General features: G+C 47.7%; 36 protein-coding genes, 1 tRNA gene and 1 riboswitch. Of the genes, 15 read left to right on the top strand and 22 right to left on the bottom strand.

Annotated elements, in window-relative coordinates:
• The 16 genes from ACTHMC_RS04425 to ACTHMC_RS04350 all read right to left on the bottom strand — a co-directional run.
• Nucleotides 1-354, bottom strand: a 354-nt coding sequence (locus ACTHMC_RS04425; RefSeq protein ID WP_440411174.1) for a hypothetical protein, incomplete at its 3' end; no start/stop codon positions are given.
• A gap of 42 nt (nucleotides 355-396) precedes the next feature.
• Nucleotides 397-1,710: a restriction endonuclease subunit S gene (locus ACTHMC_RS04420; protein ID WP_440411172.1), complete on the bottom strand. Its 1,314-nt coding sequence runs from the start codon at nucleotides 1,708-1,710 to the stop codon at nucleotides 397-399.
• Nucleotides 1,697-2,674, bottom strand: a complete 978-nt coding sequence (locus tag ACTHMC_RS04415; RefSeq protein WP_440411170.1) for a PDDEXK nuclease domain-containing protein — start codon at nucleotides 2,672-2,674, stop codon at nucleotides 1,697-1,699. Before ACTHMC_RS04415 ends, ACTHMC_RS04420 begins: the two co-directional genes overlap by 14 nt.
• Nucleotides 2,675-2,681: 7 nt before the next feature.
• Nucleotides 2,682-5,033 (bottom strand): type I restriction-modification system subunit M, encoded by a 2,352-nt coding sequence (locus ACTHMC_RS04410; RefSeq protein ID WP_440411168.1) that lies wholly within the window; start codon nucleotides 5,031-5,033, stop codon nucleotides 2,682-2,684.
• A 240-nt stretch (nucleotides 5,034-5,273) separates the two neighbouring features.
• Nucleotides 5,274-5,345: transfer RNA gene (locus tag ACTHMC_RS04405), tRNA-Arg, on the bottom strand.
• Between the two features lie 5 nt (nucleotides 5,346-5,350).
• Nucleotides 5,351-5,929: a MarC family protein gene (locus ACTHMC_RS04400; RefSeq protein WP_440411166.1), complete on the bottom strand. Its 579-nt coding sequence runs from the start codon at nucleotides 5,927-5,929 to the stop codon at nucleotides 5,351-5,353.
• Nucleotides 5,930-5,981: 52 nt separating this feature from the next.
• Complete coding sequence (gene cobC / locus ACTHMC_RS04395; protein ID WP_440411164.1) at nucleotides 5,982-6,584, bottom strand: alpha-ribazole phosphatase family protein; 603 nt, start codon at nucleotides 6,582-6,584, stop codon at nucleotides 5,982-5,984.
• Entirely contained in the window at nucleotides 6,581-7,393 is an 813-nt protein-coding gene (locus ACTHMC_RS04390; protein ID WP_440411162.1) for an adenosylcobinamide-GDP ribazoletransferase, read from the bottom strand. The genes cobC and ACTHMC_RS04390 overlap by 4 nt, the downstream gene beginning before the upstream one ends.
• A 3-nt stretch (nucleotides 7,394-7,396) precedes the next feature.
• Entirely contained in the window at nucleotides 7,397-8,479 is a 1,083-nt protein-coding gene (gene cobT, locus ACTHMC_RS04385) for a nicotinate-nucleotide--dimethylbenzimidazole phosphoribosyltransferase (protein ID WP_440411160.1), read from the bottom strand.
• A gap of 8 nt (nucleotides 8,480-8,487) precedes the next feature.
• Nucleotides 8,488-9,249, bottom strand: coding sequence for an ATP-binding protein (locus ACTHMC_RS04380; RefSeq protein WP_440411158.1), 762 nt, complete (start codon nucleotides 9,247-9,249; stop codon nucleotides 8,488-8,490).
• Between the two features lie 47 nt (nucleotides 9,250-9,296).
• The gene (locus tag ACTHMC_RS04375) at nucleotides 9,297-9,812 is read right to left on the bottom strand and encodes a bifunctional adenosylcobinamide kinase/adenosylcobinamide-phosphate guanylyltransferase (protein WP_440411156.1); all 516 of its coding nucleotides are present in this window, start codon (nucleotides 9,810-9,812) and stop codon (nucleotides 9,297-9,299) included.
• Complete coding sequence (locus ACTHMC_RS04370) at nucleotides 9,799-10,023, bottom strand: cysteine-rich CWC family protein (RefSeq protein ID WP_440411154.1); 225 nt, start codon at nucleotides 10,021-10,023, stop codon at nucleotides 9,799-9,801. The genes ACTHMC_RS04375 and ACTHMC_RS04370 overlap by 14 nt, the downstream gene beginning before the upstream one ends.
• On the bottom strand, nucleotides 10,010-10,951 hold the full coding sequence (locus tag ACTHMC_RS04365; RefSeq protein WP_440411152.1) for an ABC transporter substrate-binding protein: 942 nt from the start codon (nucleotides 10,949-10,951) through the stop codon (nucleotides 10,010-10,012). Before ACTHMC_RS04365 ends, ACTHMC_RS04370 begins: the two co-directional genes overlap by 14 nt.
• A gap of 24 nt (nucleotides 10,952-10,975) precedes the next feature.
• Nucleotides 10,976-11,557, bottom strand: a complete 582-nt coding sequence (locus ACTHMC_RS04360) for a DUF6580 family putative transport protein (RefSeq protein ID WP_440411150.1) — start codon at nucleotides 11,555-11,557, stop codon at nucleotides 10,976-10,978.
• Nucleotides 11,558-11,578: 21 nt separating this feature from the next.
• Nucleotides 11,579-13,459, bottom strand: coding sequence for a TonB-dependent receptor plug domain-containing protein (locus ACTHMC_RS04355; protein ID WP_440411148.1), 1,881 nt, complete (start codon nucleotides 13,457-13,459; stop codon nucleotides 11,579-11,581).
• 122 nt (nucleotides 13,460-13,581) lie between these two features.
• Nucleotides 13,582-13,794: riboswitch (cobalamin riboswitch) on the bottom strand.
• A gap of 30 nt (nucleotides 13,795-13,824) precedes the next feature.
• On the bottom strand, nucleotides 13,825-15,894 hold the full coding sequence (locus ACTHMC_RS04350) for a TonB-dependent receptor (RefSeq protein ID WP_440411146.1): 2,070 nt from the start codon (nucleotides 15,892-15,894) through the stop codon (nucleotides 13,825-13,827).
• Nucleotides 15,895-15,954: 60 nt separating this feature from the next.
• Between ACTHMC_RS04350 and ACTHMC_RS04345 the strand changes: the two genes are divergently transcribed.
• The 5 genes from ACTHMC_RS04345 to ACTHMC_RS04325 all read left to right on the top strand — a co-directional run bounded on the left by ACTHMC_RS04345 (nucleotide 15,955) and on the right by ACTHMC_RS04325 (nucleotide 22,528).
• Nucleotides 15,955-17,307 (top strand): APC family permease, encoded by a 1,353-nt coding sequence (locus tag ACTHMC_RS04345; RefSeq protein ID WP_440411144.1) that lies wholly within the window; start codon nucleotides 15,955-15,957, stop codon nucleotides 17,305-17,307.
• Between the two features lie 4 nt (nucleotides 17,308-17,311).
• The gene (locus tag ACTHMC_RS04340; protein ID WP_440411142.1) at nucleotides 17,312-18,484 is read left to right on the top strand and encodes a trans-sulfuration enzyme family protein; all 1,173 of its coding nucleotides are present in this window, start codon (nucleotides 17,312-17,314) and stop codon (nucleotides 18,482-18,484) included.
• Nucleotides 18,485-18,597: 113 nt separating this feature from the next.
• Complete coding sequence (locus ACTHMC_RS04335; protein ID WP_440411140.1) at nucleotides 18,598-20,037, top strand: TolC family protein; 1,440 nt, start codon at nucleotides 18,598-18,600, stop codon at nucleotides 20,035-20,037.
• Nucleotides 20,038-20,093: 56 nt separating this feature from the next.
• Nucleotides 20,094-21,452 (top strand): efflux RND transporter periplasmic adaptor subunit, encoded by a 1,359-nt coding sequence (locus ACTHMC_RS04330; protein ID WP_440411138.1) that lies wholly within the window; start codon nucleotides 20,094-20,096, stop codon nucleotides 21,450-21,452.
• 38 nt (nucleotides 21,453-21,490) lie between these two features.
• Nucleotides 21,491-22,528: an NAD(P)H-dependent glycerol-3-phosphate dehydrogenase gene (locus ACTHMC_RS04325; protein ID WP_440411136.1), complete on the top strand. Its 1,038-nt coding sequence runs from the start codon at nucleotides 21,491-21,493 to the stop codon at nucleotides 22,526-22,528.
• A gap of 313 nt (nucleotides 22,529-22,841) precedes the next feature.
• Here ACTHMC_RS04325 and hemW read toward each other — a convergent pair whose 3' ends face one another.
• Complete coding sequence (hemW, locus tag ACTHMC_RS04320; RefSeq protein WP_440411134.1) at nucleotides 22,842-23,975, bottom strand: radical SAM family heme chaperone HemW; 1,134 nt, start codon at nucleotides 23,973-23,975, stop codon at nucleotides 22,842-22,844.
• Between the two features lie 57 nt (nucleotides 23,976-24,032).
• Between hemW and ACTHMC_RS04315 the strand changes: the two genes are divergently transcribed.
• The 8 genes from ACTHMC_RS04315 (at nucleotide 24,033) to gldN (ending at nucleotide 35,006) form a co-directional block, all read left to right on the top strand.
• Nucleotides 24,033-25,835, top strand: a complete 1,803-nt coding sequence (locus ACTHMC_RS04315; RefSeq protein ID WP_440411132.1) for a hypothetical protein — start codon at nucleotides 24,033-24,035, stop codon at nucleotides 25,833-25,835.
• A gap of 40 nt (nucleotides 25,836-25,875) precedes the next feature.
• Nucleotides 25,876-26,940 carry a DUF4271 domain-containing protein gene (locus ACTHMC_RS04310; protein WP_440411130.1) on the top strand — a complete coding sequence of 355 codons (1,065 nt, stop codon included), beginning with the start codon at nucleotides 25,876-25,878 and terminating at the stop codon, nucleotides 26,938-26,940.
• 25 nt (nucleotides 26,941-26,965) lie between these two features.
• Nucleotides 26,966-27,760 carry a uroporphyrinogen-III synthase gene (locus ACTHMC_RS04305; protein ID WP_440411128.1) on the top strand — a complete coding sequence of 265 codons (795 nt, stop codon included), beginning with the start codon at nucleotides 26,966-26,968 and terminating at the stop codon, nucleotides 27,758-27,760.
• A gap of 101 nt (nucleotides 27,761-27,861) precedes the next feature.
• Nucleotides 27,862-29,919, top strand: a complete 2,058-nt coding sequence (locus ACTHMC_RS04300) for a thioredoxin domain-containing protein (protein WP_440411126.1) — start codon at nucleotides 27,862-27,864, stop codon at nucleotides 29,917-29,919.
• A gap of 152 nt (nucleotides 29,920-30,071) precedes the next feature.
• Entirely contained in the window at nucleotides 30,072-31,349 is a 1,278-nt protein-coding gene (locus tag ACTHMC_RS04295; RefSeq protein ID WP_440411124.1) for an SUMF1/EgtB/PvdO family nonheme iron enzyme, read from the top strand.
• 151 nt (nucleotides 31,350-31,500) lie between these two features.
• On the top strand, nucleotides 31,501-32,271 hold the full coding sequence (gene gldL / locus ACTHMC_RS04290) for a T9SS inner membrane protein PorL/GldL (protein WP_440411122.1): 771 nt from the start codon (nucleotides 31,501-31,503) through the stop codon (nucleotides 32,269-32,271).
• Nucleotides 32,272-32,348: 77 nt separating this feature from the next.
• Nucleotides 32,349-33,935 (top strand): type IX secretion system protein PorM/GldM, encoded by a 1,587-nt coding sequence (gldM, locus tag ACTHMC_RS04285; protein WP_440411120.1) that lies wholly within the window; start codon nucleotides 32,349-32,351, stop codon nucleotides 33,933-33,935.
• A gap of 27 nt (nucleotides 33,936-33,962) precedes the next feature.
• The gene (gene gldN, locus ACTHMC_RS04280; protein WP_440411118.1) at nucleotides 33,963-35,006 is read left to right on the top strand and encodes a type IX secretion system protein PorN/GldN; all 1,044 of its coding nucleotides are present in this window, start codon (nucleotides 33,963-33,965) and stop codon (nucleotides 35,004-35,006) included.
• 316 nt (nucleotides 35,007-35,322) lie between these two features.
• Here the strand turns inward: gldN and uvrC are convergent, their stop codons facing one another.
• The 5 genes from uvrC to gpmI form a co-directional block, all read right to left on the bottom strand.
• On the bottom strand, nucleotides 35,323-37,263 hold the full coding sequence (uvrC, locus tag ACTHMC_RS04275) for an excinuclease ABC subunit UvrC (protein ID WP_440411116.1): 1,941 nt from the start codon (nucleotides 37,261-37,263) through the stop codon (nucleotides 35,323-35,325).
• Nucleotides 37,264-37,287: 24 nt separating this feature from the next.
• On the bottom strand, nucleotides 37,288-37,899 hold the full coding sequence (locus ACTHMC_RS04270; protein ID WP_440411114.1) for a hypothetical protein: 612 nt from the start codon (nucleotides 37,897-37,899) through the stop codon (nucleotides 37,288-37,290).
• A 39-nt stretch (nucleotides 37,900-37,938) separates the two neighbouring features.
• A complete protein-coding gene (locus ACTHMC_RS04265) occupies nucleotides 37,939-39,429 on the bottom strand; it encodes a hypothetical protein (RefSeq protein WP_440411112.1) in 1,491 nt (496 codons plus the stop codon).
• A gap of 68 nt (nucleotides 39,430-39,497) precedes the next feature.
• Entirely contained in the window at nucleotides 39,498-40,079 is a 582-nt protein-coding gene (locus tag ACTHMC_RS04260; protein WP_440411110.1) for an RNA polymerase sigma factor, read from the bottom strand.
• A 298-nt stretch (nucleotides 40,080-40,377) separates the two neighbouring features.
• On the bottom strand, nucleotides 40,378-41,910 hold the full coding sequence (gene gpmI, locus ACTHMC_RS04255; protein WP_440411108.1) for a 2,3-bisphosphoglycerate-independent phosphoglycerate mutase: 1,533 nt from the start codon (nucleotides 41,908-41,910) through the stop codon (nucleotides 40,378-40,380).
• A gap of 137 nt (nucleotides 41,911-42,047) precedes the next feature.
• On the opposite strand from gpmI, the gene ACTHMC_RS04250 reads away from it, so the two are divergent.
• On the top strand, nucleotides 42,048-42,443 hold the full coding sequence (locus ACTHMC_RS04250) for a DUF4783 domain-containing protein (RefSeq protein ID WP_440411106.1): 396 nt from the start codon (nucleotides 42,048-42,050) through the stop codon (nucleotides 42,441-42,443).
• 83 nt (nucleotides 42,444-42,526) lie between these two features.
• Nucleotides 42,527-43,229 (top strand): carboxylating nicotinate-nucleotide diphosphorylase (gene nadC / locus ACTHMC_RS04245; RefSeq protein ID WP_440411104.1); only part of this gene is annotated, 703 nt, incomplete at its 3' end.

Raw genomic sequence — 43,229 nt, 5'->3', positions numbered from 1 at the left:
AAGGGTAAAATGCGCATCATCTACTTCTAATCCTTTACGCAGCAATCGCAGGACTCCATACTTTTTGACCATGCGATCTATTCGTTCTAATATCTTTAATTGCCAGTCGCTCTGTTTCTGCAGTTTTGCCAGTTCCTCCTGTTGTGTGGTTTCCAGAAAATGCCACAGTCTCGTTTTGTCTACTGCGTAACGAACATCGAAATCGTGAGGATATCCAATGTGAAAACCATGCCCGCTTCGGTAAGGAGCGAAGTCTCCAGACACTTCAGGAGCATTGCTTTTTCGGGAAATGCTTCCGGTTAAGCGTTTTTCAATGGCTTCCTCAAGGGCGAGTTCATTGGTTTGACTGGGCATATGATACTGATTAGGATAGGTAATGTATTTGGTTCAATGGGATCAGAAGACTTTGATTTTGCCGGTTACGGCGCTGTTGATAAGGCTTGCTTTGTATTCTTTGAGTTTTTCGATTTGTGATTTTTCTTTTACTATAGTCGAATCGATAATAAATGTTGATTTGTTTAAAAAGTCAATTATCTTTTGTTGTTCTTCAAGAGGCATTGACAGTATAGGAATGTTTTTTATATCAGATATATTTAAATGAAGTACTGTTGTACCTGCCGAAAGATAATCTATGTAACTTCTTACTAAAGAAGAATAAATCAGATATATTAAGAATTTTGGGATAATTTTAGTTTTATTTATTTTTAACCAAACCATTCTTTGACCCAAACAAATATTGATGTTTTCTGGGATCAAGCATGCTTCTCCAGCTGGAGCTTCTCTTGTAAGCAGAATGTCGTCAGCTTGCGGCACCCCTCTTCTTGTCCATTGTCGATAACCTTTTTCATTTGTATATTTTGCATCATCATAAATTAATGCTCCATCCTTTACGTTTGATGTCCTTACAACAAAATATAATTGCTCGTCTATAAATGGAGCTGTTTTATGTTCACAATCTACAATTCCATAAAGAGAATGTTTTATTGTTTGAATTTCCCAATGAATCGGAATCATTCCAATCCACTCAGTCCCGCTATCCTTCATCTGCACATCGGGATCTAATCCTTTAGTAATTGCCTGATGAATGATTGCCTGACGACGCTCCTTCAATAACTCAATTTGCTTTTCTTTTAGTGCAATGGCTTTATCTATTAAGGCTGTTTTAGTATCTAAGAACTGGGAAATTGCGGCTTGTTCAAGGTGGGGAGGAAGAATTGCTGAAATATCAAAAAAATTTTCCGTATATAGGCGAAGTCTACTTTCAATTACACCAGATGATCTTTTTTTATACTCAGCTTTATATAATTCAGTTCTTAATAAATAATGAAAATATCTAACTTTATTAAAACCATTTAATCTATAAACAGAATATGCTGGGCTTGTAATTCCATCGTAGGAAGAAAAGCCCAAGCTTCCATTCCATGCAAGCATTATATTGCTTACAAGATCATTAACAGCAACTTTCTTATACCCTTCTAATGTAATTGCATTTGTGATCAAATCGCTTTCGCTAATTTCGTCAGACTTTTTAGTTACCCCTGTATATTGTGATACAGACAATAAATCTTCTTCTCCGTTAAAGCTACGCTCATTTATCTCTTCAAAAAGAAATTTAATTCTTTTCACTTCCCAGTGTTCCGGAATCTCTCCCAACCATTCCACTCCACTTGGCTTATAAGCATCATATCTTTTCATTTCATTCTTCTTCATGATCTAATTCCAACTTTATACGGTCCTGTTCAATTAGTTGTTTCAGTTCTTCCTCTTTGGGCAAATACAATCTGTACTTACTAGCAAAGAGATATTCATTTTCGGCCAACACCGAATATTTTACGATCGTTTCATCTTTTTCGGTACATAAGATAATTCCGATTGTAGGATTGTCATCTTCCTGCCTTTTCAGATCGTTGTACATACGTACATACATATCCATCTGGCCGATATCTCCATGACCTAGTTTCCCTGTTTTTAAATCTACCAGCACAAAGCATTTCAAGAAAAAGTTATAAAAAACGAGGTCAATATAGAAGTCGGCCGTGTCGGTTACAATATGCTGCTGTCGGGCAACAAAAGCAAATCCTTTACCCATTTCCATCAAAAACTCACGCAGATGATTGATAAGTGCCGCTTCAATTGTGTTTTCTGTCTGGCGGGTATCAGATGGCAGGTTCAGAAATTCGAAAATATAAGGATCTTTAATAAACTGTTGTGGCAGCACCTGCTGAGTAGCGGGTGCCAGCGTGCGATTCAAATACTGAGTTTGAATGTTCCTTTGAAGCGTGCGTGTATCCCACTGGTTGTCAATACTCAATTGCATGTATTGGTGACGGTGCAGTGCATCTGTAACCCTACTTATGAGGCGGTAATGCGTCCAGCTCAATTCGGTACGCACTGCGTTCCAAATTGGAAAGGAGCGATAATAGGCCCGCATATTGTTCAGGTTTCTTTCATCGAATCCCTTCCCAAATTCCAGGCATAACTTTCCGGCAAGATTTTTAAGGGATGCCTTCCCATATTCCGCTCGCTCATTACCTTGCTGTTCATCTTCCACTATCAGCCTGCCAATTTCCCAGTACATTTGCAGCATTATGCTGTTGACATTCCGGTAAGCTGTTTGCCTGGCATTGCTAATAACCACGGCTATCGTTTCAAAAAGCTGGTTTTGTGTCTCCATATTCAGGCTAATGAGGAAGGTTAAGAATTTCCTGTATCAGCCCATCACTTTCCTTTTCCAGCGCTAATATATCTGCTGTTATCTCTTCCAGGCTACGCAAGGGCTTGTGCCGATAAAAGTATTTATTAAAGCTGATTTCATAGCCTATCTTGGTTACTTCCAGGTTTATCCAGGCTTCAGAGACATGTGGAAGAACTTCCCTTTGAAAATAGTTGTAAATATTTTCTTTTAACGCAACATTCTCTGTGTCTCTTAAATCGCCTTCCGTTTCGTATTGTAAATATTCCCCCGACTTACCGGCAGGAAACCATCCATAGTGAGGGAGTTCTTCTTTAGAGCAGCCTAGTCGGGTAAGTAATTGCTTCATGTTTTCTGCACTCAGCTTTTGCCTGCTTTTTACGACTTTTTCGGCCTCTGCATGATACCAGCTTACGGAATTAAAAATGGCATTCTTTTCAGTAGTCGATAATTTTATTTGCTCCGCTTTTGATACCTCTTCTACACGTGTAGTGAATACATTAAAGTCGTTAAATTCATCAGTGCCGACTTTACTCATTAACCTGGTAGCAACAGCTATCAGGTCAACCCCTTTTTGCCAAAGTGCCGGGCTAACCAATGCTTTCTGCGATTTAGCGTTCAGGTTAAGTTCCTCTTTTTCGCACCATTCAATAATGGCTTTCTCGTGTTTGGACAGTTGTGTATATACCCCTTCTCCAAACTGCTCATAAGCCCACTCCATTGGCTCACGCAGCCCCTTATCAAAACGCAAGTTGGCAATTCTGTCTGCGGTGAACTGTGCCTTTAGTCTTTTAGGTCTTTCGATGGTAACTTTATAATAGCCTAAATCAGCATTGTCAAAAACCTGGCTGGCAAGATCTTCATCCGCCTTGCGTTCTGCATTCAGCATTTGTTCATATGCGTCCACTATTTCGCGTATGTGCTCTGGCGCAAATTCGCAGTTTTTATTACCCAGATTCTTACGCAATTTTCGATAGCGTTGACTGGCATCAATTAACTGCACCTTGCCCTTTCGTTTCGCAGATTTGTTGTTGCTTAATAACCAGATATAAGTTGTGATCCCTGTATTATAAAATAGGTTATTAGGCAGTTGAATTATAGCTTCGAGCCAATCGTTTTCAATTATGTGTCTGCGAATATTACTTTCCCCGCTGCCGGCATCTCCTGTGAACAAGCTGCTACCATTGTGTACGCTTGCTATACGGCTTCCTATCGGGCTCTGGTGTAATGGCTTCATTTTGCTGACCATCTCCATTAAAAAAAGCAACTGTCCATCAGATGAACGGGGAGTAGCATCTGCTTCTTCCATTTTTCCCCAGTAATTTGCGAGCTGTATCTTAAATCGACCATCTATCACATCTTTACCATCTTTGATATATTTCTGTTCACTCGCCCAACTTTTGCCATAAGGTGGATTACTAAGCATGAAGTTAAAATGGGTACCGGCAAATTCATCGGTGCTTAAAGTACTCCCCAGGCGTATATTTTGTGGGTCGTTGCCTTTAATCATCATGTCACTTTTGCAAATAGCGTAAGTTTCATCATTGATCTCCTTGCCATACAAATGTATATCGCCGGTCGCCTTGATAATCCCTTCCTCGTCTTTAATGAAGTTTTGAGATTCAGTAAGCATGCCGCCACTTCCGCAGGCAGGATCATAAATTGTCATTACAGGAGGTAAATCATCTTTGACAGGTTCAAACACGAGGTGTGTCATCAGGTCAATTACTTCCCTGGGCGTAAAGTGTTCTCCCGCCTCTTCATTATTCTCTTCATTGAACTTGCGTATCAATTCTTCAAACACATAACCCATTCCAAGATTGGAAAGCGCTGGTAATTTCCTGCCATCAGGGTCGAGTTTTTCGAAAGGGGTAAGGTTTATATTAGGAGACGTAAATTTTTCCAGAACATCCAACAACACATCTTTCATTGCCATATGGCGAATCTGTGCACGCAACTTAAAGTTGTCAATGATCTCTTTTACATTCTGGCTAAAACCGTTAAGGTACTCTTCGAAATTGCCAATCAATAACTGTTGGCTATTAGTTGCCGTATCTTTCAATCGCTGTAAAGTCCATTCACTAGTATTGTAAAACACATAACCAGAAGCGTCTCTTAACCCATCTTCTGCCCACTCTGTAAAACCGACTTCGTCACGCTGAAAAGACATTTCATTCCAGACTTCCTGCTTGGTTGGTTCTAACAATGCATCCAAACGACGTAATACCACCATCGGCAAAATTACATCACGATATTTACCACGATTGTATACATCCCGCAGACAGTCGTCTGCCACGCTCCAAATAAAAGAAACAAGTTTGTTATGAACAGATTGATTCATTATGAAAAGAAGTGGTTTTCAAAATTTGTAATAAAGAATAGGGTAAAGACAAGATTAAGTATTTTTTTGAAAAGTAACTGAAAGTATTTGACGTAGTCAGAATGCTGTATTATTCCAAATAATTGGTGAGAGCCAAGCCATGGAGAATAATGAGAAAGCCTTTTATATTTCAAGCCTAATGTAGGGCTAGCGGAAAATTAAACGGGAACAACACATTTACTGTGATGTTCCCGATTTCGGTGGTCTCGCCAGGAATCGAACCTGGATCTGGAGCTTCGGAAACTCTCATACTATCCATTGTACTACGAGACCAATCTTTACTTTATCAGACCGCCCACATTCGTAGCGAAGATCTTTACAGCAATGGCGAGCAAAATTACGCCAAAAAACTTTCTGACAGCTAACAATCCTCCCTGTCCTAAAAGTTTCGCAATATAGTTCAATGATCTTAAAACCACGTAAACTATCAGAAGATTCACCAGGATCCCCGCCAGTATCGTCCATTTATCATAGTTGGCATTCAGGGAAATGATGGTGGTCAGGGTGCCGGAACCCGCTATCAGCGGGAATGCTATGGGAACCAGTGAGCCGGATTTACTATCTCCTTCCGCTTTGAAAAACTCTATCCCCAGCACCATTTCCAGGCCCAGGATGAAGATCACAATGGAGCCACCCACCGCAAAAGACCCTACATCCAGCCCTAAAATCCCTAAAAACTTCTCTCCAGCAAACAGGAAAACGATCATCAGCCCGCCGGAAATCAGGGTGGCGCGGGCCTCATGAATACCGCCCATCTTTTGTTTGAGGGAAATCAATAAAGGAATGGAACCGAAAATATCTATCACCGCAAACAGCGTGAAGGTCACAGTTAGGAGAGAATCCGCCGACCAGTTCATAGGTATTCGTTTGTATACAAGTTACATGATTCAGCGGAGATTCAGTGAGTCCTCATTTAGGACTGGGCTTATGCTGCTCTTTGGGCGTGGGGATATTGCTCAAAGACTCGTGTGTAAAGCCGTCGCCCTGGCGGGTAACACGGATCACACAGCCATAATGGATGGAGAAAGCACCAAAGGAATCCAGCAGGGAAGTGCCGGTGATATGGGCCAGGATACTGCGGATCACACCTCCATGCGTTACAATTGCCGAAGGACCAGGGGAAGCAGCAATTTTCAGAAAAGCATCGATCACCCGGTTGTAGAGGTCGATATAATTCTCTCCGCCCGGGATCCGCACATTCACGTAATCCTTCATCCAGGGATCGATCACATCAGCAGGGATATCATCCCATTTCAACAGTTCCCAATCCCCGCAATTGATCTCCTTCAGCTGGTGCTCCCAGTTGATGGCTGTGCCAGGAAACAAATGCTCTGCCAGTTTGCTGCAACGCTGCAAGGGACTGCTGTAAACAGAGGAGATATGGTCGGGTATTACGGTTTTAATAATCGAAGCCTCCGTATGAAAGCTCTCTTTCACATCGATATCTGCCTGCCCGTAGCAGGTTCCTTTTTCAATCAGGGGGGCCGTATGCCGGATCAGGTAAATGCTCATATCCAGTATCTCAGAATGATGATGGCGCTAAGATAGAACACAATCTCTGCAATCTGCTGGATAGCGCCCAGGCAATCACCCGTGTACCCACCGATCCATTTCTTGAAGTATACATTGGCCTGCCAGGCGGCAATGGCCATCGGGATAACGGAAATCAATAACCGAATATCCAGTAAAGCGAAAGGAGCCAGCGCAAACAAAGTAGCAACTGCCAATGTTCCGATGCCCGGCTTCTTACTGGTAATGGGCTTGGCTTTACTCGCATCTATATCCGTCACATACTCATAAAACCGGATAGTATATACTCCCATCAGCCTGCTGGCGCCATGCGCCGCTAATAACATCAACAGGAAATTTCCATAATTGACGAAAACATTTATCGATGGATTTTCCAGGCTGGGGGTGAACTTTGGCAGCTCACGCAGCAGCAGGAATTTCACGGATAATATGCTGATCAGCCCGACCACCCCGAAAGTGCCAAGGCGACTGTCTTTCATGATGGTGAGGATCTTCTCTTTCGTCCAGCCGCCGCCGAATGCATCACAGCAATCGGCAAAGCCGTCTTCATGAAAAGCACCTGTAGTAAGGATCCCGGCAATGATGGATCCCACTATCGCAATGTCTTCCCCGATGTATTTATTGAGCACTACGTAGGTCAGCCAACTGATGCCTGCCACCATCCAGCCGATGAGTGGGAAGTATCTGGCCGATTTCTCCAGGTATTCCTGCGAATGGTCTGTATACTTTGGTACAGGCAATCGTGTGAGGAACATCATAGCGGTAAAGAATATGCGTATTTCCTTTTTCATGGATCAGGGTATGGGCCGGGTTTTATCTGATTCGGTGGAATTGCTGACTCCGGCCGTATCAAAGCTGGCCATTTCGTTGAGGAAGGCAACAGCAGAACGGATGATTGGAATGGCCAGTGCTGCTCCTGTGCCTTCACCCAGGCGCAGGCCCAGGTGCAGCAATGGTTTGGCTTCCAGGTGAACAAGCATCGCGGCATGCGCTTGCTCATTGCTGGTATGAGCAAAAATGCAATTATCTTTTACGGCTGGCTCCATAAGGTTAGCCAGCAGCAGAGCGGCTGTAGAAATAAAACCATCCACTACAATGAGCATGTGGTGTTCTGCAGCGGCCAGGTACGCGCCCGTCATCATAGCGATCTCAAAACCCCCGATCTTGCTCAGCAGTTTAATGGGATCATTGCCCAGTGATGCCAGGCGGTGAAGCTCATATGCTTTTTTAAGCGTGGCCGTTTTAACGGCCATCTGCTGATCATTCACGCCGGTGCCGCGGCCCACACAGTTCTCGATACTGAGCCCTGTAATGGCAGACATGATCAGGGCGGCAGAAGAAGTATTGCCGATGCCCATCTCCCCAAAGCCGATGGTATTGCAACCCTGCAATGCCAGCTGGGATACGATGGAACGGCCGGTTTCAATAGCGGCAACGGCATTGGTTTCCGTCATGGCATCTGTTTCCAGGTAATTGGCAGTACCGGGCCGGATCTTGGCATTGATGAAATGATCAAGGGAAATGGAACTGTCCCACTCTTCATTGTTGACGCCTGCATCCACTACCGTGAGACCTATATTATGCATCCGGGTGAATACATTGATGGCGGCGCCGCCACGGATGAAATTGAGCACCATCTGTGCCGTCACTTCCTGTGGGAAAGGGTTTACCAGTCCGGTTTTTGCAATGCCATGGTCCCCTGCAAATACAACGATCTGAGGATCGCGGATCTCAGGGCGGAGGGATTGCTGTACCAGGCCTGCGCGAATTGCAATCTCTTCGAGCAACCCGAGCGAGCCTGGAGGCTTGGTCTTGTTGTCGATCGCAGATTGCAATTGCTGGCGCAGCTGGTTGGACTGGTTACTCATAGTTTTCATTGAATTGTTCAGGATTCCTGCAGGAGGTCACAGAAATAAAAGCCATATTCGGATGGCTTGTCCGTAGAATCAGGGTTTAGGGTGTCAGTGCGGGGTGCTTCATAAGTCCGGCGTACAATGCCGCCTTTCGTAAAGGTAACTGGATAATTAAAAACGGGGCCATCGAATACAAAGGAATGGTACTCGCCATTCTCTCCGCATACGTCCACTCCAGGTGGAAGATCACGAACAAATGATGCATCGATCATCCGTCCGCAAAAACTTTTATCGAGAAATCGATCGTTTACACAAACTATTATTGCCTTGAACCCCAGGTCCAGGAACTCTTCCATGAGCTCGGCAGTGGGAATGTTCCAGAGAGGGAACACCGCTTCCAGCCCCAGGCCTTGCAGTTTTATCTCGCGATAAGCGCGGAGATCCTGCAGAAAAATATCACCGAACACGGAATGCGTATAACCCTTTGCCATGAAATCATTCAGCTGCGAAGTCATGATGGATTCATACTCCGCCATGCCCGGCATTTCCGGAAGTTCCAGTGTATGCAATGGCATACCCATTGATGCAGCCTGCGCCTCCAGCAAACCGCGGCGTACACCATGCATCGACACCCGGTCATGAACAGCATTCACGCTGGTGAGCAGTGCATTGATATGATAAGCGGGATCCTGTTTGATACGGTGAAGACAAAGCGCAGAATCCTTGCCGCCACTCCAGTTCATGAATGACTGCTTTATTGAATTCTTTACCAGGCTTTTAACGCTCAGGCTCATGGGCTTGTTAATCGTTTTGCAATATAATGGAACAAATTCTCAAACAATCAAATTTTTACAGCTCTTCCGGACACCATGAACACCGCATCGTCTGCATGGCGCGCAATCAGTTGGTTGGCCCAACCCTGAAGATCGGTGAACCTCCGGCCCACTTCCGTATCTGCATGCAGGCCCATGCCTATTTCGTTTGAAATGATGATGAACACGCCGGGTCGCTGTTTCAGTTGTAGTATTTCCTGCTCCACCAGCTGCAGGCATTGCTGCACATCATTCTTCGTATCCACAAAAAAATTGGTCAGCCAGAGCGTAACACAATCTATCACTACCACACGGCCATCGATAGGCAGTGCGGCAAAATGTTTTTCTTCTTCGATGTTCGTCCAGGGTTCATCACGGTCGTTCTGATGAATACGGATCCGGTCTTCAAACTCTGTATCCCATTTACGGGCCGTAGCCAGATACACTGGATTGCTGCTGAGGCTGAGTGCCAGCTCCTGCGCATAGCGGCTCTTGCCGCTTCTCACGCCGCCGGTTACATACACTATGCGGTTACCGGTGGTCATGCCAGGCATGTTTTTCTTTGAAAAAAGTATCTTTTTGTGAGAGGTCCAGGAGGCAGGCGCGGCAAAGGCATTCACCATAGCGGGCTTCCAGGAAAGCGCGTTGCTCGGAATCGAGACTGATGCCATAACACTGGCAATGGGTCACATCGCCCACTTTGCATTCGAAGCCGGCATTACAGCGGGGACATTTCTTGGCTTCATGCTTGCACATACTCCGTGTTTTGAAAGAGGGAAACTGTTTTGTGACGGAGTTGGTGGGGAACCTTGAAGAACTGTGGATGGAAGCAGGCTGCAAGGATCTCGATACCGTCCACCAGGGTGCCGGCACTGGGCTGTGTGAAGAGATCGTAGTCTGCTATATGAACGGCCCGCTCTTTCACGGCAGTGAGATTTTCCCAACCGGGCTTCTGTGTGAGGAGATGAAGTTCTTCCCGGCTTCTTTTTACATCAAAGCCGCAGGGCGCGATCACCAGTACTTCGGGATCGTACTTCAGTATTTTTTCCCAGGGCGTAACAATGCTGTCGCCCGCAGGGTTGGAGAGCATATCGATGCCTCCTGCATAGGCTACCTGGAAGGGGATCCAGTGCCCGCAATTGTAAACCGGTTCGATCCATTCCATGATCATTACCCTTTTGGGCATGGCACGATGCGCGCGTAATGTATCGATGATAGTGTCGATCCTTTGCTGCAGGGCCGCCAGGTAAGGGTAGGCGGCCTCTTCAGCGCCCATTGCCGAAGCAATGGTGATAGCTGTCTGGAAAACATCCTGCAGGCTGTTAGGCGTCAGCGCCACCAGCTTCGGTTGCTTATCCAGGTTAGCCACGGCAGCAGCCGTACAGGCAGTATCGATCTGACAAACCTCACATACATCCTGGGTGAAGATCACATCGGGTGCGATCTCACCAAGGGCCTGCTCATCCACATAGTAGAGGCTTTTGCCCTGTGCCTTGGAGGCAGAGAAGATCCTGTCGATTTCGATACTGCTGTATTGCTTGCCTTCCAGCACACAACGCACCACTTTTGTTTTCTCGGCCAGCGCCTGCGGGGGACACTCAAACGTAATGCCCTGCAGCATATGCTGCAATTGCATATCGTAGATCATCTGCGTGGCGGCGGGTAGAAAAGAAGAGGCGGTCATGATGCTGTATTGAAAGATTTGAAATTAATGTGCCAGTCGCAATGCACTGTACCTGCGTTGCAGCAGCTCAAAACCTCCGAACAGAACAACACTGTACACCAGTGTGCCTGCCAGGAAATTCCTTTCATAAGGGATGGCTGCCACCAGGCTGGTAAAATATCCTGCCAGTGTTTTGGGATACATGCTGTTCTCGATCAGGAAGCAACCGGGGCTGGTACCGATCCAGTGGATCAGGGTAGCCACCAGGGAAGCAATGATCACATTGCTCACGGTCACTTTACGGATGATGAACCTGGAAGCCACTGCCATCAGTGCATACGAGATATAGGTCCAGTAGAAACCTTCATAAAAGAAGCGCCATTCATTATAGTAAACAAAACGGTTGAGGATGATATCGCTCATCCAGAGAGTGAGCACAGGGAATAGAACCGATTTCACCCTGTTATTGAAATAAGCGCCTCCAAACAGGGCCATAGCGCCCAGGGGTGTGAATGTGGCGATCGGGTTCATGGGAGCTTCCGAGCTCAGGATGATCCTCATCAGGGCAACCACCATCATAAATGCAAACAGTACAGTGTTGCGCGGATTGATTTGTTTCAATGACATGTTCGTTTCTGTTTTATGAGTTTATAACCTTACTGCCAGACCAGCGGTGATATTGGTGCCTTGTGTGCCATATCCATACACTTCCTGGTATTTGGCATTCGTGATATTCTTCAGGTCAGCAAATATACGGATACGATTGTTCAACAAACGGTATTCCGCATATGCATTCCAGAGGGTGTAAGAAGCCAGGTCAACCTGGATGGATCCGTAAGGAGGATTGTTGTCGAATGCCAGATCGTAACGCTTACCATAGTTGTAAACAGTGGTGCTTACAAACAGGTTTTTGGTAACGCTGTAAGCGATGGTACCACCGAAGCTATGCTTTGGTCTGCGGATAAGATTGTTGTATGAAGTGTCTTTGCCTCCGCCAGTAGTGGTATGCAGGTCTCCTTCCAGGAAGGTGTAATACAGTTTCACCTGCAGGTCTTTATTGATATTGATGGTTGGCTCCACTTCAAAACCATGGTCTTTCTGTTTGTTGAAGTTCATCAGCATGGCGCTTGGAGAAGTTCTGAATACGATCACATCCTTCACTTCCCTGTTGAAATACACTACACGTGCATCGATGAGGTTATTGAAGAAAGATGCCTGTACACCACCTTCATAGGTTGTTGACTTTTCAGGCTTCAGATCAGGATTGGCGCCGTACGTGCCATACAGTGATTCCAGGGTAGGCGCTTTGAAGGCAGACGCCAGGTTGGCAAACACCTTGATATTCTGGTTGATCAGGTATGATGGATTGAAACTATAGGTCCAGTTTTTACCATACTTGCTATGCTTATTGTGGCGGCCGCCTGCTTCCAGGTAGAAGCCGCCCAGGTTTTTCAGGAATACCGATGCATAAGGGCTGGTGATATCGATGGTAGGATCAGCGGGCGTCATGCTCTTGTTGAGGACCTGCTGATATCTGTAATCCACACCGGCAAGCACCTGCACATATTTGTTGATGTTGTATTGACCGAATACTTCGGCCAGCTGTGTATTGCCATCAAAGGGATAGGCATCATACCTGCGGTCAACTTTATTGTACTGGTACTGACCGGTCAGCTGTACGTCTTTCAGTTTGTAGTTGACCCTTGTACCGGCAGTCAGTGCGCTGGTCTGGAAATTATAGTTGGCATCCAGGAAAGAACCGCCATCATATCCGCCACGGAAATAGGAGTAACGGAAGAAAGGCATTACATGCAGGTTGCTGAGCACTTCTCCATCGATGTCTACATTGAAGGAGTTACGCAGAAAACCGTCTTTGTCGAAGGTTTTCACTGCATTGGTATCCAGTGCTTCTGAGATGCCGCGGGACTCATGGTGCATATACCCGATATTGTAACGCAGTTTGTCCGCTGAACCCGTCAGGCCTGCACTTGCATTGAATGTATTGTAAGAGCCGAAAGCGATATTACCGAAAAGCTCCGCAGGTTTGCTGCCGCCTTTACGGGTAATGATATTGATAACGCCTGCAATGGCATCGGATCCATAGAGCGTGGATTGAGCACCTTTGAGGATCTCGATCCTTTCGATCTGTTCCAGCGGGAAGAGACGGAGGTCGAAGGCCCCGCCAACACCGGTAGGATCGGAAACAGGAATGCCGTTAACCAGGATCACGGTATAATCGGAAGATGCGCCGCGGAGAAATACTGATTTGTCTTTCCCAGGGTTGCTGGTAGCGCCATTGATGATCAGGCCGGCCTGTTCTGTCAGCAATTGTGAGAGGTCTTTACCCAGGCTTCTGTCGATAACAGTTCTGTCGATCACAGTGATCACCTTACCGGTTTCTGAGGCTTTGCGTTCGTACTTAGAGGCAGTCACCACCACTTCGTCAAGTTGCTTTTTGGCGGTGGAGTCTTGCGCACTGGCATGCATAGCAGCAAGCAGGGCCGCAAGGGAGAGAAGTTTCTTGTTCATGTTCGTAGTTTGTTTTGAGAACTATGAACCTTCGGAAATTAATTCATTACTGAAATGAAATGTGAGGTAGTGCAGTTGAATGCACTCATTTCATCCCGGCTTTTCACCCGAAAGCTCGCTGATGTTATTACAGGCAACTGGCAGGTCTTCTGGCTTGTTGCCTGTTCAACACCTTCCCATCAAACTAAGACAGTGGTATGAAGATTGAACATTGATACAGGGTTAACACTGCATCTGCAACTTACAGCTACGGGGATAGCACCGGAATTACACCGGTTTCCCTTTTAATCCTGGGACCAATGATGGCCCCGGAAACCAATTACTGGCGCAAATGTAGGCTTGTGGCAGTTACAGCCAAAATGATTTTACCAACTATATCGTAATGTGAGGCCTCCGAAGTAGTTAACACCCGGAGCTGTATTGTAGTAACGTCCGCCGGACGCATTGATATCGTTGCCCAGGCTGTACTCCGTATCAAACAGGTTATCAACGCCTGCGAAGAGATCGGCGTTGATCTTAGAACCGAAGTTTTTGCGCCATCCGGCCCTGATACCGGTCAGCTGATAAGCGCTGGCAAAATCCGCATTGGCATCATTCAGCGGAACAGGATCGCTGTAGAACCAGGTGATATTGGTGTAAATGCCGGGTTTGGTATTCAGGTCCAGCCCCGCAGCAACGGTATGCGGTGCCACCCCGGGGAGGGCCTTTCCGCTTAGGTCGGTGGTCAGTTGTTTGAAGTTGCGGTATTTGAAGAAGTACCAGGTATGGCTGCCCCAGAGTTGTAAGCCGGAAACGAAACCTTTTGATTTGGGGACGAAATTGTACCGCAGCTGTGATTCGATCCCTTCCTGCCTGGTAGTGCCGGCATTCTCGAAAAAGTCGGCACCACTCTGGTCACGTCTCTGTACGATGGCATCCTGGAGCTCGTAACGGAATGCATTCACTTCGATATACAATGCATTGTTCAGCCAGTTGCTTTTAACGCCTGCTTCATAACTCACACCATGCTCGGCATTCAGGTTTGTATTGATCACCGTGGTGCTTGGCAGTACTTCCTGTGAAGTGGGAGAGGAGAATCCTTTGCTGACACTGGCATATACCAGCAGTTGTGGAATTATTTTTTGAGAGATGGCCACGCGCGGCGCCCACTCGTTATTGTATGTTCTCTTCTGAGTGGCAAGTTCAGGTGAGGATAAACGTTGGATACTGATAGATGATTTGTTGCTGCTCAGTCCTGCCTGAATGCTTGTGCCTGATTGCAGCTGCAATTCGGCCTGTGCAAACACGGAGTAGAGCCAGTTGCTGATCTCGTCGTCAGTTTGCAGGGCGGCAGGGTTACCATTATTGTTGGCAAATGTTTTTGTGTTGAAGAAGCCACGTTGTGCTTCTGCGCCTGCCAATGCGGTCAGCTGTGCAGTACTGTTCAGTTGTTTGTTCCAGGTGAAAACAGTCCTCCCGCCAAAGTGCGGTTCTGATCTTTTTTCATAATTGCGGAAAGTGGGATTCTTCAGCTGACTGAATGCGCCATATACGGTGCTGGTATTCTGAAAAACATCACTGAACCGGTAATTATGTGTGATGCCTGCCAGGAAGGTCTGCTGGCGGATGCCTGCCTGCGCCTGGTCTGCTCCCGGGAAAGCACCGGCTGCGGGCCTTGCCCCGCGCGGGTTGGCAAGAAATTCATTTTTGGTGAGCGCCCCTGGTGTCTGGTAATAAAGATCGCCGTACAGCACGGAGGTTTGAAGGCTCTGGCGTTCATTGAAACTGAGCTGCGATTCCCAGCTGGCCATATCCCTCCTGAATGAGGTATGATCACGGTAACCATCACCCGATTGCCGGGAATAGCTGATTGTATTGTTGCGGGCTGCATTGCCCAGCCTCAACTGCGCATTCAGGTTGAGCATACCGTAACTGCCACCTGCATAACCGATATAGGCGCCAGCCTTGAAATCCGCCGGTTTGCTGCTAAGCAGTAAAGCCCCACCGGTACCTGCACCATACAAACTGCTGGCAGGTCCTCGCACGATCTCGATATTCCTGATATTGTAAAAACTGAACTGGTTGAGATAGGTACTGCCGCCAGGATCGGTGAATGGAATGCCATTCCAGTACACTTTTACATTGCGTACACCAAAGGGCGAACGAAGGCTGCTGCCACGGATATTCAGGCGGTAGCTGCCAGGGCTTCTTTCCTCCATACGCACGCCGGGCGTGGCATTGATGGCAGGAAGGATACTCATATTATTGTAGCGGTCAAGTTGTGCGGGAGTAATTACGCTGATGGCCATTCCGGTTTCCTTCAACTGGCGGTTTTGTCCGTATGCGCGGACCTCCACTTCCTGTAACGTCCGGGCCGAATCATTGGAAGCGCCCGTCTGTGCTGCAACACGCAAAAAAACGCAAACAAGTATCAGAGCTGTAAGTAAGTATTTCATATTGGAGAGGATACCCGAATTTACGTGAAATGAACGGCAAATATTTTTTATCTTCCAAACATGAAGTCTTCCAAACTTGGTTTATTCGATCTTACCATGATTGTTATCGGCCTGGTGATCGGTATGGGCATCTTCCGTGCTGCCACCGATTCCGCCAAGGATGCGCTCACGCCGGGAATTTTCTTTGCAGGGTGGATTGTGGGAGGATTGGTTGCATTGTGCGGAGCCCTTACCTATGCTGAGATCGGATCCCGTCATCCGGTTACCGGTGGATACTATAAGATATTCTCTTATGCGTATCATCCGTCACTGGCCTTCTCTATCAATTGTATCATACTGGTGAGCAATGCGGCATCCGTGTCTGCCGTGGCATTGATCGGTTCCGGTTATATCAGCCGCGTACTCTTCAATGCACCTGCAACGGATACCACCAAAGTGATCATCGCCATTATCGCCATCGTTATATTTTATGGGGTCAACCTCATGGGATTGAAAATGAGTTCGCGCACACAGAACGTGCTCATGCTGATCAAGATCAGCATGGTGCTGCTGCTGATTGCCGCACTCTGCTTTCCCAGTCTCTACGTGGAGTCCGCTCCTGTAGCGGTAGCTGCAACGGAACACTCATGGGGCGACAGTATCCGGTCCTTCGGGCTTTGCCTGGTAGCCATCTCGTTTACCTATGGTGGTTACCAGCAGAGCATAAACTTTGGGCATGAAGTGAAAAATGCTTCGCGAAATGTGCCGAAAGGAATTTTCATCGGCATCACTACCATCATTGTGCTGTACCTGGCAGTGAACTTCAGTTATTATAAACTGATAGGATTTGAGCAGCTGAAAACCACTAATGAGATTGCATCTGTAGTGGCTGAAAAAATGTTTGGTCCAACCGGATCGCTGGTATTCTCCGGACTGCTTTTTCTTTCCGTACTGGCCTATGTGAATGTGCTGCTGCTCAGCAATCCGCGTGTGATGTATGCCATGAGCGACGACGGGGTACTGCCGGCCATCTTCAAAAAGCAAACGGAGAAAAAAGAAGTGCTCATCACTTCGCTCACTGTTTTCGCCGCAACCTGTATCGTGGTACTCTTCTTTGCAAAAACCTTCAACGAGATACTCAGTTTCACCATTTTCCTGGATTGCTTCGGCATGGCCATGTCTGCCGGCGCCATCTTTAAATTGAGGAAGCGCACCAAACATCTGGACGGTACCGGTATCTATACCATGAAGCTATACCCGTTGCAGCCCATTATCTTCATCCTGGCCTATAGTTTTGTGGGGATCAGCATTGCAATAGACAAACCGAAAACTGCACTGATCGGAATAGGGGTATTGCTTACTTTTATTGTCCTTTATTTTGTAACGCGCAAACCTGGAAAGCCAGACACTACAGAAAGCGCCCAGCAAACCTGACATCATGTTACCACCTGATATTTCATATATCCTCAATGAACTGGGGGAAGACAGGGAAGATTATTTCCATGCCGTGGCCCCGCCGATTGTGCAGACCAGCAATTTCGCTTATAAAAAAGTGGCTGACCTGAGACAGGCATTCGAAGACGAGTTTAATGCCCTTATCTACAGCAAGGGGATGAACCCAACGGTGAATATCCTGCGTAAAAAACTGGCAGCGCTCGACAATGCAGAAGACTGCCTGGTATTGAATAGCGGGTCATCCGCAATCTTTGCTTCGGTTTTTGCGAATGTGCAGAGCGGGGATCATATCGTTTCCGTGAACCGGCCTTATGGCTGGGCTCAGAAACTCTTTGACCAGGTGCTGCCCCGTTTTGGTGTGGCAACAACGTATGTGGATGGCAGGGAGATAGAAGCCTTTGAGCGCGCCATCCTGCCTTCCACAAAGATCATATACCTGGAATCGCCCAATAGCTGGGACTTTGCTCTGCAGGATCTCCGGGCAGTGGCCGAACTGGCCAGATCCGAAGGGATCATCACCATCATAGATAACAGTTACTGCACACCGTTATTCCAGCGGCCGCTGGATTTCGGGATCGATATGGCGTTGCAGTCCGCTACCAAATACATTGGCGGCCACAGCGATGTGGTGGCCGGCGTGCTCACCGGTTCCCGCCAGATGATGAACCATGTATTCAATAATGCCATGCAGAATGCCGGAAATGGCATTTCCCCCTTCAATGCCTGGCTGCTGCTGCGGGGGCTGAGGACGCTGCCAGCGCGCCTCAACAGAAGTTCAACCACTACTGGGATAATGGTGGAATGGCTGAAGCAACACCCCCGGGTGGAGCGGCTGATCTTCCCGCTGGATAAGGATTTCCCGCAATATGAACTGGCCCAAAAGCAGATGTCCGGCGCCTGCGGACTGGTCACCATTGTTATCAGAGCAAAAAATATGGAGGAGATTGTAACCTTCTCGGAATCCCTGCGACATATTCTCATGGCTGTCAGCTGGGGAGGCCATGAAAGCCTGGTCATACCCCGTTGCGCGTCAATAGCTCCCGATGCATTCGATGCTTCCAACCCGGAGCACCGGATGCTCCGTTTTTATTTCGGGCTGGAAGATGCGGAGTACCTGAAGGCCGATCTGGAACAGGCTTTTGCAGCAATTGTTTAACAGTATTTTTTTTCGTGCTTTGATCAACAGCGTGTAATTTGGTGGAATTCCAACTCCCCGACCGCTTATCAAAAAACAGGCCTTAGGCCTCTCATTACAATTACATTTGTTCTATGAAGAAATGGAAACTATTTCTGACTGTTAGTTTGCAGATTGGCTTCGTATCATTTTCATTCAGCCAGGATAAGTGGGACCTCCGGAGATGTGTTGAATATGCACTGGCGAATAATATCTCCGTGAAGCAGGCCGATGTGCAGGCGCGCATTGCAGCCCTTAATCTCAATCAGGCAAGATTATCCCAGATCCCATCACTTGAATTCGATTCAAGAGCGGGCATCAACTCGGGGCGCACGCAAAACCCGGCCGACTACAGTGTTAGTACCACTACCTACTTCTCCAGTAACTTTTCTGTGAGCAGCGGTGTAACGCTTTTCAACTGGTTCCGCATTCAAAACTCCATTGCTGCCAACCGGTTTGAGAATGAAGCTGCACGCACCAATATCGAAAAAATAAAAAATGATATTTCTCTCAATGTGGCAGCAGCGTACCTGCAGGCCCTCCTTAATAAAGAACAGGTGGGAACCAGCGAACTGCAGGTGAAGCTTACTTCCGCTCAACTGGAAAATACCCGTAAACTGGTTGCAGCCGGTTCCGTTCCGGAACTGAATGCCGCTGAACTGGAAGCCCAGATGGCGCGCGACAGCTCCACACTGGTAACGGCACAGGCAACAGCAGCCACTTCGCTGCTGCAACTGAAAGCATTACTCAACCTGGATGCGGCACTCCCCTTTGACGTGGATACACCACCGGTAGAGCTGATCCCGGTTGAAAGCCTTGCTGAACTACAGCCGGAATTCGTTTTCAATATGGCAGTAAACAATATGCCATTGCAGAAAGTGAACCAGCTGCGTGTGCAGGCTGCCGGCAAGAATGTGGATGCCAACAAAAGTGCCATGTACCCCACCATTTCTGCCTTCGGCTCACTCGGCACCACATACAATAATAAATCTGCAGAAGCAAACCTCAACAGCCTGCCGGTGATCGAATCCGTGATCATTGGTAAAGTGGATGTGAATGGCAACAGCTATAACGTAACACGTGATGTAGCTTCTTTCCCAAGCAAAAATGTGGGATTTTTCAGGCAGATGGACCAGACGTTCGGTCAGTCATTAGGGATCTCACTCAATGTGCCTATCTTCAGGCAGGGCCAGCTGCGCACACAGTATAAGCGTTCCCAGCTTGACCTGGAGAACCTGAAACTGCAGCAGAGCCTGGACAATCAAACACTCAAACAGGATATCTATAAAGCCTATACAGAAGCCACTGCTTCATTGCAGAAATTTGTTGCCGGCACTAAATCTGTTGAAACATCACAGAAGGCATTCGACTTTGCCACCAAACGTTACAATATCGGCCTGCTCAATACCATTGACCTGCTGACAAATCAGAATAACCTGTTTAAAGCCAGGATAGACAAGCTGCTTGCTCAGTACGACTATGTGTTCAAACTGAAAGTGCTTGAATTCTATAAAGGACAGGGCATCAAATTATAATTCGCAACAGCCGGTATTGCTTTCGGTGCGCCGGCCCCCAACCAAATAGTTACAATATGAAGAAGAAAACCTTGTGGATCATTATCATTGGTATTCTCGTGATCGTTGCACTGCTGGCACTCAGTTCCGTGTTCAAGAAAGATGACGGATTGAAAGTGGCAGTAGAAAGAGTGGAAGCAAGAACTATCATCGAGTCTGTGAATGCCAGTGGAAAAGTGTATCCTGAAACAGAAGTGAAAGTGAGCCCGGACATCTCAGGGGAGATCGTGGAGTTGAACTTTGAAGAAGGAGACAGTGTTCGCAAGGGAGCCGTACTGGCACGTATATACGCAGATATCTATTCCACACAACGTAACCAGGCAGCCGCCTCTGTTGATATCGAACGCGCCAGTGTGGAGAATACCCGTGCACAACTGCCTGGCCTGAAATCCGCAGTGGACCTGGCCCAGCGCAGTTTTGACCGTCAGAAACAACTGCTTGCTGAAAAGGTGATCTCCGCGTCGGAATTTGAACAGGCAGAAAACAACCTGCGCTCAGCGCAAGCCAATTATAATGCAGCATTACAGAATGTAAAAAGAGGAGAGGCAGGTATTTCTAGCGCTCAGGCCAACCTCGCAAAAGCAGATAAAGACCTTGGCAGAACTGCCGTATATGCGCCTCGTGACGGAGTGATCTCCCTCATGAGCGTAAAAAGAGGCGAACGCGTAGTGGGAGCGGGTATGATGGCCGGTACTGAAATGATGCGTATTGCTGATATGAGCGTTATCGAAGTACAGGTGGATGTGAGCGAGAATGATATCCCCAAAGTAAAACTCAACGACTCTGCCCTGGTGGAGGTTGATGCATACAGCAACCGCAAATTCAAGGGAGTGGTAACAAAGATCGCAAGCAGCAATACTACTGCCGCAGCTGCCACCACCACCAGCAATGATGTTACCAACTATAAGGTTCATATCAGGCTGCTTGCGGATTCTTACAATGACCTCATTGCCGCAGGAAGGCGTTTCCCTTTCCGGCCAGGCATGAATGCCAGCGCTGATATTCAGACCACCACTAAAACCAACGTGATTGCAGCAGCTATCAATGCCGTAACCACCCGTAAGAAAGGTTCTGATGAAGTGGCTGGTGATAAGAAAGAGGACAAGAAAGAAGAAGAAGGATTGCAGGAAAATGTAAAAGCAGGTCTTACCAGCGATATGGATGAAGTGGTATTTGTATTGCAGAAAGACAATACCGTAAAGAGAGTGAAAGTGCGTACAGGCATCCAGGACATGGGCCATATTGAAGTGCTTTCAGGCCTTAAAGCCGGTGATTCCGTGATCACAGCGCCATACAATGTAGTGAGCAAGATCCTGAAGAATGGTACCAAAGTGAAAGTGGTGCCTGCCGATAAGTTGTTTGAAGCTAAGAAGTAAACTTTCATTTACTTACATTTGCCGCAAATAACTGATTCATGCGATTGGGAATCATTGGTAGCGGAAGCTGGGCAACAGCCCTTGCAAAAATTCTTACAGACAATAAAAATCCGATTGGCTGGTGGGTGCGTTCTGAGCACATTGTGAAACATATCAAACACCGCCGTCACAATCCGTCATACCTGAGCAGCGCCTATTTTGATGCAGACCTGGTAGACCTCAGCACGGATGTGAACAAGGTAGTGGCCGAAAACGAATACATTGTAATTGCCGTTCCTTCGGCTTATATAATCGATACACTTGAGGTTTTGCCGAGGAATGCGTTCGAGGGAAAAAAAGTGATCTCGGCCGTAAAAGGCATCATCCCGCAACACAACCTCCTGCTCAACGACTACCTGGCGCAGGAGTTCAATGTGCCGCTCAGCGATTATTTCACCATCATGGGACCCTGCCATGCAGAGGAAGTGGCCGCCGAGAAACTCAGCTACCTCACTTTCTCCGGAGTGGACGCGCAGCTGGCTGAAAAGATCGCGGCCAGGTTCAATACAGAATACCTGAATACAATTGTGAATACCGATGTGGTTGGTGTGCAATATGCTGCCATCCTGAAGAATATCTATGCGCTGGGCGCCGGTATTGCACATGGACTTGAATATGGCGATAACTTCTTAAGTGTACTGATTGCCAACTGTGCGGATGAGATGGCCGTTTTCCTGAAAAAAGTGGGCATCCAGCGGATTGAAGTAGGCGTACATGAGGGTCAGGACCCGGTCACTCACCGTAAAACACCAAACTACGCCGCTTCTGTATACCTGGGAGACCTCCTTGTAACCTGCTACTCTTTGTTCAGCCGGAATCGTACCTTTGGTAATATGATCGGGAAGGGCTATTCAGTACGCTCCGCCCAGCTGGAAATGAACATGGTAGCGGAAGGATACAATGCCGCCAAGAGCATTTACCTGATCAATAAAACGGTGGGTGCAGAAATGCCGATCGCGGAATCCATCTACCGTATCCTCTGGGAAAATGTTAAACCTGGAGAAGGATACAAACAAATTGAACAAGAACTTGTCTGATTTGTAAAAGCAATATATGCCACTGTCATTTCAATCCTTTGGTGTTGCCGGAATCCTGATCATGATCGGGATCCTCTCCATTGCGGAGCTGGTAAAACACGTGAAAGGAAGAAGACATCAGCATCACTAAGATTGTTGTGTTATATCATATTCAGGGCTGACCTCAACAGGTTGGCCCTTTTTCATTCGATGTGCCCGGTAGCCTGCCTCTGGAGAGTTACTTCTATTGATTCGCCTCCGGCGAATACTGAGCTCGCCAGAGGCGAGCAAATAAAAGCCACTCGCGGGGACGCGAACGGCCGGACACAGCGTGCTACTCAGGCTCCTCCCTGAAAAGATCGGAAGCGATCCCGTCGGCAAACAATTTGCCTTCATTGGAGAGGATGAGATGGTCGTTTTCCTCCCGCATCAGTCCCTCCCTGATCAGCCTTTCACTTAATCTGCGTAACTGAGCGGCCGTGTCTGCATCACTGAGGCGGCTCACAATATTCAGGCTCATGCCTTCCATGGTGCGGAGGGAGGTCATGATATATTCATTCAGCCTTTGTATTGGCGTGAGAATTTCCTGTTCAAAAGGCACGGAGCCTTTCTTCAAAGCCTGTATGTAGAGGGAATTATTGGCAATATTCCACTGGCGGTTGGCACCGTCGTACGAGTGAGCCGAAGGACCGAGGCCCAGGTATTTCTTGCCTTCCCAGTAGGCGCTGTTATGCTTGCTGCGTTTGCCTGGTAAGGCAAAGTTGGAGATCTCGTAATGTTCGTATCCGGCCGCTTTCAGCCAGTCCATCAGCAAAAGGAACTGCCGGGCCTGATCTTCCGCGCTCACCGGTTCCCTTTTATGAGTACGGATCAGGCTTTCGAGCGCGGTCTTGGGTTCTACTGTCAGGGCATAACAGGAAATATGCGGTATGCCCATGCCGATCACGCGCTGTACATTGGAAGCCCATTTTTCATCTGTGAGACCGGGGCTTCCATAGATCAGATCGATGGTGATATTGGGGAAGTACTCCAGCGCCAACTGCAGGTTGGTAATGGCCTGTGAAGCAGTGTGGGCGCGGTTCATCCATTGCAGATCTTCTTCATAAAAGCTTTGTATGCCGATGCTCAGCCGGTTGATGCCTGCCGCCTTCCAGGTGCGCAGACTTGTTTCATTGATATCGTCCGGGTTGGCCTCCAGCGTGAACTCCGCATCCGGGCTGATGGAAAAATTTTCCCGCAGGGCGCCGATGATATTGTTCAGGTGAACGCCATCCAGCAGGGAAGGAGTGCCGCCCCCGAAATAAACGGTCTCAACCCGCTGATCCGCCAGAAATCCCTGCTGTAGCGGGATCTCAGCCAATAAACTTGCAATGAATTCGTTTTCAAGTCCCCGGCTGGTGGAAAAATGGAAGTTACAGTAATGACAGGCCTGCCTGCAAAAAGGAATATGTATGTAAATGCCTGCCATGTTGTTACGGATATTTTATCGAATATTACAGTTCAAAGGTAGCAGACAAAGCATTAAGTGAAAAACATACGTTTACTTACAATACTCATCCTCTTCTTCGCAGGGCCTATGGCTGCCAGCGCACAATACCTGCTGCGCATCATTCCCGTGGACCGCGACAGCAGCTTTGTGCAGGACAGCCTGCGGCTCCAGACCAGCTTCAAAAACCAACAGGGCTGCGAAGAATATGTAAGAAAGATCCCACAGCTGTTACAGGCTAAGGGCTACCCTGTGGTTTCGGTTGATAGTGAACGTTATGATTCCACAGAGGCTGCCATTGAATTGTATGTAGGTGCTTCCCTGCGCTGGGCTTACCTGAAAACGGATTCTATCGACAAACGCATCCTCGATGCCGTGAACTGGAACAGCAAAGACTACGAGAGCAAACGCATTGATATGCTGCAGATGCAGCAATTGCAGGAGAAGATCCTGGATCACCTGGAAAACAGCGGTTACCCCTTTGCCAAAGTGCTGCTTGACAGCATCGGGGTACAGGGAGAGGAATTCTCTGCGGTGCTACGCGTAGTGAAAGGCCCTTCTTACCGTATAGACAGCATCCGTAACAATGGAAAGGCTAATCTCTCTTCCAACTACCTGCAGCATTACCTGGGGATACTGAATGGCAGCATGTACCAGAAAAAGAGATTGCAACTGATCAGTCAGCGCCTCCGGGAATTGCCGTTTGTGGAAGAAGAACGGCCATGGGACCTCACCCTGATGGGTGAAGGCTCCATCCTCAATGTATACCTGCGGCCGAAAAAGAGCAGCCAGGTGAATGTGCTTATCGGTTTGCTGCCGGATAATAATCCCACCAGCGGCGCCGCGCAGAGCAGCAAGCTGTTGATCACCGGTGAGGCCACGGTCAATCTCAAGAATGCATTGGGCGGCGGCGAGCTTATAGGGCTCAACTGGCAGCAGATCCAGCCGAAATCACCCAGGCTCAACCTCGCCTTTCAGCAACCCTATCTTTTCAATTCGCCTTTCGGAATGAATCTGGCATTCGATCTTTTCAAAAAAGATTCCAGCTTCATCAATATCAGTTTCCTTGTTGGTGCGCAATATGCACTGGCAACAGGCAATACAGGAAGTGTGTTCCTCCAGAATACACGCAGTAACCTGCTCACCGTGGATACCCTCGGCGTGATCAGGGATAAGCGCCTGCCCATCGAAGCCGATGTTTCAGCAGTCAACCTGGGTGTGAACTACGAGTGGTTCAATACAGACTACCGCTTCAATCCCCGGAAGGGTACCGACCTTTTTATCAGCGCAGCTGCGGGCACAAAAAAGATCCGCAAGAACAACGTGATCGTAAAACTCAAAGATCCCTCACAACCTGAATTCGATTTCAATACCCTGTACGATACGCTTAAGCTCAACAGTTACCAGTTCAGGCTGAAGGCCCAGGTAGCGCATTACATCAAACTCACGCGGGTAAGCACTTTCAAGCTGGGCTTTAATGGAGGTTGGTTCGAGAGCCCCGATATATTCCGGAACGAATTATTCCAGATAGGAGGGTACAAACTTTTGAGAGGATTTGATGAAGAAAGCATCTATGCATCAAAATATGCAGTGGGAACTTCAGAATACCGGTACCTGTTAGGACAGAATTCTTTTCTTTTTGCGTTCATAGATTTCGGGTGGGCCAGATCCGATGCCAGGAACATCAGAGTGAACAATACTTTCCTGGGTACAGGCATCGGTATGGCCTTTGAAACCAGGGCAGGCATATTCAATATTTCCTATGCAGTAGGGAAGCGCGATGATACGAAGTTCAACATGAGACAGGCCAAGATACATTTGGGGTATGTGAATTATTTTTAGTGGCGGGTTTCTTATATTTTTGCACACGCAACAACCATTAGTGAAAAAAAGTTTAGCACTTCTATCCGGATTCTTATTGATCGCCGTACTGTGTTTTGCCCAGTCACAGGGTGATTCAGTACATACTCCCGCAGATACGCATCTTACCAATACTGTGAAAGCAGTGAAGCAGGATACGGCCCGCAGGGTGGTGACTGCCGCCAGGAGGGCGCAGGACTCACTGAAGCGCGTCCGTGCAGCTGACAGCATCAGGAATATGGTGCCCCCCCTTGTTGCAGATACTTCCAGGAAAGATTCCCTCAGCATAAGCCAGGACTCGGCCATTGTGGTGATAGCCAGTCCTCAGCAACTTGACCGGATCAGGCGTTTTCAGGAGGCATTGCGCGCTCATCCCTGGTTCAATTTTTACGGAAAGGCCCTGGTGATGCCGGAACTGGAAATGAAGCGGGAAGATAAGGACGCGATTTTCTATTTCCTGGCCGGCCTGCTCCTCTACTATGCGTTGGTGAAGGTATTCTTCCGGAAATACGTGGATAATATCATGACCCTCTTCTTCCGTGTTACCATGCGGCAGCAACAGATCAGGGACCAGATGTTGCAGACGCCACTGGCATCTCTCTTCCTGAATATCCTCTACCTGCTCAGTGGTGGTATGTATATTCTCTTTCTGACCAGACACTATGGTGTGAAGGTAACTGACAATAACTGGCTCATGCTGGCCTATGGAGCAGGATTGTTGCTGGCGGTGTACTTCGCCAAATTCATCCTGCTCAAACTGGCAGGCTGGATCTTCAATATCACCGCTGCAACCGATACGTACATCTTTATCGTCTTCCTTGTAAATAAAATAATCGGGATATTATTGCTGCCGGTACTGGTGATGATGGCCTTCCCTTACCCGCCACTGTTCCCTGTGGTGCTCACGCTCAGCTTCATAATGCTGGGTCTTTTTTTCGGTTATCGCTTCATTATCAGCTACAAGCCAATACGGAACGAAATTAAAGTAACTCGTTTTCAATTTTTTTTATACCTTTGCGCCTTCGAAATAGCACCCCTTTTGCTGATTTACAAGGTGTTATTGGTTTTTGTGGAAAGAAGTTATTAATTTTGCAAATCCATACGTAACAGATATGGTTAAGAACGGGGCTAAAAACGTTAGTGACAACTTGATTAGAAAGATACTAATCACACAACCCAGACCTGAAACCGATAAATCGCCGTATTTCGAATTAGCGAGGAAATACAGCATTTCATTGGACTTTCATCCTTTTATCAGGTTGGAGGGTATTCCTGCAAAAGAGTTTCGGAAACAAAAAATAGAGATCCCTAATTTCTCTGCTGTCATCTTCACCAGCCGGAACGCAATCGACCACTTTTTCAGAATCTGCGAAGAAATGAAAGTAAACGTATCCCAGGATACGAAATACTTCTGCATTACTGAAGCCGTGGCATTATACCTGCAAAAGTTCATTCTCTACAGGAAACGCAAAGTATTCTACGGCGCGGATGGTTCCACTAAAGCTATGCTGGATGTAGTGAACAAGCACAAGGAGAACGAGAAGTTCCTCTATCCCTGTTCAGAGAACCAGCAGGACAATGAGATCGTGAACTGGATGAAGAATAACCGCTGCGAGTTTGCGAATCCCTTTATGTACCGCACCATCAGTAATGATGTAAAGGAACTCTTCAGCAAGAACGACTATGATATCATCTGCTTTTTCACTCCCAGTGGCGTGAAGAGTTTGTTCGATAACTTCCCCAGATTTGAGCAGAACGGTACCCGCATCGGCGCATTCGGAAGCAATACTTCCCGCGCTGCAGAAGATGCCGGTCTCGGTGTTGAGATCAAGGCCCCGCAACCGCAAACCCCTTCCATGGTGGCTGCGCTCGAAGCCTATCTCAGTGCTGCATTGAAGAAAAAATAGATCCCATTTACTGGCAATAATATTGCATGAGCATTGCGCATTCACCGGAATGTACAATGCTCATTTTTTTGTAGTAGCTTTAAACGAATCAGCTAAAGAGTATGGCCAAATTCACCAACAGACTGGCAAAAGAGAGCAGCCCGTATTTATTGCAGCATGCACATAATCCGGTAGACTGGTACCCCTGGGGACCAGAGGCGCTGGAGAAAGCAAAGGCAGAGAATAAACCCATCCTGGTAAGCATCGGTTATGCGGCCTGCCACTGGTGCCATGTGATGGAGAAAGAAAGTTTTGAGGACGAAGCCACAGCCGCCCTCATGAATCAGCACTTCGTAAACATCAAGATAGACAGGGAGGAACGCCCTGACCTGGACCATATCTACATGGATGCGGTACAGGCCATGACCGGCAGCGGAGGCTGGCCGCTCAATGTATTCCTCAATCCTGAAGCCAAACCTTTTTACGGCGGTACCTACTACCCCCCGAAGCCTGTACACAACAGGCCTTCCTGGAAGGATGTACTGGAGGGGGTGGCCAATGCCTTCCGTGATAAACGGGCAGACATCGATGCACAGGCTGATCAGCTCACACAACATCTGGTGAACGCCAATGGCTTTGGCCTGACCAACCATGCCGTGGACATTGCTCCTGATACCTTGTTTACCAAAGACAAGGTGGATGAGATGTTCACCGCCATCATGAAGCAGGCGGACCAGGTGGAAGGCGGCTTCGGAAAAGCTCCGAAATTCCCGCAGACCTTTACCATCCGTTTCTTACTTCATTATCATCATCGCACTAAAAATGCGGAAGCTCTTCAACAGGCCTGCCTCAGCCTTGACAAAATGATCGATGGGGGCATCTACGACCAGCTTGGCGGCGGATTTGCACGGTACTCTACCGATACCGAGTGGCTGGCCCCGCATTTTGAAAAAATGCTCTACGATAATGCCCTGCTGGTGCAGGTGCTCTGTGACGCATACCAGATAACCGGGAACTGGCGATATAAGCGCGCCATAGAACAAACGCTGGACTTTGTAAAGCGTGAATGGCTGTCGCCTGAAAATGGATTTTATGCAGCCCTGGATGCAGACAGTGAAGGGGTAGAGGGCAGGTACTATGTATGGAGCCGGGAGGAAACGGACCGGCTGTTGGGAGAAGAGGCCGCGCTCTTCAATGAGTTTTATGATGTAACGCCCCATGGCAACTGGGAACATACCAATATTCTCCGCATCAGGGAGATGCCGGCCGATATCGCAGATGCCTGGGAGATCACGGAAGAAGAGTTGTGGAGAAGGATGGATGCTGCAGCTGCAATATTGCTGAAGCACCGCGAAACCCGGATCAGGCCAGGTCTGGATGACAAACAACTGTTAGGCTGGAATGCCATGATGAATACGGCTTTCAGTAAAGCATATGCTACCCTGGGTAAAAAAGAATACCTGGAACTTGCAAAGGCAAATATGGAATTCATGCTGAGCAGGTTCCGTGCGCAAGATGGAAGTTTCCATCATACCTACAAGGCGGGAACGGCAAAATATCCTGCATTCCTGGATGATTATGCCTGCCTGGCGGAGGCCCTGATCCAGTTGCAGGAAGTGAGTGGCGATAAGCAGCACCTGGTGGAAGCAAAAGCGCTGACCAGCCATGTGCTTGATAAGTTCAGTGAAGAGGAAACAGGATTTTTCTTTTATACACCCAGCGCTCAGGCAGATATTATCGTACGTAAGAAAGAGGTCTATGATGGTGCGGTCCCTTCGGGCAATGCAGTAATGGCATCAAATCTTTTTTACCTCGGAATGGTTTTCGATGAAGGGACATGGAAGGAGCGTGCTGCCGGCATGTGCGCAGGATTGCTGCAGGCTGTAACCCGCTACCCGACCTCGTTTGGAGTTTGGGCGTCACTGATTCAGGCATTCTCGTATGGAATTCCTGAAATTGTTATTGTTGGCGGGAATTTTGCTACGCTTCGTGAGGAATTTTTGAAAACCTTTATCCCCTTCCGTATCTTTCAGTCCTCGCTGCAGGCTGATGAACAATTCCCCCTATTGTCCGGCAAACCTGATTACCCAGAAACCTTGATATTCCTATGTAAGAATTATGCTTGCAATGCACCTGTTAATGAGGTTAATGCATTGAAAAAGCAGCTTGAACATGTGTAAAACTTAAATCTGTTGTTGATACAATAATAACTTGTCCGGGGCCGTTTAAACCTAAGCTCTGATGGTGTTTGCAGTTTTAAAAATAAAATTCTAAACTTGCGATGAAGTCGGTAAAACATTATTTTTGCCCAATACCCTTTAATATGATGAAAATGAAAAACCTATCCGTTTTGACTGCCCTTGGCATGGTGATCATGGCCACTGGTTGCGGCAAGTTGGGCGGTAAGTCGAAAGGGCTGCCCGCAGACGGTCAGCTCCACGGTGTTGCTCCGGCGGCCGGCTATAACCTGACCAAACCCATCGGAATGGTATATATCCCACCTGGTACATTCCATATGGGGCCCTCAGACGAGGACATCAATTACAACTACACTTCAAGAAATAAGCAGGTTTCGATCAGTGGTTTCTGGATGGATGCCACCGAAATCACCAACAATGAGTACCGCCAGTTCGTGAACTGGGTACGCGACTCTACTGCTGCCGTAAGACTGCAATACGGTAAAGAAGTGGACGGTGTGTTTGTTGTTGACTGGAAGAAAGCCGGTACCATCAAGTATGGTGACAAAGCCACTATCGAGAAGATCGACCAGATGATCCTTTCTCCCGAGAACAGGATCTTCGGTAAGAAAGATATCGATCCTGCAAAGATCATTTATCATTCTGAGACCTTCGATCTGAAAGAAGCTGCCAAACGTGAGAACGTAGGCGTTCCCCGTAGCAAATTCATCGTAAAGAAAGATATCAAGGTTTATCCTGATACATTGATCTGGATCCGCGACTTCAGCTACTCCTACAATGAGCCAATGACCAAGCGTTACTTTTCCCACCCAGCCTTCGGAAACTATCCTGTGGTTGGTGTGAACTGGCACCAGGCCACTGCGTTCTGCGAATGGAGAACACATTATCTGAACTCTTACCTGGAATCCAGGAAGAAAGCAACCGAGTCTGACTTCCGTCTGCCTACAGAGGCTGAGTGGGAATACGCAGCACGCGGTGGACGCTCTCAGTCAATGTTCCCCTGGGGTAACTACTACCTCCGTAATAAGCAGGGTTGTCTGCTGGCCAACTTCAAACCTGGCCGTGGTAACTATCCTGAAGATGGAGCCTTCTACACTGCCCGTGCCGATGCTTACTGGCCTAACGACTTCGGTCTGTACTGCATGGCAGGTAACGTAGCCGAATGGACTTCATCCCTGTATTACGAGGGTGCATATAACTTCCAACATGATATGAATCCTGATATCCGCTTCAATGCGCAGGATTCAGACCCTCCCAGAATGAAGCGTAAGGTGATCCGTGGCGGTAGCTGGAAAGATGTGGGATATTTCCTGCAGACCAGCGCCCGGAACTATGAGTACATGGATACTGCTAAAGCTTATATTGGCTTCCGTTGCGTGATTGATTTGCCTGCTTCTCAGAAGAAACGTTAAAATTCTGTAAAGTAGAAAATTTGTGACTGTATTGAAACGTTAATTGCTTTGATTTACGAGGAGAAGCAAACCAGTATCTTATTGTGATGGCTTTAAACATTTAATTTCCAAACCCTGAAAACCCGTTTTCTAACCATTTAAAAATTAATCTATGGCTGGAGTTTCTAAATCAACAGAAAGAATTGTAAACATAATCGTATGTATGGGCGCTGCTATCGTAATCTTTGGCGCCTGGCAGAAGATTACCCACCAACCTCTGGCAGACTTCTTCCTTACAGCAGGTCTGATCACAGAAGCAGTAATTTTTGTTGTATACGCATTCTTACCTCCTCCCGGATCTGAAATGCACGCTATAGCTGAGGCATTGCCAAAGCTGGCCGGTGGCGCAGCTCATTCCGGTAACCCTGCTCTCGACAACATGAACAAAATGATGCAGGATGCCGACATCACACCTGCCAGTCTGAAAAGCCTGAGCGATGGATTCAAAAAACTGGGTACTTCTGTAAGCAATATTGCTGAAGTTTCAGATGTGGTAAAATCTACCAATGACTACTCTGCCAAAACTAAAGAAGCAGCAGCAGCACTGGGTCAGATGACATCCGCTTACCAGGGTGCCACTGCCACTATCACTACCTTCAACTCTGCAGCAGATGGTACTAAGCAATTCCATGAGCAGGTACAGGTACTGACCAAGAACCTGGGATCTCTCAATGCTATCTACGAACTGGAATTACAGGACACCAACAATCACCTGAAAGCCATGAAAGGTTTCTATGGTAACCTCGCCGCTGCATCTCAAACCATGCAGAACAGCGTTGATGACGCCAAGAAAGCTCATGAGCAGATCGCTAAACTGGCGGGTAACCTCAGCAGCCTGAATACCGTATACGGTAACATGCTCACCGCTATGCAAGGCCGCTAATCATCGGTGATCCAATAATCCTGTACCCGATCGTACGCATTAGTCAATGAATTGTTTAATCTGAAAAACCCAGATCCATGGCTTTACCTAAAGAGCCCCGGCAGAAGATGATCAATATGATGTACCTGGTGTTGACAGCCTTGCTGGCACTCAATGTATCATCAGAAATCATCAATGCCTTCGAAACCGTAAATAACAGTATCTCCACTTCCAACCAGATCATTGGTGAAAAAAACAATGAGACTTACAAGTCACTGGCTACGAAACTGGCAGATGGACAGACAAAAGCGAAAGCTGAAATTTGGGCTCCCAAAGCCGAAAAAGCCAAAGCGCTTGCGTCTACCATGTATAACGATATTGAAAATCTTAAAAATCAGCTGAAAGACTATGCTGGTTCCCACGAAGAACATGGCGAACAGAAAATGAACGCCGACAAACTTGACGCCTCTACCCGTCTGATGGAAAAAGAAAAGAAGGGTGAAGAACTGTACGCCAAGATTGCCGACTTCAAAAACAAGCTGATCGGTGTTCTCGATCCTAAGGATCCTGCATTTGCCGATAATGCTGCAATGAGAGCTGATATTGAGCAGGCTATCAAAAACTTTCAGAAGTCCCTGCCAATCAATCTGACCGTTCCTGCATCAACTACAGGTAACAAATATGAGAATGATGCAAATGGCTGGACCATGAGCAACTTCCATATGACACCCGCTATTGCTGCCATGACCATCCTGAACAAACTTCAGAATGACGTCAAGAACTCTGAATCTCAGATCATCGACTATTGCAATCAGCAGATCGGTGCAGTGAAAGTGGTATATGATAACTTCCAGGCTATCGCCCAGGCTAACAGAACTTATGCTATGCCAGGCGATCCCATCGAGATCAAAGCCGGTATCGGTGCATTCAGCCAGGCTGCTGCTCCTGAGATCTTCATCGACGGACAGAAGCAACCTCTCAGCGGTGGTATGGCTGTATACAAAACCACAGCAGGTGGTGCAGGTACAAAAAAGATCCCTGTAAAGATCATCTATACTACCCCTGCAGGTGAGAAACTGGAAAAGAATGAAATGGTTGAATATACAGTGGGTACCCCTTCAGGCGCCTCTGTGTTCCTCCAGAAAATGAACGTACTCTACATTGGTGTTGATAACCCGATGACCATCTCCGGCGGTAGCGTAGGCGCAGAAAAAGTGCGCGTAAGCTTCAGCAACGGTGATATCACTAAAACGGGTGGCGACAACTACGTAGCTCGTCCAAAAACTCCTGGTATAGCCAAGATCACCGTTACTGCCGATGGAAAGAACTTTCCATTCGAGATGCGTGTGAAATACCTGCCAAATCCTGCTGCCTTCCTGGGCTCCAAGAAAAGCGGTAATATCAGCGCAGCTGAATTCAAAGCGATCGGTGCTATCATGGCCAAACTGGAAGATTCAGATTTTGAAGCTCCTTATAAAGTTGTCAGCTACAGGTTCGGTGCACAGGGTGGCCCCATTGCGGTATACTCTGAAGCGGTAAACCAGGGTAACCGCTGGTCCGGTCAGGCCGCTCAGCTGGTTGCACGTACAGGCCCCGGTTCCGTGGTATTCTTCGATAACATCACCGTAGTAGGCCCCGATGGCAAACAACGTGATATCGGATCCATGACCTTCAAGCTGAAATAACATAAATTCTTTTAAACAAAGGGAACAATGAAGAACCGTATTATCAAACTCGGAATGCTGCTGCTGGTGTTGACCTTCGTTGCCACAGAAGTGGATGCACAGGCCAAAAAGCCTAACCGCACTGCTAAAAAGCGCACTACAACGGCAAAGAAAACAAACGCCAACAGAGCACAGTCTGCCACTAATCCCGCCGCTATCGCTCCGGCTCCCGATACTGTGAAGCCTGTAGCTAAAGTGGAGGCAGACCTTAACATACCGCCATTGAAACCTTCGTTGCGCAATGACAATGCCATTGAACGCAACCTCGTAAAAGAAAGGTCTCCCCTGGCGTATGAGCATATCCGTGAAGACGATGCGGTGTATGTTCAACGTGTATGGAGAGAAATCGACGTACATGAGAAAATGAACCTTCCCTTCGTTTACAAAGCTGATGGCGACCTCGGTAACCAACGCTTCATCATGATCCTGCTCAATGCGATCAAGAATGACAGCATTACCGCTTTCGCTCCGCTTGATGACAGGTTCACAACCCCTATCACTTTCAAGGAAATCTCCGAGAAACTGGTAGGTACACCTAAAACCATTCAGGTGCCTGACCTGGTGCAGGATCCGGACGGCTCAAAAGGACTCATGAAAGACACCACTATCGTGGAGGAATTCAATCCTGATGCTTCCGTTGAACGCTACTGGATAAAAGAAGATGTGATCTTCGATAAGGAATCTTCCCGCCTGTTCACCCGTATCCTCGGTATCGCGCCACTGAAAACCATCTACAATGAAGATGGCTCCTTCCGCGACGTAACACCAGTGTTCTGGGTGTACTACCCTGATCTCCGCTCCACATTCGCCAAGTACGAAGTGTACAACGGACGTAACTTCGGAGGAAAGATCAGCTGGGAAGAACTGTTCGAGAGCCGCATGTTCTCCAGCAGGATCATCAAGTCAACTATCAACAACCCGAACGACCTGTTCATCAAATCTTACGTGAAGGATCCGATCCTCGCATTGCTCGAAGGAGAAAATGTGAAAGAAAAGATCTTCAACTACGAACAGGATCTCTGGTCATATTAAACCATAAGGTTAACTGATATCGAAACGGCATCGTATTTTTACGATGCCGTTTTTTTATTCAAAAGTTTGTAATGCGTTCAGACCCAGTGCTGATTTGGTACAAGTGCGTAGAAGTTTTTTGTAAAATACCCATTTCCGTTATTGTTTTGTGCAACCTATTCACTATTTTTACACTGGTTTTTCATAGGATATTGGATTTTAAAAACGGGGCTGGATTTCTATCCGGGCCCCTTATTTTTTTTAGGACATACCTCCCCGGTAAAAACAGGTCCTTCGTCCCCGCTTCACATCAATCCATCCCCCATTTTATTAACGGTCAGATATCTTCCCCAGGATCCGGAGCCGATCCATCTTCAGGGCTTGCAGGTTCTACTGTAATGTTCTCAGGGGCTGTTTCTTCCTTGATATTGTCCGGGTCCGTTGTTGTGCCTTCTGCTGATCCGGAACCTCTGAAATAGCCTGTAACGATCTTTGCTTTGGATATACCTATCAGCTTTGCGATCTCCTCCTCAGGCGCTTCTTTCACACGCTTCACGCTCCTGAATTCCTTCAGCAGCTGATCAGCTGTATTCTTACCAATCCCTTTGATCTGTTCCAGCTCATTCCTGAATGTACCCTGGCTTCTTTTCTTACGATGGAAGGTGATACCAAAGCGGTGCACTTCATCCCTGATACGCCTGATGAGTTTCAGGCTCTCACTATTGTAAGGCAGTTTCAGGCTTTGCTGATCACCGGCAAAAAATAATTCTTCTTCATTCTTGGCAAGACCAACCAGCGTCATCCTTCCCTGTAATCCTAATTCCTCAATAGCATCCAGCGCATAACCAAGCTGCCCCTTACCACCGTCTATGATCACCAGCTGTGGCAATGAAGCCTGTTCCTCCATCAGTCGCTTATAACGCCTGCCTACCACTTCTTTCATGGTGGCAAAGTCGTTGATGCCCTGCACCGTTTTCACGTTATAATGACGGTAATCTTTCTTACTCGGAATACCATCCTTGAAACAAACCATGGCCGATACAGGATAGCTGCCATGAAAGTTGGAATTGTCGAAACATTCAATATGCACGGGCACTTCAGGCAATTGCAGATCATCCTGCAATTGATAGAGCACCTTCTTCCTTTCCATATCATCCTTGCCTTCCAGTTGCAGGATCTTTTTCTTATATAATTCTTCCTTGAAGTAATTCACGTTCTTCTCTGAGAGGTCCAGCAACTTCTTTTTATCACCTCCTTTAGGAATGGTGATCACCACGCCGGGTTCATCGTAATTGATAGGAAAGGGTACGATTATCTCTGCGGCCAGGCTGTTGAAAGTGCTGCGCAGCTGCGCAATGCCGAAGCTGAGTACTTCTTCATCGGCTTCATCCAGGTGTGTTTCAAGCTGTACCGTATGCGTTTGCACGATGGAGCCGTTCTCCATCATGAGATAGTTCACGTAGGCCAGGTCGTTATCACGCAGGATGGAGAAGATATCGGCGGTCATCATCCTGTTGGATACCACTATGGACTTCGCCTGGTATTGCTCCAGGTGCTCGATTTTCTTATGGATCACGGCGGCCTTTTCATATGCCATCTGTTCCGCTGCCGAACGCATTTCCTGTTTGAAATGCTGGATCACCGGATTGAGGTTTCCTTTGAGCACGTTCTTCACCTGGTTCAGCCCATCCTGGTAATCTTCCGCAGACTGAAATCCTTCACAGGGGCCTTTGCAATTGCCAAGGTGGTATTCAAGACAAACCTTGAATTTTCCTTTTCGGATATTGGTGTCCGTTAGATTCAGTTTGCAGGTGCGCAGCGGAATATTGGACCGGATGAAATCGATGAGCTCGCGCACGCGGGCCACCGATGTAAATGGTCCGAGATATTCCGAACCATCGTTGATCTTCCGGCGGGTGAGAAACACGCGTGGGAAAGGCTCTTTTTTAAGAACGATGTACGGATAGGTTTTGTCGTCCTTCAGGTTGATATTATAACGGGGCTGGAACTGTTTGATCAGCGAGTTTTCCAGCAGGAATGCATCCTGTTCCGAATCCACGATGGTGAATTCGATCCTGGCGATGCGTTGCACCAGCTCGTGCGTTTTGTAAGAAGTGAAGGTCTTGCTGAAATAGGAACTTACCCGCTTCCGCAGGCTCTTGGCCTTACCCACATACAGGAGATTGTCCTGTGTATCAAAGTATTTATAGATGCCCGGATCTGTTGGGATCTTATGGGACTGTTGCTGAAATTCCTGTGCCGTCATAATCTGTACCACGAAGGTACGGAATGCCCGGAAATCCTAGTCTGCGTAGCTTTGCGGATCCCAGATCACCTTCTCCAGGGAGGTAACGGGCTCGCCCTTCTGCGGGTGCCTGGTAGTGAGCGTATAGAAATACTTTTCAATCACCCAGGTGAGTTTCTGCTGTACAAAATCATTACCTTCTTTGAACTCCTTTTCGTAGTAGATCCTGTTCACCTTGTCAACGGTGAGAGAGGGCTTGATGTACACAATCACTTTGCGCAGGGAGGTTTCCGGTTCTTTGGCGGTATAGATGAAGTTGATGAAGCCGGTGGTTTCATCCATGAATGATTCCATGCTGTACTGGTTCACAAAATTGGTGGAGTCCAACTCAGGCAGCAGGAACTGGATGGCCAGTTGTTTGAACTCAACCGGAGTAATATAGGTGGAATCTTTTTTAGTCCCTTCTTTTTTGTGCAGCAGGCCTGCGGCAAAGGAGTCGACCCTTCGCATGTCTTCCTGTATCAGTTCCCTGACGGGCAGATAGGAGATGGGCGAATTATTTTGAGTGGAATCTGCCATAGGCGCAGCAGGCGCTTTGGCTGTATTGTTCCTGCAGGAGCAGAGGGCCAGGCATGCGCTGATGGCCAGGATCATCAGGTTCAGTTTCATCCGGTAAAAATAAGTAATTGAAAAGCGGGAAGCAACCCTTTAGCGAAGGGTTTTTGTAACGCCGATCTTTACGCCATACTCCATCAGGTATTCGCGGATGGGATACTCTTTTACGTAACTGCTGAGCATCTGGTAGCGGAATTGTGGTCCCACCTGCCATTTTAAGTCCCCTGTTTTATAACTCACAAAGATCTCGGCGCCGGCATTCACGTTCCAGCGGCGAACGAGGCTGGGAGCTCTCATATAATTTTTGTAATCTGTTGTGATCAGGTATGAATTGCGGTTGAGCAGGTAAGTAGGTTGAATGTTGCCGGCGATATTCAGTTGCAGTTTCTCTGAGCCCAGCAGGGTCAGTTCCATACCGATTGGTGCGGAGAGCTGGAAGTACTGGTTCTGTACATCTTCAGCCTTTTCTCCGCTGAAATTGCGGAGGCGGGTATAACTCACAAGGCTGTCCTGCCCGCGCGCTACATCCAGCTTGATCTTGCCGGGTTCAGGAACAGGTGCGGTATAGGCCTTGATGGCATACCTGGAATAATTGAACTGAAGCCCTCCAGTTATACGCAGGTTCTTGTTTACAGAATATACCATATAGGAACCGAGGCCAAAGCCCAGGGCAGGCTGATGGCTCACCAGTGTTTCCGGTTTGCCTTCTATAGCGCCTGCAGGCAATCCTTTCACATTGATCTGGTCATTCACGCTGTTATTGCTGCTTAGCTTGCGATAATTCATGGTGGGAGCGAAGGCCAGCTGCCAGGCCCATCTGCGCATAGGCGGCGGCGTTAGCTCATATACTGCGTATTCCTGCAGCCAGTTGATCCGTTTTTCATCCTCCGCTGCACCGGGGACTGCGGATGCTGAGGCAGACTTTGATCTGGCGTCAGGTAACGGCAGTTGATGAGCAACTTCAGTACCGGGTGAGGCTTTAAGGATAGCGATCTGCTGTTCTTCTGCTTCTGTGGCCTGATCAGTGAAGCTGGGGAATACCGGCGGAGTACTTATCCTGCGCTGGGGAATTCCTTTCCGTGGTTGCTCAAGAAAAATTTCATCCACAATTGTCTGTTCAGGCAGTTGGGTGATCACGATGGCATTCGGCAGGTCTGTTTCTGAAGGCCATGCCGGAGATAAGGTGGCAGCTCCGGCAGGTTTGATGCCGCCATCCAGGTTGTTCACCGGGGCAAAGGCCGAGAAGCTGCCGTGGCGGTTGCCATTCTGATCAGTATTTGACGCAACGGCCACAGGGCCATTGAGCGCATTGCCTGAAATAGCTGAGGGATTGTTGAGTTGCTGAATAACAGGAATATGTTGCTGGATCTTTTTAGCCGGACCGGAGGGAGTCATCAGTTGCAGGGATGCGAGATAACTGATGCCTGCGAGGAAGAAAAGCAAACCAAGTCCGTACCATTTTCTGCGCGTATGCAATGAGCGATGGATCCCTTTCCAGACAGTTTCTGTGGGAAACATTTTGTATTGGTCAGCTTTTTGCCTGATCAGTTGCTCAAAGTCATCATTGTAAAAACCGCGCTCCATAATGCTTTTGTGTTTGTACGGGTTTTTGATTTTTCATCGGTTTGGATATAGATTGTAACTGTTGAGGGTTATGAACTACTGGCTACCCCCAGCCAGTTGACTTTTTCTTTCGGTTTTTGTATGATCTTCTTTCTAACCAGAATGTCCTCCAGCATTTGTTTGGCGCGCGTATACTGAGAGCGGCTGGTGCTTTCCTCGATATCCAGCATCTCAGCAATTTCCTTATGCGTATAGCCTTCTATCGCATACAGGTTGAGCACAGTCCTGTAACCTATCGGTAATAACCGGATGCATTCCACAACCTGTTTCGCCTGTACAATGGAGGGGACCGATTCTTCCCTTACCTGTACACCTGTTGCATGGATGATATCCACGCTTTCATTGAACTTCTTGTTTTTCTTAAGATGGTTGATGCAGGTATGAACCATTATTCTTCTTATCCATCCTTCAAATGCGCCTTTGTTCTGGAAGGTGTGTATCTGGGAGAACACTTTAATAAAGCCTTCCTGCAGCATATCCTCTGCATCTTCCCGGTTGTGGGCAAACCTATAACACACCGACAGCATGCGGGGACTGAAGCGTTGGTAAAGTTCCCGCTGGGCAGTGGTGTTATTACGTAAACAGCCTTGTAGTATGGCTTCTTCGGTCATATAAACCGTTTGGTTGCCCTCTAATTTAGACAATTTTCGGGAGAGATAGCTGCGCCGGCGCGAAAAAAAACGGACTAAAAATCGCCGGAGCAGGGGCCTGTCGGGAAGCCACTCGCCCGCCTCTGGTGTGTGAAGAATATTTGCTCGCCGCTGGCGAGCTTCATGTTGCCGGGAGGCCACAAGCATATAAGTAACTCGCCAGAGGTGAGTTACTGGTCACAGCAGCATTAAAATTGGCTGACCTGTTTTGGTCAGCCAACGAATTTTTATCATTTATAGCCGGCAGTCCGGCAGCTGTTTACTGGCTGAGCAGCACTTCACCTGTCATCTCTTTGGGGATGGGCAGTTGCATCACGGTAAGAATACTGGGGGCGATATCTCCCAGTTTACCAGGTTTCAGCGTGCCTTTGAAATCATTGCTGATCACAAAGAGCGGCACCAGGTTCAGGCTATGTGCCGTGTTGGGAGTGCCATCACCATTGACCATATAATCCGCATTGCCGTGGTCGGCAGTAAGGAACACCGTGTAACCATTGGCCAGGGCCGCAGTAACCACCTTCTCCACGCATTTGTCAACCGTTTCCACCGCTTTGATCACTGCATCCCAAATACCGGTATGACCCACCATATCCGCATTGGCGAAATTCAGACAGATGAAATCAGCAGACTGTTTTTCGATCTCCGGAACTATCAGGTCCACGATATCGTAAGCACTCATTTCAGGTTTCAGATCATAAGTGGCCACCTTGGGTGAAGGCGCCATCAGCCGGCGTTCTCCGGGGAATGGCTCTTCTCTTCCGCCGTTGAAGAAGAAAGTAACGTGCGGATATTTTTCAGTTTCGGCTATACGTATCTGTTGCTTTCCGTTGGCGGAAAGAATTTCTCCGAGTGTATTGTGCAGGTTATCGTTTTCAAAGATCACATGCACATCTTTGAAAGTGGAATCATACTCGGTCATGGTCGTGTAGTTGAGCGACAGCTTCTTCATTCCATGATCAGGCATGTCCTGTTGAGTGAGCACGGTGGTGATCTCGCGGCAGCGGTCTGTGCGGAAGTTGAAGCAGATAGCGGCATCCCCGTCTTTGATCTGCGCAACAGGGCTACCGTCTGCGTTGGTGATCACAACGGGTTTGATGAATTCGTCGGTGATATTGTGAGCGTATGATTCACGCACGGCTTCCAGGGCGTCTGTTTTTTTATCTCCTTCAGCTTTCACCAGCGCGTCATAGGCCAGCTGTACGCGCTCCCAGCGCTTATCACGGTCCATGGCATAATAGCGGCCGCTCACGGTGGCGATCTTTCCTGTTTTCACCACATCCAGGTGGTTCTGCAGATCCGTGAGGAAACCGTAACCACTTTTAGGGTCGGTATCCCTTCCGTCTGTGAAGGCATGGATATAAACTTCCCTGAGGCCCTGTTCTGCGCATACAGAAACGATGGCTTTCAGGTGATCTGTATGGGAATGCACGCCACCGTCGCTTACGAGGCCGAGCAGGTGCAAAGGTTTTTTATTGTCGAGCGCATAGCGGATGGCACCGGTGAGGGCTGGGTGCTGCTGGAATTCACCGTCGCGGATAGCCACGTTGATGCGCTGGAGTTCCTGGTACACGATCCTTCCGGCGCCCAGGTTGAGGTGGCCTACTTCACTGTTGCCCATCTGTCCGTCTGGCAGGCCTACCAGTTCACCGCAGGTAACCAGTGTGGTATGCGGGTATTTGTTGTATAAAGAAGACACAAAGGGTACATTGGCGTGCTGAATTGCATCGGATGATTGCACTTTTCCGAGGCCCCATCCATCCATGATGACCAGTATTGCTTTGCTGCTATTCATATAACGGAATGATTGTGTTAGATTTGTTTAGACAAGAAGCAAAGGTAATGCAATACCTCATTGCTAGTAATTTTTCAACGTATTCTTACTTTGGCATGGATTTCGCAATTTTTACACTGAAAATAAAAAAGTTGACTATGAAAAAGACTCTGGGAATTGCGACAATGGCTTTTTCGCTGTTCCTGGTATCCTTTACTACGTTTTTCTATTCTATCGAAGATGTAGTGGCAGCCCTGAAGGCCGGAAATGCCGCCCAACTGGCCAAGTATTTCGATAGCAGGGTTGATATCTCTCTTCCCGGGAAGAGCGATAACTACAGCAAAAGTCAGGCAGAGATCATTCTGAAAGACTTTTTTGCCAGCAATGGAGTAAAGAACTTCCAGGTAAAGCACAAAGGCGAACAGAATGGAGCTCAGTTCTGCATTGGAACATTAGTAACTAAAAACGGAAACTACCGAACCAAATTCTACATGAAGCAGAAGGGTGATCAGCAGGTGGTACAGGAAATAGGATTTGAACTCCTAACCGAATAAGCCATTCAACTTATTATCCCTGAAAACACTTGAAGGCCTGCAGTTCTTGCTGTGGGCCTTTTTGTTCCCTACCTTTGCCACCTATGCTTTCATTCAACGAACAACTGGATATACTCATCAAGGCCGCCCTGCAGGAAGATATCGGGGACGGTGATCATTCCACACTCAGCAGCATCCCCGCTGAAACCAGGGGAATGGCCGTACTAAAGATCAAACAGGATGGCATCCTTGCCGGTATGGAAATAGCCGAAAAGATCTTCCGCTACAAAGAGCCTTCCGTTCAGTTCAAGGCATTCAAGAAAGATGGAGATAATATGAAAGCGGGCGAGACAGCTTTTGAAGTTAGCGCCTCCGTCTACACCATCCTTCAGTGCGAACGGCTGGTGCTGAACTGCATGCAGCGTATGAGCGGCATTGCCACCCTTACCAGGCAGTATACTGATAAGATCAAAGGATATCATACCCGGGTGCTGGATACACGTAAAACAACCCCCAATTTCAGGTTGCTGGAGAAGGAGGCTGTGCGCATCGGCGGTGGCGTGAATCATCGTATGGGCCTCTACGATATGATCATGCTTAAAGACAACCATGTTGATTACAGTGGTGGTCTGGAACGGGCTATCGAACGTGCACATCGTTACGTAACTGAAGTGAAGCCGGGGTTGAAGATAGAAGTGGAAACAAGATCGCTGGATGAAGTGAAGCGTGTGATGGCTTACGGAAAAGTGGATCGCATCATGCTCGATAATTTCACACCTGATCAGCTGCGCGAAGCATTGCAGCTCA

Origin of the sequence: Pseudobacter sp. (assembly GCF_051955275.1) — a bacterium.
Classification (GTDB): domain Bacteria; phylum Bacteroidota; class Bacteroidia; order Chitinophagales; family Chitinophagaceae; genus Pseudobacter.
The sequence above is the reverse complement of the archived record's forward strand: the minus strand, read 5'-3'. Positions and strand labels throughout refer to the sequence as shown.

Coding starts and splice junctions, on each gene's coding strand:
- ACTHMC_RS04330 (WP_440411138.1), top strand. CDS start 20,094: ATGAAGAAGAAAACCTTGTGGATCATTATCATTGGTATTCTCGTGATC.
- ACTHMC_RS04260 (WP_440411110.1), bottom strand. CDS start 40,079: ATGACCGAAGAAGCCATACTACAAGGCTGTTTACGTAATAACACCACT.
- gldN (WP_440411118.1), top strand. CDS start 33,963: ATGAAGAACCGTATTATCAAACTCGGAATGCTGCTGCTGGTGTTGACC.
- ACTHMC_RS04350 (WP_440411146.1), bottom strand. CDS start 15,894: ATGAAATACTTACTTACAGCTCTGATACTTGTTTGCGTTTTTTTGCGT.
- gldM (WP_440411120.1), top strand. CDS start 32,349: ATGGCTTTACCTAAAGAGCCCCGGCAGAAGATGATCAATATGATGTAC.
- ACTHMC_RS04400 (WP_440411166.1), bottom strand. CDS start 5,929: ATGAACTGGTCGGCGGATTCTCTCCTAACTGTGACCTTCACGCTGTTT.
- ACTHMC_RS04265 (WP_440411112.1), bottom strand. CDS start 39,429: ATGGAGCGCGGTTTTTACAATGATGACTTTGAGCAACTGATCAGGCAA.
- ACTHMC_RS04365 (WP_440411152.1), bottom strand. CDS start 10,951: ATGACCGCCTCTTCTTTTCTACCCGCCGCCACGCAGATGATCTACGAT.
- cobT (WP_440411160.1), bottom strand. CDS start 8,479: ATGAAAACTATGAGTAACCAGTCCAACCAGCTGCGCCAGCAATTGCAA.
- ACTHMC_RS04340 (WP_440411142.1), top strand. CDS start 17,312: ATGTTACCACCTGATATTTCATATATCCTCAATGAACTGGGGGAAGAC.
- ACTHMC_RS04415 (WP_440411170.1), bottom strand. CDS start 2,674: ATGGAGACACAAAACCAGCTTTTTGAAACGATAGCCGTGGTTATTAGC.
- ACTHMC_RS04305 (WP_440411128.1), top strand. CDS start 26,966: ATGGTTAAGAACGGGGCTAAAAACGTTAGTGACAACTTGATTAGAAAG.
- ACTHMC_RS04250 (WP_440411106.1), top strand. CDS start 42,048: ATGAAAAAGACTCTGGGAATTGCGACAATGGCTTTTTCGCTGTTCCTG.
- ACTHMC_RS04370 (WP_440411154.1), bottom strand. CDS start 10,023: ATGTGCAAGCATGAAGCCAAGAAATGTCCCCGCTGTAATGCCGGCTTC.
- ACTHMC_RS04335 (WP_440411140.1), top strand. CDS start 18,598: ATGAAGAAATGGAAACTATTTCTGACTGTTAGTTTGCAGATTGGCTTC.
- ACTHMC_RS04345 (WP_440411144.1), top strand. CDS start 15,955: ATGAAGTCTTCCAAACTTGGTTTATTCGATCTTACCATGATTGTTATC.
- cobC (WP_440411164.1), bottom strand. CDS start 6,584: ATGAGCATTTACCTGATCCGGCATACGGCCCCCCTGATTGAAAAAGGA.
- hemW (WP_440411134.1), bottom strand. CDS start 23,975: ATGGCAGGCATTTACATACATATTCCTTTTTGCAGGCAGGCCTGTCAT.
- ACTHMC_RS04325 (WP_440411136.1), top strand. CDS start 21,491: ATGCGATTGGGAATCATTGGTAGCGGAAGCTGGGCAACAGCCCTTGCA.
- ACTHMC_RS04300 (WP_440411126.1), top strand. CDS start 27,862: ATGGCCAAATTCACCAACAGACTGGCAAAAGAGAGCAGCCCGTATTTA.
- ACTHMC_RS04380 (WP_440411158.1), bottom strand. CDS start 9,249: ATGAGCCTGAGCGTTAAAAGCCTGGTAAAGAATTCAATAAAGCAGTCA.
- ACTHMC_RS04390 (WP_440411162.1), bottom strand. CDS start 7,393: ATGAAAAAGGAAATACGCATATTCTTTACCGCTATGATGTTCCTCACA.
- ACTHMC_RS04360 (WP_440411150.1), bottom strand. CDS start 11,557: ATGTCATTGAAACAAATCAATCCGCGCAACACTGTACTGTTTGCATTT.
- gpmI (WP_440411108.1), bottom strand. CDS start 41,910: ATGAATAGCAGCAAAGCAATACTGGTCATCATGGATGGATGGGGCCTC.
- gldL (WP_440411122.1), top strand. CDS start 31,501: ATGGCTGGAGTTTCTAAATCAACAGAAAGAATTGTAAACATAATCGTA.
- ACTHMC_RS04420 (WP_440411172.1), bottom strand. CDS start 1,710: ATGAAGAAGAATGAAATGAAAAGATATGATGCTTATAAGCCAAGTGGA.
- ACTHMC_RS04355 (WP_440411148.1), bottom strand. CDS start 13,459: ATGAACAAGAAACTTCTCTCCCTTGCGGCCCTGCTTGCTGCTATGCAT.
- ACTHMC_RS04295 (WP_440411124.1), top strand. CDS start 30,072: ATGAAAAACCTATCCGTTTTGACTGCCCTTGGCATGGTGATCATGGCC.
- ACTHMC_RS04270 (WP_440411114.1), bottom strand. CDS start 37,899: ATGAAACTGAACCTGATGATCCTGGCCATCAGCGCATGCCTGGCCCTC.
- ACTHMC_RS04375 (WP_440411156.1), bottom strand. CDS start 9,812: ATGACCACCGGTAACCGCATAGTGTATGTAACCGGCGGCGTGAGAAGC.
- ACTHMC_RS04410 (WP_440411168.1), bottom strand. CDS start 5,033: ATGAATCAATCTGTTCATAACAAACTTGTTTCTTTTATTTGGAGCGTG.